58 protein-coding genes and 1 riboswitch (2 of these 59 cut by a window edge) are annotated in these 55723 nt (G+C 63.5%); of the genes, 17 read left to right on the top strand and 41 right to left on the bottom strand.

Annotation, left to right across the window (positions count from 1 at the left end; translation table 11 throughout):
• From hrpB to ACZ5ZH_RS01465, 5 genes are all read left to right on the top strand, one after another.
• Positions 1–414, top strand: the end of a protein-coding gene (gene hrpB, locus ACZ5ZH_RS01485) for an ATP-dependent helicase HrpB (protein WP_464771952.1). The gene continues 2034 nt to the left of window position 1, outside the view; 414 of the gene's 2448 nt are visible here — the last part of the coding sequence; its start codon lies off the left edge, out of view; the stop codon is at positions 412–414.
• A 59-nt stretch (positions 415–473) separates the two neighbouring features.
• Positions 474–752, top strand: coding sequence for an ETC complex I subunit (locus ACZ5ZH_RS01480; RefSeq protein WP_460987583.1), 279 nt, complete (start codon positions 474–476; stop codon positions 750–752).
• A 122-nt stretch (positions 753–874) separates the two neighbouring features.
• The gene (locus tag ACZ5ZH_RS01475; RefSeq protein WP_449471372.1) at positions 875–1117 is read left to right on the top strand and encodes an acyl carrier protein; all 243 of its coding nucleotides are present in this window, start codon (positions 875–877) and stop codon (positions 1115–1117) included.
• A 129-nt stretch (positions 1118–1246) separates the two neighbouring features.
• On the top strand, positions 1247–2509 hold the full coding sequence (gene spt, locus ACZ5ZH_RS01470) for a serine palmitoyltransferase (RefSeq protein ID WP_464771951.1): 1263 nt from the start codon (positions 1247–1249) through the stop codon (positions 2507–2509).
• A gap of 141 nt (positions 2510–2650) precedes the next feature.
• The gene (locus tag ACZ5ZH_RS01465; protein WP_464772570.1) at positions 2651–4624 is read left to right on the top strand and encodes an ATP-binding protein; all 1974 of its coding nucleotides are present in this window, start codon (positions 2651–2653) and stop codon (positions 4622–4624) included.
• On the opposite strand, the gene ACZ5ZH_RS01460 is transcribed toward ACZ5ZH_RS01465, so the two are convergent.
• The 27 genes from ACZ5ZH_RS01460 to ACZ5ZH_RS01330 all read right to left on the bottom strand — a co-directional run bounded on the left by ACZ5ZH_RS01460 (position 4581) and on the right by ACZ5ZH_RS01330 (position 34850).
• Entirely contained in the window at positions 4581–5456 is an 876-nt protein-coding gene (locus ACZ5ZH_RS01460; RefSeq protein WP_464771950.1) for a hypothetical protein, read from the bottom strand. The two genes, ACZ5ZH_RS01465 and ACZ5ZH_RS01460, sit on opposite strands and share 44 nt — an antisense overlap.
• A gap of 57 nt (positions 5457–5513) precedes the next feature.
• On the bottom strand, positions 5514–6161 hold the full coding sequence (locus tag ACZ5ZH_RS01455) for a DUF938 domain-containing protein (protein WP_464771949.1): 648 nt from the start codon (positions 6159–6161) through the stop codon (positions 5514–5516).
• Positions 6158–7729 (bottom strand): aminomethyl-transferring glycine dehydrogenase subunit GcvPB, encoded by a 1572-nt coding sequence (gene gcvPB / locus ACZ5ZH_RS01450; RefSeq protein ID WP_464771948.1) that lies wholly within the window; start codon positions 7727–7729, stop codon positions 6158–6160. The genes ACZ5ZH_RS01455 and gcvPB overlap by 4 nt, the downstream gene beginning before the upstream one ends.
• The gene (gene gcvPA, locus ACZ5ZH_RS01445) at positions 7726–9084 is read right to left on the bottom strand and encodes an aminomethyl-transferring glycine dehydrogenase subunit GcvPA (protein WP_464771947.1); all 1359 of its coding nucleotides are present in this window, start codon (positions 9082–9084) and stop codon (positions 7726–7728) included. Before gcvPA ends, gcvPB begins: the two co-directional genes overlap by 4 nt.
• Positions 9085–9126: 42 nt before the next feature.
• Positions 9127–9498 (bottom strand): glycine cleavage system protein GcvH, encoded by a 372-nt coding sequence (gene gcvH / locus ACZ5ZH_RS01440; RefSeq protein ID WP_449471362.1) that lies wholly within the window; start codon positions 9496–9498, stop codon positions 9127–9129.
• Positions 9499–9557: 59 nt separating this feature from the next.
• Positions 9558–10709: a glycine cleavage system aminomethyltransferase GcvT gene (gene gcvT, locus ACZ5ZH_RS01435; protein ID WP_464771946.1), complete on the bottom strand. Its 1152-nt coding sequence runs from the start codon at positions 10707–10709 to the stop codon at positions 9558–9560.
• Positions 10710–10884: 175 nt separating this feature from the next.
• A riboswitch (glycine riboswitch) is annotated at positions 10885–10984 on the bottom strand.
• 67 nt (positions 10985–11051) lie between these two features.
• Positions 11052–11345, bottom strand: a complete 294-nt coding sequence (locus tag ACZ5ZH_RS01430; RefSeq protein WP_464771945.1) for a hypothetical protein — start codon at positions 11343–11345, stop codon at positions 11052–11054.
• A 46-nt stretch (positions 11346–11391) separates the two neighbouring features.
• Positions 11392–12549, bottom strand: a complete 1158-nt coding sequence (locus ACZ5ZH_RS01425; protein WP_464771944.1) for a deoxyguanosinetriphosphate triphosphohydrolase — start codon at positions 12547–12549, stop codon at positions 11392–11394.
• Between the two features lie 10 nt (positions 12550–12559).
• A complete protein-coding gene (locus tag ACZ5ZH_RS01420; protein ID WP_464771943.1) occupies positions 12560–14203 on the bottom strand; it encodes a tetratricopeptide repeat protein in 1644 nt (547 codons plus the stop codon).
• Between the two features lie 120 nt (positions 14204–14323).
• Positions 14324–15784, bottom strand: a complete 1461-nt coding sequence (ftsZ, locus tag ACZ5ZH_RS01415; RefSeq protein WP_464771942.1) for a cell division protein FtsZ — start codon at positions 15782–15784, stop codon at positions 14324–14326.
• A gap of 110 nt (positions 15785–15894) precedes the next feature.
• Positions 15895–17181, bottom strand: coding sequence for a cell division protein FtsA (gene ftsA, locus ACZ5ZH_RS01410; protein WP_464771941.1), 1287 nt, complete (start codon positions 17179–17181; stop codon positions 15895–15897).
• Positions 17182–17186: 5 nt separating this feature from the next.
• A complete protein-coding gene (locus ACZ5ZH_RS01405; RefSeq protein ID WP_464771940.1) occupies positions 17187–18125 on the bottom strand; it encodes a cell division protein FtsQ/DivIB in 939 nt (312 codons plus the stop codon).
• Positions 18118–19077: a D-alanine--D-alanine ligase gene (locus ACZ5ZH_RS01400; protein ID WP_464771939.1), complete on the bottom strand. Its 960-nt coding sequence runs from the start codon at positions 19075–19077 to the stop codon at positions 18118–18120. Before ACZ5ZH_RS01400 ends, ACZ5ZH_RS01405 begins: the two co-directional genes overlap by 8 nt.
• 100 nt (positions 19078–19177) lie before the next feature.
• Positions 19178–20068, bottom strand: a complete 891-nt coding sequence (murB, locus tag ACZ5ZH_RS01395) for a UDP-N-acetylmuramate dehydrogenase (RefSeq protein WP_464772569.1) — start codon at positions 20066–20068, stop codon at positions 19178–19180.
• A gap of 46 nt (positions 20069–20114) precedes the next feature.
• Positions 20115–21536, bottom strand: coding sequence for a UDP-N-acetylmuramate--L-alanine ligase (gene murC / locus ACZ5ZH_RS01390; protein WP_464771938.1), 1422 nt, complete (start codon positions 21534–21536; stop codon positions 20115–20117).
• A gap of 64 nt (positions 21537–21600) precedes the next feature.
• Positions 21601–22767 carry an undecaprenyldiphospho-muramoylpentapeptide beta-N-acetylglucosaminyltransferase gene (gene murG, locus ACZ5ZH_RS01385; protein ID WP_196225452.1) on the bottom strand — a complete coding sequence of 389 codons (1167 nt, stop codon included), beginning with the start codon at positions 22765–22767 and terminating at the stop codon, positions 21601–21603.
• Positions 22764–23966, bottom strand: a complete 1203-nt coding sequence (ftsW, locus tag ACZ5ZH_RS01380; RefSeq protein ID WP_464771937.1) for a putative lipid II flippase FtsW — start codon at positions 23964–23966, stop codon at positions 22764–22766. Before ftsW ends, murG begins: the two co-directional genes overlap by 4 nt.
• A gap of 33 nt (positions 23967–23999) precedes the next feature.
• Entirely contained in the window at positions 24000–25322 is a 1323-nt protein-coding gene (murD, locus tag ACZ5ZH_RS01375) for a UDP-N-acetylmuramoyl-L-alanine--D-glutamate ligase (RefSeq protein ID WP_464771936.1), read from the bottom strand.
• Positions 25323–25327: 5 nt separating this feature from the next.
• Entirely contained in the window at positions 25328–26401 is a 1074-nt protein-coding gene (mraY, locus tag ACZ5ZH_RS01370; protein ID WP_464771935.1) for a phospho-N-acetylmuramoyl-pentapeptide-transferase, read from the bottom strand.
• On the bottom strand, positions 26401–27780 hold the full coding sequence (locus ACZ5ZH_RS01365) for a UDP-N-acetylmuramoyl-tripeptide--D-alanyl-D-alanine ligase (RefSeq protein WP_464771934.1): 1380 nt from the start codon (positions 27778–27780) through the stop codon (positions 26401–26403). The genes mraY and ACZ5ZH_RS01365 overlap by 1 nt, the downstream gene beginning before the upstream one ends.
• Entirely contained in the window at positions 27777–29219 is a 1443-nt protein-coding gene (locus ACZ5ZH_RS01360; protein ID WP_464771933.1) for a UDP-N-acetylmuramoyl-L-alanyl-D-glutamate--2,6-diaminopimelate ligase, read from the bottom strand. Before ACZ5ZH_RS01360 ends, ACZ5ZH_RS01365 begins: the two co-directional genes overlap by 4 nt.
• Position 29220: 1 nt before the next feature.
• Positions 29221–30933: a peptidoglycan D,D-transpeptidase FtsI family protein gene (locus ACZ5ZH_RS01355; RefSeq protein WP_196225446.1), complete on the bottom strand. Its 1713-nt coding sequence runs from the start codon at positions 30931–30933 to the stop codon at positions 29221–29223.
• A complete protein-coding gene (locus tag ACZ5ZH_RS01350; RefSeq protein WP_449471335.1) occupies positions 30933–31583 on the bottom strand; it encodes a colicin transporter in 651 nt (216 codons plus the stop codon). Before ACZ5ZH_RS01350 ends, ACZ5ZH_RS01355 begins: the two co-directional genes overlap by 1 nt.
• Positions 31580–32545 carry a 16S rRNA (cytosine(1402)-N(4))-methyltransferase RsmH gene (gene rsmH, locus ACZ5ZH_RS01345; protein ID WP_464771932.1) on the bottom strand — a complete coding sequence of 322 codons (966 nt, stop codon included), beginning with the start codon at positions 32543–32545 and terminating at the stop codon, positions 31580–31582. The genes ACZ5ZH_RS01350 and rsmH overlap by 4 nt, the downstream gene beginning before the upstream one ends.
• Entirely contained in the window at positions 32542–33039 is a 498-nt protein-coding gene (locus tag ACZ5ZH_RS01340) for a division/cell wall cluster transcriptional repressor MraZ (RefSeq protein WP_464771931.1), read from the bottom strand. Before ACZ5ZH_RS01340 ends, rsmH begins: the two co-directional genes overlap by 4 nt.
• Before the next feature lie 469 nt (positions 33040–33508).
• Positions 33509–33814, bottom strand: coding sequence for a hypothetical protein (locus ACZ5ZH_RS01335; RefSeq protein ID WP_449471330.1), 306 nt, complete (start codon positions 33812–33814; stop codon positions 33509–33511).
• A gap of 40 nt (positions 33815–33854) precedes the next feature.
• Positions 33855–34850: a cysteine synthase A gene (locus tag ACZ5ZH_RS01330; protein ID WP_464771930.1), complete on the bottom strand. Its 996-nt coding sequence runs from the start codon at positions 34848–34850 to the stop codon at positions 33855–33857.
• Between the two features lie 155 nt (positions 34851–35005).
• Here ACZ5ZH_RS01330 and ACZ5ZH_RS01325 point away from each other — a divergent pair, with 155 nt between their 5' ends.
• On the top strand, positions 35006–35950 hold the full coding sequence (locus ACZ5ZH_RS01325) for a cell wall hydrolase (protein ID WP_464771929.1): 945 nt from the start codon (positions 35006–35008) through the stop codon (positions 35948–35950).
• A 342-nt stretch (positions 35951–36292) separates the two neighbouring features.
• The gene (locus tag ACZ5ZH_RS01320) at positions 36293–36421 is read left to right on the top strand and encodes an entericidin A/B family lipoprotein (RefSeq protein ID WP_196225439.1); all 129 of its coding nucleotides are present in this window, start codon (positions 36293–36295) and stop codon (positions 36419–36421) included.
• A gap of 54 nt (positions 36422–36475) precedes the next feature.
• Here ACZ5ZH_RS01320 and tatC read toward each other — a convergent pair whose 3' ends face one another.
• From tatC to ACZ5ZH_RS01265, 11 genes are all read right to left on the bottom strand, one after another.
• Positions 36476–37270: a twin-arginine translocase subunit TatC gene (tatC, locus tag ACZ5ZH_RS01315; protein ID WP_449471326.1), complete on the bottom strand. Its 795-nt coding sequence runs from the start codon at positions 37268–37270 to the stop codon at positions 36476–36478.
• Entirely contained in the window at positions 37267–37692 is a 426-nt protein-coding gene (gene tatB / locus ACZ5ZH_RS01310; RefSeq protein WP_464771928.1) for a Sec-independent protein translocase protein TatB, read from the bottom strand. Before tatB ends, tatC begins: the two co-directional genes overlap by 4 nt.
• Before the next feature lie 31 nt (positions 37693–37723).
• On the bottom strand, positions 37724–37966 hold the full coding sequence (locus tag ACZ5ZH_RS01305; RefSeq protein ID WP_196225436.1) for a twin-arginine translocase TatA/TatE family subunit: 243 nt from the start codon (positions 37964–37966) through the stop codon (positions 37724–37726).
• A gap of 29 nt (positions 37967–37995) precedes the next feature.
• Positions 37996–38586 (bottom strand): SMC-Scp complex subunit ScpB, encoded by a 591-nt coding sequence (gene scpB, locus ACZ5ZH_RS01300; RefSeq protein WP_449471322.1) that lies wholly within the window; start codon positions 38584–38586, stop codon positions 37996–37998.
• Entirely contained in the window at positions 38586–39368 is a 783-nt protein-coding gene (locus ACZ5ZH_RS01295; protein WP_464771927.1) for a segregation and condensation protein A, read from the bottom strand. Before ACZ5ZH_RS01295 ends, scpB begins: the two co-directional genes overlap by 1 nt.
• An 86-nt stretch (positions 39369–39454) precedes the next feature.
• Positions 39455–40468 carry a beta-N-acetylhexosaminidase gene (gene nagZ / locus ACZ5ZH_RS01290; RefSeq protein ID WP_464771926.1) on the bottom strand — a complete coding sequence of 338 codons (1014 nt, stop codon included), beginning with the start codon at positions 40466–40468 and terminating at the stop codon, positions 39455–39457.
• A gap of 56 nt (positions 40469–40524) precedes the next feature.
• Positions 40525–40671: a hypothetical protein gene (locus ACZ5ZH_RS01285; RefSeq protein ID WP_464772568.1), complete on the bottom strand. Its 147-nt coding sequence runs from the start codon at positions 40669–40671 to the stop codon at positions 40525–40527.
• A 20-nt stretch (positions 40672–40691) separates the two neighbouring features.
• On the bottom strand, positions 40692–40934 hold the full coding sequence (locus ACZ5ZH_RS01280; RefSeq protein ID WP_464771925.1) for an endonuclease domain-containing protein: 243 nt from the start codon (positions 40932–40934) through the stop codon (positions 40692–40694).
• A gap of 69 nt (positions 40935–41003) precedes the next feature.
• On the bottom strand, positions 41004–41714 hold the full coding sequence (locus tag ACZ5ZH_RS01275; RefSeq protein WP_464771924.1) for an SPOR domain-containing protein: 711 nt from the start codon (positions 41712–41714) through the stop codon (positions 41004–41006).
• 20 nt (positions 41715–41734) lie between these two features.
• A complete protein-coding gene (argS, locus tag ACZ5ZH_RS01270) occupies positions 41735–43462 on the bottom strand; it encodes an arginine--tRNA ligase (RefSeq protein WP_464771923.1) in 1728 nt (575 codons plus the stop codon).
• A 121-nt stretch (positions 43463–43583) separates the two neighbouring features.
• Positions 43584–44192, bottom strand: a complete 609-nt coding sequence (locus ACZ5ZH_RS01265) for a hypothetical protein (protein ID WP_464772567.1) — start codon at positions 44190–44192, stop codon at positions 43584–43586.
• 151 nt (positions 44193–44343) lie between these two features.
• Here ACZ5ZH_RS01265 and ispH point away from each other — a divergent pair, with 151 nt between their 5' ends.
• The 3 genes from ispH to rnhA are packed head-to-tail and all read left to right on the top strand — an operon-like array spanning position 44344 to position 46716.
• The gene (ispH, locus tag ACZ5ZH_RS01260) at positions 44344–45291 is read left to right on the top strand and encodes a 4-hydroxy-3-methylbut-2-enyl diphosphate reductase (RefSeq protein ID WP_464771922.1); all 948 of its coding nucleotides are present in this window, start codon (positions 44344–44346) and stop codon (positions 45289–45291) included.
• 4 nt (positions 45292–45295) lie between these two features.
• On the top strand, positions 45296–46273 hold the full coding sequence (thrB, locus tag ACZ5ZH_RS01255; RefSeq protein WP_464771921.1) for a homoserine kinase: 978 nt from the start codon (positions 45296–45298) through the stop codon (positions 46271–46273).
• Entirely contained in the window at positions 46270–46716 is a 447-nt protein-coding gene (gene rnhA / locus ACZ5ZH_RS01250; protein ID WP_464771920.1) for a ribonuclease HI, read from the top strand. Before thrB ends, rnhA begins: the two co-directional genes overlap by 4 nt.
• Before the next feature lie 34 nt (positions 46717–46750).
• Here rnhA and ACZ5ZH_RS01245 read toward each other — a convergent pair whose 3' ends face one another.
• The 3 genes from ACZ5ZH_RS01245 to ACZ5ZH_RS01235 all read right to left on the bottom strand — a co-directional run bounded on the left by ACZ5ZH_RS01245 (position 46751) and on the right by ACZ5ZH_RS01235 (position 49456).
• A complete protein-coding gene (locus ACZ5ZH_RS01245) occupies positions 46751–47113 on the bottom strand; it encodes a UrcA family protein (protein ID WP_464771919.1) in 363 nt (120 codons plus the stop codon).
• Positions 47114–47390: 277 nt separating this feature from the next.
• Positions 47391–48494, bottom strand: coding sequence for an NAD(P)/FAD-dependent oxidoreductase (locus ACZ5ZH_RS01240; RefSeq protein ID WP_464771918.1), 1104 nt, complete (start codon positions 48492–48494; stop codon positions 47391–47393).
• The gene (locus ACZ5ZH_RS01235) at positions 48491–49456 is read right to left on the bottom strand and encodes an alpha/beta hydrolase (RefSeq protein ID WP_464771917.1); all 966 of its coding nucleotides are present in this window, start codon (positions 49454–49456) and stop codon (positions 48491–48493) included. Before ACZ5ZH_RS01235 ends, ACZ5ZH_RS01240 begins: the two co-directional genes overlap by 4 nt.
• Before the next feature lie 41 nt (positions 49457–49497).
• Here ACZ5ZH_RS01235 and ACZ5ZH_RS01230 point away from each other — a divergent pair, with 41 nt between their 5' ends.
• The 7 genes in view from ACZ5ZH_RS01230 to ACZ5ZH_RS01200 are tightly spaced (at most 58 nt apart) and all read left to right on the top strand, a layout consistent with a single transcriptional unit that may run on beyond the window.
• Positions 49498–49971: an A24 family peptidase gene (locus ACZ5ZH_RS01230; protein ID WP_464771916.1), complete on the top strand. Its 474-nt coding sequence runs from the start codon at positions 49498–49500 to the stop codon at positions 49969–49971.
• 50 nt (positions 49972–50021) lie between these two features.
• Positions 50022–51038, top strand: coding sequence for a Flp pilus assembly protein CpaB (cpaB, locus tag ACZ5ZH_RS01225; protein WP_464771915.1), 1017 nt, complete (start codon positions 50022–50024; stop codon positions 51036–51038).
• A 1-nt stretch (position 51039) separates the two neighbouring features.
• Entirely contained in the window at positions 51040–52560 is a 1521-nt protein-coding gene (locus ACZ5ZH_RS01220) for a type II and III secretion system protein family protein (RefSeq protein WP_464771914.1), read from the top strand.
• Between the two features lie 17 nt (positions 52561–52577).
• A complete protein-coding gene (locus ACZ5ZH_RS01215; RefSeq protein WP_464771913.1) occupies positions 52578–53219 on the top strand; it encodes a CpaD family pilus assembly protein in 642 nt (213 codons plus the stop codon).
• A 2-nt stretch (positions 53220–53221) separates the two neighbouring features.
• The gene (locus tag ACZ5ZH_RS01210; protein WP_464771912.1) at positions 53222–54502 is read left to right on the top strand and encodes an AAA family ATPase; all 1281 of its coding nucleotides are present in this window, start codon (positions 53222–53224) and stop codon (positions 54500–54502) included.
• 58 nt (positions 54503–54560) lie between these two features.
• The gene (locus tag ACZ5ZH_RS01205) at positions 54561–55556 is read left to right on the top strand and encodes a type II secretion system F family protein (RefSeq protein WP_196225419.1); all 996 of its coding nucleotides are present in this window, start codon (positions 54561–54563) and stop codon (positions 55554–55556) included.
• Positions 55557–55572: 16 nt separating this feature from the next.
• A protein-coding gene (locus ACZ5ZH_RS01200; RefSeq protein WP_196225418.1) for a type II secretion system F family protein crosses the window boundary here: on the top strand, positions 55573–55723 show its 5' end (the start). Its footprint extends 839 nt past the window's final position; the window shows 151 of its 990 coding nt (coding positions 1–151); the start codon lies at positions 55573–55575; its stop codon lies beyond the right edge, outside the window.

Genomic DNA, 55723 nt, shown 5'->3' with positions numbered 1-55723 from the left:
ATTGACCGATCGCAATTGTCCGGCGTTCTGGAGGGTATTATCGGCTGGGATGGCAAACAGCAGCTCGACAGGCTGGCTCCTCCGGCATTTCAGTCGCCCGCCGGGAGCAGTCATGAGATCGACTATGCGGCCGAGGGCGGGCCGCGCGTGGAGCTTCGCGTACAAGCGCTGTTTGGGCTTGCCGAGCATCCGGTGGTCGGCAGCGGGCGTATTCCGCTGGTCCTGTCTCTCACCTCTCCCGCCGGGCGGCCGATCCAGACTACGCGGGACTTGCCGGGTTTCTGGTCGGGAAGCTGGAGCGCGGTCGCAAAGGAGATGCGTGGCCGCTATCCCCGGCATCCCTGGCCCGACGACCCGGCTGGCGCCGCCGCGACGCTGCGCACGAAACGCGCCGATGCCCGTGGCAAGCCTTGACTTCCGCCCGTCCGCTGGTGCAACGGACGCATCGCCCTTCCCAGGAGTTTGACGCCACGATGGCTGCGCGCATCTATCAGATTCAGAAGAACGCCCTTCAGTCCGGCAAGGCGCGGACTGACAAATGGGTTCTGGAATTTGCGCCGAGCGAGGCGAAGAAGCCGGACCCGCTGACCGGCTGGGCCGGATCGGGTGATACGCAGAGCCAGGTCAAGCTGACCTTCCCCTCGCTGGACGCGGCGCGCGCCTATGCCGACAAGTATGAGATCGGCTACGCTTTCATCCCGACGCCGCCCAAGACGCTGAAGATCCAGGCCTACGCCGACAATTTCCGCTAAAGGCGAGCACGGGGCGGCTCATAATCGGGCGCGATGCTGCCCGATTGCCGCCTTATTCCCTTGCCAAAAGGCGGGACTTGGGGGCAAAAGTCGCCCTTTCATGGGAAAGCTTTGAACAGATAATGACGGATCGCCAGCAGATTTTCGACAGCATCGCCGCGCAGATCGCTCCTTTCAACAAGAAGGGCGTCGAACTGAGCGAGGCAACCAGCTTTGCGGGCGACCTGGAGTGGGACAGCCTGACCGTCATGGACTTCGTCGCGGCGATCGAGGATGAGTTCGATATCATCATCACGATGAACATGCAGGCTGAGATCGAGAATATCGGCCAGCTTGTGGACGCCGTAGCAAAGTTGAAGGGCTAATCTAGCCTTCCCCGTTCGCATCGAGCCGGTCCGCCTTTGCCGAGGACCGATGGTCGAGATGACGGGAAAAGTTCTCGCCTGACGCATCTCGACATGCTCGATGCTGCTCGAACCGAACGGATATATGCGATGACCGACGCTGCTGAAACCGCCACCGACGCCCACACGCCCGCCGAAGTGGCTGACGCGCGCGACCTCTTTTCCAAATTCGATCCGCTGATCGCCGAGCGCGAGGCGCTGCTGGCGACCGGTGTGCGTGATCCCTTCGCGATCGTCATGGACGAGGTGAAGTCCCCCACCCAGGCGGTGATCAAGGGCAAGGACACCATCCTGCTCGGCACCTATAACTATATGGGCATGACTTTCGACCCGGACGTCGTCGCGGCGGGCAAGAAGGCGTTGGACGAGTTCGGAGCAGGCACAACCGGCAGCCGCGTGCTCAACGGCACCTATCAGGGCCATAAGGAAGTCGAAGACGCGCTGATGGAGTTCTATGGCACGTCGGGTGCCATGGTGTTTTCGACGGGCTATCAGGCTAACCTCGGCATGATTTCCACATTGGCGGGCCGGGGCGACTATGTCGTGCTGGATGCCGACAGCCATGCGTCCATCTATGACGGCTGTTTTCTGGGTGACGCCGAAATCGTCCGCTTCCGCCACAACAGCGTCGAGGATCTGGACAAGCGCCTTGGCCGCCTGCCCGCCGACGCACAGAAGCTGGTGGTGCTGGAAGGCGTCTACTCCATGTTGGGCGACGTCGCCCCCCTGCCCGAGATGGTGGCGGCGGTGCGTAAGCATCCCAATTGCATGATCCTGGTCGATGAAGCCCACGGCATGGGCTTTTTCGGCGCCAATGGCCGCGGCGTCTATGAGGAGCAAGGCGTCGAGAAGGATGTGGACTTCGTCGTCGGCACCTTCTCCAAGTCAGTCGGCACGGTTGGCGGCTTCTGCGTATCGAACCACCCCAAGTTCGAGGTGCTGCGCCTCGTCTGCCGTCCCTATGTCTTCACCGCTTCGCTGCCGCCGAGCGTCGTCGCGACAGCCGCAACGTCCATCCGCAAGCTGATGCACGCGGGCGAAAAGCGCGCGCATCTGTGGAAGAACAGCCAGCGGCTGCACAAGGGCCTCACCGATCTTGGCTTCAAGCTGGGGACGGAAACGCCACAATCGGCGATCATTGCCGTGATCCTGACGGATCAGGCGCAGGCGGTCGCAATGTGGCAAGCGCTGCTGGAGCTGGGGCTCTATGTGAATATGGCGCGCCCGCCCGCCACACCGGCGGGGACCTTCCTCCTGCGTTGCTCGCTTTGCGCCGAGCATAGCGACGAACAGGTTGGCCAGATTATCGGTATGTTCGAGGCGGCGGGGAAGGCAACCGGCGCAATCGGTTGATCGCGCGGATAACCATCGCCGCGATGCAAGGAGATAGGGGGCAGATGAAGCGTGACTGCTCTTTGGAACCTTTTATTCCTTGATATTTCGCCTGTAATGCTGTTCGACTAAGATCTGGGGTTGATGGCAGACAGCTATTACATGGACGACCAGGATTCTGGCTGGCGGGCTGCGGTACGACGCTTTCTTCCGCTGGTCCTCGTGATACTGCTGGTGGGGGCGCTGGGCACCCTGCTTTACAGCGCCAGCAACGCATCCCGCGACCATGAACGGGCGTTGCAGGAACAACGCCGCAGCTTCGAAATCATCGCCCTTGCAAGAGCTTTCGAAGCCAAGACGGCGCGCGCGGAAGTTACGCTGGCGCGATATGTGATCAGCCTAGACCCCGATGTCGGTCGCCTTTTCCAGGATCAGTGGCGCACCGCGTCCAGCCAGCTCAAGCTGCTGAATTACGCCACCCGCCGATCAGGATGGCAGCGCGCCAATGTCCGGGAGTTGCAGCAGGCATTCATCCAGCGCGGCAAGACGCTGAATGAAATAGGGCTGCGCACGACCTATGACCAGAAGATGGCAGCGCTCGCCCAATTCCACAAGGCGGGGCGGTCGGAAGACCTGAAACACATCACCACGTTGCTCGACCGCGTCATCCAGGCGGAAAATGCCCGCCTGCGCGAGCGTAGCCTTGCAGTGAGTCTGGCAGGCAACCGCACGCAATTTGTGGACCGCACATCGAGGCTGTTCGGGTTGGTGCTGTTCGTATGCGTCCTGTTTGCCCTGTGGGTCGCCAATGCCGCCTATACCGAGCGGCGAAACGCGCGGCGCATGGCCGAGATGGAGGCTGAACGCGCCGATCGGCTGGAGGAAGCGGTAACGGCGCGCACGGCCGAACTGTCCGATGCCTATGAACAGCTGAAGAAGGAAACGTCCGAGCGCGCGGCAGCCGAAGAAACGCTGCGCCAGATGCAGAAGATGGATGCTGTCGGCCAGCTGACCGGCGGCATTGCCCATGACTTCAATAACATGCTGGCGGTGGTCGTCGGCGGGCTGGAACTGGCTAAGCGCAGACTGCGGCTGAAGCCGCAGGAGGCCGCGCGGCACCTGGACAATGCGATGGAAGGCGCCAATCGGGCCGCCGCCCTGACCCGCCGTCTGCTCGCTTTTGCACGGTCCGAACCGCTGCTGCCCAGCGCCGTGGACCCCGACGCTCTGGTCAGCGGCATGGTGGAGTTGATCGACCGGTCGATCGGCGATCAGATTACCGTCGCGATCGAGAACCAGGCGAAGGGCTGGCGCATCTTCGTCGATCAGCATCAAATGGAAAATGCCATTCTGAACCTGTGCGTCAATGCGCGGGACGCAATGGATGGACGCGGGCGGCTGGTGATCGGCACGGGCCAGGTGCATCTGGCGGATCACGAAATCGGCGAATGTGCCGAGGGAGACTATGTCACGCTGAGCGTCAGGGACGATGGCTGTGGCATGACGCCCGATGTGCTGGCCCGCGTGTTCGAGCCTTTCTTCACCACCAAGCCGGTCGGCAAGGGAACAGGCCTGGGGCTCAGCCAGATTTTCGGCTTCGTCCGACAGAGCCAGGGTGAAATCCGTATCGAATCCCAGGTCGGTGAAGGCACCTGCGTTTCCATATATCTGCCGCGCAAGGCAGTGGCGGACAGCGCGCTACAAACGGATCCGTCGCTGCCCGAACGCGAGCCGGTACTGCATCCGCCGACACGCATTCTGGTGGTGGAGGATGATCCCCGCGTGCTGAACCAGACGATGGCGGCGCTCGCGGAACTGGGCCATTTGCCCGTCGCCTGCGATCATCCGTCGAAAGCGGCGAAGCTGCTGACCAGTCATCGCGACATCGGCCTGATCATAAGCGACGTGCTGATGCCGGAAATGACAGGCCCGGAAATGGTCCGCACCCTACCCGCCGCCTATGCCAGCCTGCCGGTGTTGTTCGTGACCGGTTATGCGGGGGACATTGCGGAGGGCGCTGACTTTGGCGGACATGAGGTGTTGCGCAAGCCTTACACACTGAAGGGCCTGTCACACGCGCTGTCCAACGCGCTTAGCGGATCGCACCACCCCGGAACAGCCGCGGCAGCAGAGTAAGCGCGCCGATCAGGGGCCAACGACGCTGCCAGGGCTTTATCTGGATCGCGGTTCCGGCATGGCGGTTTATCTTCCACGCCAGATAATCGATGCCGCCCGCATAGGTGAAGCTGGCCTTGGCAAGGCGGATGACGGACAGATATTTGCCGCGTCGTTGCAGCGCGCGCCAATGCTTGGCGGGTTCCGGCGGCGATGGCGGCAAGCCCTGTGCCAAGGCGGCTTCTCCGAAGCGGCGATAGCGATCGGGGTCGGCATCGACGATCGAAACCGAACGCCCCTTCTTCTCCGCCCGCAATTCGGCATTATAGGTAAGTGTGAAACCAGCCTTCCAGAGCGATAGCGGGTCCTGCGCGTCCGTCATGGGACGAGCGAGCGACAACAAGGTGGGTGCGGCGCCCGCCACTGCGCTGATCGCTCGCTGACGGGCGAGGTCGTCCGCTGCCCACAGCAGCCGGGAAGGTTGGGCAAAGCGCGCCCACACAGAGACATTGTCAGCGGCTGGGCTGTTGAGGCGCGCGAAGTCCGCTTCCGACAGCACGGCATATTTCGCCATCAGGCCATTATGTTCGAACGGAAAGACGTTGGGCGGGATCAGGCGGTTGGCCGTGGCGAGCCAGCGCTTTCCATAGGCCGTGCGATAATCCGACACGATGAGGTAAAAATCGAGCATCAACCCATCGAGATTCTGCTCCCGCAGACAGGAGCCGTAAAAGAGCACAGCGCGGGCGGCATGCGGATATTGCGCCGCCAACGCACCGCCCATCGCCGCCGCGCGCGGATCGGCGGGCGCGGTGAGTTCGGCGGTCACAAGGGGCAGGAGTTGATTGGGCATTGCGCTTCCCATACCCATTCACCCTGAACTTGTCGAAGGGTCAGCGCGGGTCGGCTTTCAGGAAGAAGCCCTTCGGAACAGTAGCGACAGATTGTTGGCAGGCATCTCTATAAGCCGGTCCAACGCCAGCCCGCTCGCCGCTGCGGTGGCGACAACATCCTCGACGCGGCGCAATCCCCATTGCGGATCGCGCGCCTTTAGCGAAGCGTCGAAGGCAAGGTTGCTGGGCGCGGTTTCGACATCATCGCGGATGAATGGTCCATAGAGGTAGAGCAATCCACCCGGCGGCAGCGCCCTCCCCGCCCCCGCCATCAGGCCAAGGGTCGCCGCCCATGGGCTGATATGGGTCATGTTGATGCAAAGGATCGCGTCAGCTTTTGTGACCGGCCATGCGGCGGCGGCATCAAGTCTAATGGGCGCGCGAAGATTTGGAAGCCGCGCCTCAGCGCGCCATGCCTCGATCGATGCCAGCGCAACGGGATCGGGGTCGCTCGGCTGCCATTCGAGGGTGGACAGCGCCGCCGCGAAATAGCGAGCATGTTCGCCGCTGCCGCTCGCCACCTCCAGAACCAGGCCGACAGGTGGAAGCGCCTCACGCAATATCGCCAGGATGGCGTCGCGGTTACGCTGCGTCGCGGGCGCATGGCGCTTGCCCGACGCCACGGGACCAGAGCCGGGTTCCCACGGCTCCGGTCTGTCCGTCACTCGGCTGCTTCCACGAGAGCTGGATCGCTCCAGCTAAGGACAGGCTTGCGCGCGGCGAGCGTTTCGTCGAGGCGGCGGCGGGGCGCGAAATAGGGCGCGCCCTTCAGCGCTCCGTCACCCGCCTTCGCGCGTTCGGCGAGGCTGCGCAGCGCTAGGATGAACTGGTCGAGCGCAGCCTTGCTTTCGGTCTCCGTCGGTTCAACCAGCATCGCGCCGTGGACTACCAACGGGAAATACATGGTCATCGGGTGGAAGCCTTCGTCGATCAGGCCCTTGGCGATGTCGAGCGTGGTGAAGCCTTCTGCCAGGCCCTTGTCGCTGAACAGCGCCTCATGCATGCAGGGCCCACTCTGCCCGAAGGGTGCGTCCAGCACATCGTCCAGGCTGCGCAGGATGTAGTTGGCGTTCAGCACCGCATCGCTCGCGACCTGACGCAGGCCGTCCGCGCCGTGGCTGAGGATATAGGTCAGCGCGCGGGTGAACATGCCCATCTGGCCATGGAAGGCGACCATGCGGCCGAAGCTGCTGGCGTGATGTTCGTCCGCCGTCTCTTCCTCGATCAGTATGAACTTGTCGCCCTGCTTTTCGACGAAGGGCAGCGGCGCGAAGGGGGTGAGCGCCTGGCTGAGCACCACCGGGCCGGAGCCGGGACCGCCGCCACCATGGGGGGTGGAGAAAGTCTTGTGCAGGTTGATGTGCATCGCATCGACGCCCAGGTCGCCGGGGCGGACACGGCCGACAATGGCGTTGAAGTTCGCGCCATCGCAATAGACGAAGGCCCCGGCGGCGTGAACCGCGTCAGAGATGGTTTTCATCTCGCGCTCGAACAGGCCGCAGGTGTTGGGGTTGGTAATCATCACGGCCGCGACGTCCGGGCCGAGGCGCGCTTTGAGAGCCGCCAGATCGACGCGGCCATCGGGGGTCGCGGGAATATCCTCGACCTTGTAACCGCAGAAGGCTGCGGTCGCCGGGTTGGTGCCGTGGGCGCTTTCGGGGACGAGGATGACACTGCGCGCGTCGCCACGGGCTTCGAGCGCGGCGCGGATTGCCAGCAGGCCGCACAGTTCGCCATGCGCGCCCGCCTTGGGGCTCATCGCTACCGAGTGCATGCCGGTCAGCTTGATCAACCATTCGGCAAGTTCATGGATCACCGCCAGCGCGCCCTGAACCGTCGATTGGGGGCTAAGCGGGTGGAGGTCCGCGAAACCCGGCATCCGCGCGACTTTCTCGTTGAGACGCGGGTTGTGCTTCATCGTGCAGCTGCCGAGCGGGAACAGGCCAAGGTCGATGGCGTAATTCTGGCGGCTGAGGCGGGTATAGTGGCGCACCGTCTCCTGCTCGGACAGGCCGGGCAGACCGATGCTTTCGGTGCGAGCGAGATTCCCGAGGCGGCTGGCGACCTTGGGCGCCTCGGCGAAGTCAACGCCGGTGGTTTGGGTCGAGCCGATCTCGAAGATCAGCGCTTCTTCCAGCATCAGCGCGCGGTTGCCCGTCGCGGTGACCGGGGCGCTGTCGGCCCCGGTGATGGCTTGCGGCGCGGTGGGGCGGCCTTCCTTGAGCATGGTCATGCCAGTTCCTCCTCAAGCGCCTTGGCAAAGGCTTCGATATCCTCCGAGGTCACGGTCTCTGTGACGGCGACAACCAGGCCGTTGCCGATCTCCGCCGCATCCGGGAACAGGCGGCCAAGCGACACGCCGCCAAGAACGCCCTTGTCGGCGAGGTTGCGGACGACATCACGGGCATCCTTCGACAGGACCAGCGTGAACTCATTGAAGAAGCTGTCGTTGAGCAGCTTGACGCCCGGCACCTGGGCCAGACGCTCGGCTGCCTTAACGGCGAGACCATGGTTCAGCGTCGCGAGGTCCCGCAGGCCCTTTTCGCCCAGCAACGTCATGTGGATGCTGAACGCCAGCGCGCAGAGGCCCGAATTGGTGCAGATGTTCGATGTCGCCTTCTCACGGCGGATATGCTGCTCGCGGGTGGAGAGGGTAAGCACGAAGCCACGCTTGCCCGCCGCGTCCACCGTCTCGCCACAAAGGCGACCGGGCATCTGGCGGACATATTTCTGCTTGCACGCGAAGAGGCCGAGATAAGGACCGCCGAACTGAAGGCCGACGCCGATCGACTGGCCTTCGCCCACGACGATGTCCGCGCCCATATGACCCGGAGCCTTGATCGCGCCCAGAGCCACAGGCTCGGTCACGACCGCGACCAACAGCGCGCCTGCTTCATGAGCGGCATCGGCGAGCGGGGTCAGGTCAGTGATGCGGCCGAGAATGTCAGGATACTGGACGACGACGCAGCTCGTATCCTTGTCGATCCCGGCGATCAGCACATCGACATCAGTCGCGGCGTCTAGGGTCGGCGCGTTATGCACCAGCGCATCGCCGGTGAACTTCGCCATGGTGTTGGCGACCGAGACATAATGCGGGTGCAGGCCAGAGGACAGGATCGCCTTGCCGCGCTTGGTGATGCGGCGGGCCATGCCGATCGCTTCCCAGCAGGCGGTCGAGCCGTCATACATGGACGCGTTGGCGACGTCGCAACCCAGCAGACGCGCGACCTGCGTCTGGAATTCGAACAGCACCTGCAATGTGCCCTGCGCGATTTCGGGCTGGTATGGCGTGTAGGCGGTCAGGAACTCACCGCGCTGGATCAGATGATCGACGCTGGCAGGCACATGGTGGCGGTAAGCGCCCGCGCCGAGGAAGAAAGGCGCCTCCCCTGCCGACAGATTCTTCCGCGCGAGGGCCGCCATGTGGCGCTCAACCGCCAGTTCGCTGGCATGATCGGGCAATCCCGCGATCTTGCCGGAAAGGCGGGCCTCTGCGGGCACATCGACGAACAGGTCATCGACCGACGACGCGCCGATGACGGACAGCATGTCCTGCCTGTCTGTGTCGGTAAGGGGTAGGTAGCGCATTTCACTTATCTCCCCCCTCCCTTGAAAGGGAGGGGCTTAATTTTAGAGCGAGGCCACGAACTTCTTGTAGGCGGCTTCGTTCATCAGGCCTTCCAGCTCGCTCGCGTCGGCGATGCGGAGCTTGAAGAACCAGCCATCCTCTTCGGCATCGCTGTTCACAAGGGCGGGCTCTTCCTCCAGCGCACCGTTTGCTTCTACGACCTCGCCGGAAATCGGCGCATAGACGTCCGAAGCCGCCTTGACGGATTCCACGACGGCGGCATCGTCGCCCTTTTCGAAGCTAACGCCCTCCGCAGGCAGTTCGACGAACACGATGTCGCCCAACTGCTCCTGCGCATAATCGGTGATGCCGACGGTGGCGATCTCGCCCTCTACGTCGATCCATTCATGTTCGTCGGTGAAATAACGGCTCATTTTACTGCTCCCCTCGGAGTGATTACTTGAAAATCACGACCAACAAAAAACCAGGAAATTCAGGCCTTGCGGCGGTAACGGTGCGGCACGAACGGCATGGGCGCGACGGTGGCGGCGATTCGCTTGCCGCGCACTTCGATTTCCAGCGCAGTATCGATGGCGCTGTGCGGCGAGCTGACCCAGCCCATGGCGATGGGAGCGCCCACGGTTGGCGCAAAGCCGCCCGATGTCACCTCTCCCACCTTGACACCATCGGCGAAGATGGGTGCGCCTTCGCGGGCGGGCAGGCGACCTTCGATCTTCAGGCCCACGCGCCTGGCCCCCGGCCCGTCGGCCAGTTCTTTCATCACGCGCGCATGACCGATGAAGCCGCCTTCTTCCCGACGGCGCTTCTGGATGGCAAAGCCAAGATCAGCGCCGATGGTGCTGACAGCGGACGTCAGGTCGTGGCCGTAAAGAGGAAGCCCCGCTTCAAGCCGAAGCGAATCGCGCGCACCCAGCCCGATCGGCTTTACCTGGGGCAAGGCGCATAGCGCATCGGCCAGCAGCGCGACGTCGGCGGCGGATATGCTGATTTCGAACCCGTCTTCGCCGGTATAACCGGAACGGCTAACCCACAGCGGAACGCCGCGCCAGGTGAAAAGGCCGGACTGCATGAAAAGGAGGTCGGCGGTGTCAGGGATCAGGCTGGCCAGCGCCTCGCCCGCTTCAGGGCCTTGCAGGGCGAGCAGCGCCTGCTCGTCCATATGGTTCATGACGACCTCATCAGGCAGATGTTCGATCATCCAGCCGATATCGTCATATTTGGTCGCGCCATTGACGACCATATAGATGTCCGCGCCGTCAAACGCCCCCGCGCCCAGGCGCGAGACCATGAGGTCGTCGAGTATGCCGCCCTCTTGATCAAGCAGCATCGAGTAACGCTGGCGAAAGGGCTTCAGACCCTTGATGTCGCTCGGCAGCAAATGCTCCAGCGCCTCGTCAACGCCTTCACCGGAAAAGGTGAGCTGACCCATATGGCTGACGTCGAACAGCCCGGCGTGCTCGCGGGTCCAGGCATGTTCGGCCATGATGCCTTCATATTGGATAGGCATATGATAGCCCGCAAAGCCGACCATGCGCGCGCCCTTGGCACGATGCCAGGCATCGAGCGGCAAGTCCTGCAGCGGCAGTTCTTCTTCGATATGGGCGATGTCGTCATTGCCGGACATGAGAGCGGCCTTTCGTGGCAGGGTTCATGGCGACAGACTAATGATCCGGAGTCGGAATCCCGGCGTCTGCCACCCCCTCTGTCACGGAACCTGAGAGCTTTGACCACCGGCCCAGCGACCGGATGGCTTACCCCTTCGGTGGGACGGAATGACCCGTCCGCTTTCCAGAGTGCCTGCCCATGATGCGGTCCTTTAGCCTGAGAGATTCCGGGGCGGTTGCTCCTTCGGCGACGGGGTGGCCTGAAAGGCTTCCCATGCTCTCCCGCATCATGTCCGGTGCCGAATCTATCGAGCGCCGGGGACCCTCTCGCATTGCGGGAAATGGGAGGCGGCGTCAATTGCTCAATCGGCTGCCCGTTCTTCCCTCGCCAACCGATCGGCAAGGTTGCGCGTCATCTTGCGCAGTTCGTCCAGCCGGGCATCGGCCGCAGGATCCCCCAGAATGAGCTGGCCAAGACTGTCCTCGCCCTCGAACAGGCGCAGGAAATGCTCGACCCCGGTGAAGTTGGAATCAGCCACGAGATGGGCGCACAACTCCACCCGGCCCGACCATTTGCGATCACCCCGGCCGCGCAGGAATCCGGCGAGGTCTTCCAACCCGGCTGCGAGCGCGGCGATTTGTGGGTGAAGGGCCATGCCAGACGAAGGCTAGGGCGCGTTCAGGGCGAGCGCAACCGTCGCTTCAGGCGAGAGCCATCTCTCCGAAGATTTCCGCATGGCGCTTTTCCGCATAGCGATCGGTCATGCCCGCGATGAAGTCGCCGATATGCCTGCTACGGCCCGGCTCATTCAGCAGGCGATCGTCCTGCCATTCAGACGGCATGAGTTCAGGCTGCTGCTGATAGGCCCGGAACAGGTCGCGCACGATGATCCGCGCACGGTTCGCGGCGGCGAGTTGCGATGGATGGTGATAGAGCGACGCATACATGAAGCGCTTCAGGTCGCGTTCCTGCGCCGCGAGTTCTGGCGAGAAGCAGACCAGAGGGCGCCCGGCGGATCGCACATCCTCGACCGTTTCTACGCGGGCCTCGGCAATGTTCCGACGGGTGGAAGCGATGAGGTCGTTCGCCATGAGGCCAATCTGTTCCCGCACCAGTTCGCGAAGCAGGCGATCCTGCGGGATGTCCGGATAGCGAGCGCGCACCCGGTCCCAGCAATGTTTGACGACGGGCACGGCAAGCAGCTGATCCAGTGTCAGCAACCCAGCGCGCAGGCCATCGTCAATGTCGTGATTGTCATAGGCGATATCGTCGGCGATCGCCGCCAGTTGCGCCTCCAGCGAGGCATGAGAGGATAGCTCCAGCGGAAAGAGCGCGTCGACTTCCCGCATCGCCCAGCCGGGATGATCGACGGGACCATTATGCTTGGCGAGGCCCTCCAGCATCTCCCAGCTGAGATTAAGCCCCTGGAAACACGGATAAGGCGATTCAAGCAGCATGAGCGTGCGCAGCGTGTGCGCGTTGTGATCGAATCCGCCATGATCATCCAGCGCTGCTTCCAGCGCGTCTTCGCCCGCATGACCGAAGGGTGGATGGCCGATGTCGTGAGCGAGACAGAGTGCCTCGGTCAGATCTTCATTGAGGCCCAGGGTGCGCGCTGTAGTCCGGCCGATCTGCGCCACCTCCAGACTGTGGGTCAGGCGAACGCGGAAATGATCGCCATCGGGGGACACAAATACCTGGGTCTTGTGCCGCAACCTGCGGAAGGCGATGGAATGGATGATGCGATCTCGGTCGCGCTGGAAAATGTCACGGGGACCACGCGTCTCGCCTCCCGCTTCGGGATGCAGGCGGCCACGGCTTCGGGCGGGGTGCGAGGCGTAGGGGGCGAGCGTCGTCATCCGAACGCTCTTACTTGCCTCCGAGCTGTTCGACCACCTCGCCCGCGTCGCTTTGCCAGGCGAAGGCATCGGCACCGGCCGACTTCAGCTTCGCTTCCACCGTCTTGGCGCGCGTGAAGCTGGCGAAGGGACCGATCAGCAGGCGGTTGGTACGGCCCCAGCTGGCGACCCAGCCGTCCTGCGGCGCAACAGCGTCATATTTCCGGCGAAGAGCCTTGAGCGTGAAGCCCAGTGCATTGCGGTTAGCACCTGTGCCGATTTGCACCCAATTGCGCGAGGGATTGGCGGCGAGCCGCGCCTTTTCCTCGGCGGCTTTCTTCGCCTTGGCGTCAGCTTCGGCTTTCGCTTTGGCCTTGGCTGCTGCGTCGGCCTTTTCCTTGGCCGTCGTGGCTGCCTTCTTCGCCTTGTCGGCGGCTACCTGCCGTTCGGCGCGGCGGGCGGCCTGAAGCGCTTCGATCTCGGACAGGTCGACAGCGGCTACGCTCGCCTGGCGTTCGGAGTCCGGGACGTCGATAGCGTGTATGATGTCGGCCAATGTCCGGGTCGCTTGCGGATCGGGCTGCTGCGACGCTGGAACAGCTGCTGGTGCTGGGGCGCTGGGCTGGCCGTGAGACGCGGGTAGCGGAGCGGCCGGGCGCGGGGCGGGATCCTGAATTGAAGCGGGCGGCCCCTGTACCTGTGCAGGGCGCGTTTCAGTCGACGTCTGCGCGAGCGTAGAGGGCGCGGGGCTGGCCAGAACTGGACGAGCGGGCGGCGCTGGCGTGGGCGCTGGCGAAGGTCGGCTTGGCTGTGGCAGTTGCGCGCGCGCCGCCGGAATGGCGGGCTGCGCGGGGGCCGGAGATGCCGCCTGAACTGGAGCCGAGGCCACCGTCGGCGCGGAAGGCCGGGGCGTCGCAGCCGCCAGTGACGTCCCCACATTGGTCGGGAAGTGACCGAAATGCACCGCCGCCGCCTTCTGCGCCGGGGTGAGATAGGGCATTTTCTCCATATAGGGCGCCAAGGCTGCGGCAAGTTGCGCGGGCAAGGTTTGGCTGGCGATCTTTCGCGCCTCGGCCTGCTTGTTGTTCATCGCCAGAATGAACGCGCGGTATCGCCAAGCGGCGCGATCACTCTTGTACAGGAGGGGCTGGAGCGCCTTTTCGGCCGCATCGACCTGACCCGAAATCCCCAGCGACGCGGCATAGCGATAGGTTAGTTCGGCATCATCCGGCGCGCGCTTGAGGGCCGCTTGATAATCCCGCTGAGCCCCCGCCTGATCTCCGGTCATGTCCCGCGCAAGGCCACGGTCCGCCAACAGCGTTGCCTCGCCGTAGCCGAGACGGGTAGCCTGATCGAACAAGCGCAAGGCCTCGGCAGGATTTTGCGCCTTGAGCGCGACCCGGCCAAGCCCGGCCTTCACTCGCCCATTGTTGGGCTGGATCGCATCGGCACGCGAGAAGAAGCCAGCCGCCGCCCGCATGTCATCCATCTCGATCGCAGCATCACCCGCTCCGACCAGCGCATCGACGTCGCGCGGATTGGACGCGAGGCGAGACAGGTTCCGGCTGAGATTTTCAGCGCCTGACGGCCTGATCGACTGGATCTGAGCGGGCTGTGCCTGGGCGGTTCCCGTAAGGAGCAGGCCGCCAAGGATCCATAAAGCTGAGCGTTTCACACTAGCCCTTTACCGGATCGATGCGTGAATGGGAAATTTACCGAAAGATAAAGCGCGCCCGACCGCCCGATGCAGCCGATGGCGCGCTTCAAACCATAAGACAGCCTGTGGACCCCCGTCTTACTGATTGCTTTGACGGTTGAGGAACCGCGGAATGTCGGGCGTCGATCCGGCATCGTCGCTCAGTCCGGCATTCTTGTCGGAACCTCGCGTGAGACCGGCCATACGTTCGAACAGGGTTCCGCCAGAAGCGGCACGCGGCGCAGCCTGAGGCGCGGGAGCCGGAGCCGGTGCAGGCTGTGCTTCGACTTCCTCTGCCCCGAGCAACAGTTCATCTTGCGACGGGTCCTCATCCGAAAACACGGCAGCAGGACGCGCGGAGGCAGCCGCCGGGGCAGGCCGAGGCGCTGCGGCGGCCCGTTCCTCGACCGGGGCCGCAATCGGCGCGGGCTCGGGGGCGGCAGGCACATCGAGTTCGAGCGTTTCGGGCTCGGATTCGGGGGCTGAAGCCGGAGCAGGCTGCGGGGCCGGACGCGATGCTGCGGCGGGAACCGCAACGGCGGGGCGGCTGGCAAAGCTGAACGGCTGGGTCAGCGGCGCCGCGCCACCAGTAGCCTCGCTATCGATGCCGGTGGCGACGACCGACACGCGGATTTTGCCGTTGAGCCCGTCATTGAAGGCCGAACCCCAGATGATATTCGCATCCGGATCAACCAGTTCGCGAATGTGGTTCGCGGCTTCGTCGACTTCCATCAGACGCATGTCGTCGCCACCCACGATGGAAACGATGACACCCTTCGCGCCGCGCATCGACACGCCGTCGAGCAGCGGGTTGGCGATCGCCTTTTCCGCCGCCTGAAGCGCACGGCCGTCGCCTTCCGCTTCGCCGGTGCCCATCATCGCCTTGCCCATCTCGCCCATCACGGAACGGACGTCAGCGAAGTCGAGGTTGATGAGGCCCGGCATGACCATGAGGTCGGTGATGCCGCGAACGCCCTGCTGCAACACCTCGTCAGCCATCTGGAAGGCTTCCTTGAAGGTGGTGTTCGGGTTCGCGATCAGGAACAGGTTCTGGTTCGGGATGACGATGAGGGTATCGACATGCTTTTGCAGTTCCTCGATGCCGCTCTCGGCCGACTTCATCCGGCGATTGCCCTCGAAGGTGAAGGGCTTGGTCACCACGCCGACGGTCAGGATGCCCTTGTCACGCGCCGCCTTGGCGATGACGGGCGCAGCGCCGGTCCCGGTGCCACCGCCCATGCCAGCGGCGATAAAGCACATATGCGCACCGTTCAGCGCCTCTTCGACCGAGACGATGGTTTCCTCAGCCGCCGCTTTGCCGATTTCCGGACGCGAACCTGCGCCCAGACCTTCGGTGATCTGCGGGCCAAGCTGAATGCGGCGCTCGGCGGGCGAGGCGTTCAGCGCCTGCGCGTCGGTGTTGGCGACGATGAAATCCACGCCCTCAACCGACGCGGCGATCATGTTCGCGATGGCATTACCGCCCGCGCCGCCTACGCCGATCACCGCGATGCGAGGCTTCAACTCGTCCACATGCGGTGGGCTGATCTCAATGCTCATAAATTCTAGCTCCCTCCAGCTTCGGCGACATGAGCGAAACTGTCATCGAAAGTTAATGCAACAGAAAATAGCGTATTTCACTAGCAAAGTTCGTCTGGCTTTAGATTTATTCAATAGTTTGTCTTCATCGCCCGCACCATCCGCTGCCACCATTGCGGCGCATTGATACGATGAACGGTCTGGGGCGCAGGCGCTATCGTTCTAAGATCAACCGGGTTTGATGCGCCGTAAAGCGCCAGACCGGCGAGCGTTGCGAAGGCAGGGCCGCTATGCGCCTCCGGCAACGCAGCCAATCCACGAGGCCTGCCGATCCGGACGGCCCGGCCCAGCGCACCCTGCGCATAGTCGGCGATGCCCTTCATTTCCGCGCCGCCGCCGGTCAGCACGACCTGACGCCCTGTCGGCGTATTGAAGCCCATGCCCGCGAGCGCGGCGTTGACCTCCGTCATCAACTGGTTCAGCCGTTCGCAGATGACGGCGACCAGCGCGGCGCGGGTGATCTTGCCGCCGTCCGCATTGGGACCAGCGCTCTGCCCCGGCACGGCAACGTCTCCATGGGGCGCCGCGATCTCGATCATCTCACGGAAGTCGCGGCGGTTCTGCATTGCCGAACCGTAGAAACATTTGATCCGCTCGGCCTGGCTGCGGCGAATGCCGAAGGCGGAGGCGATATCATCGGTAATGTCCGAGGCGCCGATCGGGATGCTGTGCAGCCCAACCAGCATGCCGCCCGCATAAAGCGAGACATTGGTCACGCCCGCGCCCAGTTCCACCAGCGCGACGCCCAAGTCCCTTTCCTCCTCGGAAAGACAGGCAAGGCCGGTCGCGATTGGCGAAGCGACAATCGAATTGACGTTGAGATAGGCCCCACGCACGCACAGGTCGAGATTGGCGAGCGGCGCGCCGTCCGCCAGCACGACATGGATATCAACGCCCAACAGGTCCGCATGCATGCCGAGCGGCTTCTTGACCGGCACCTTGCCATTGATGGTGAAGCAGGTGGGCTGGGCATGAAGCACCACGCGCCCATCGGGATCGATACCCTGCTGGCCCGTCGCGAGCAGATCGTCGATGTCCGGCTGCTCGACGCGATAACCGCCCATGTCGCGCTCGACCGTCACAACGTCGCTAACGAGGCTCCCGCCAGAGAAGCTGACCCACACATCCTCGATGTTGGTGCCAGCGACCCGCTCCGCCTGCTCGACCGTTTCGCGCACTGCCAGTTCGGTGCGCTCCATGTCGGCGATGAAGCCCCGCCGTACACCGCGGCTTTCCCGTTGGCCCGTGCCCAATATCGCGAGTTCACCCGTTTCGGTCCGGCCAGCAATAAGCGCGGAAACCTTCCACGATCCGATGTCGATCGCGGTGACGAGTTTATCGACCTTGGGCTGGGCCATGCGCGTCAGCCTTCCTCGCCCTGAGGCGCGGGCTGAGCTCTCGTCTCAACCTTGTCGCTCACTTGGTTCTGCGGCAGACGCAGGATGAAGCGATCCGGGTCGCGCATGTCGAACTTCACGATGCCTCGACCCAGCAGGCGGTTGACGCCGTCCATGCGCGCGAAATTGACGAGCGCGGTCGCAGAGGCCCTGTCTCCTTCCGGCAACGAAAGCGTTTCGCCGGACTGAAAGCGCAAATCCCAACGGCGGTTCCCGACCCAGGTCGCACCGGCCAGCATGGGCTTGAGCGCGGGCGCATTTTCCATAAGCTTGTTGAGGCCCGCAGTCTGGCGATTGGCATCGGGGCCGACAACCAGCGGCAAATCGGGCATCGCATCCGTAGACACCGATTGAAGCACCACGCCCTGGACGTCGATCAGGTGCAACTGCCCATCATGCTGCCACACAGCGACCGGATCGCGCTCCACGATATCGACCACCAGCGTGTCCGGCAGGCGCCGCGAAATGCGCGCGTCCTTGACCCAGCCGAGCTTCAGCATTTCGTCACGGACCTTGGGCAGGTCGAGCGACAGCATGGAGCGATCCACCTGGCCCAGCGCGATATTATAGACTGGCAGTTCGTCCATGCGCTCGACGCCGCGCACTTCGACCTTCTGAACCTCGAAACCGGCATTGGCTGCAACCTCCGCCGCCTTCTGTCCGGCCATCGCTGGCACGCCCAGCAGCATGGCGATGCCACCGACGGCGGCGACGACGATGCCAACTATGGTCCAGCTCGCCATGCGTTGCAGCGTGTCTTCGCTGACTGGAAGTGCATGAAGCATGCGACCAAACCAGGAACGGCGTTTGCCCGGCTTGCCCCGGCCCGATCCATTACGGCCGCGAGGTCCACCCGCACCCGTCAGACGCGCCGTGCCTCCCCGCCGGATGCGTGCTTCAGCCATGCCCTGCCCCCTTAGCGCCCTGTTTCTGCATCAGCGCATCCTCGACAATACGCTCGACCAGCTCGGCATAGTCAATGCCCAGTTTCGCAGCCTGTTCCGGCACGAGGCTGAGCGGCGTCATGCCGGGCTGGGTATTCACCTCCAGCAGGTAGAGCCCCTCGACCCCTTGCGTGTCGTCCCAGCGGAAATCGGATCGCGAAGCGCCCTTGCAGCCCAGAAGCTGATGCGCGCGCAGGGCGATGGCCTTGCACGCTTCGCCGATGTCATTCGGAATTTCGGCCGGACAGACATGTTCGGTCATGCCGTCGGTATATTTGGCATCGAAATCATAGAAGCCGCTCTTGGGACGCAATTCAGTCACCAGCAGCGCCTCATCGCCCAGCACGGCGGTCGTCAGTTCCCGGCCGCGAATATAGGGCTCCGCAAGCAACTGGTCGAAATGCTGCCACGGGCCTTCCACATCGCGGCCGATGGGCGAACCGTAATTGCCGTCCTGCGTGACGATGGCGACGCCGACGGAGCTGCCTTCGTTGACCGGCTTCACCACATAGGGGCGCGGCAAGGGATCGGCTTCGAACAGGCTGACGCTGTCGACGATGTGGCCGCCGGGCATGGGGATGCCCTGAGGGACCAGCGCCTGCTTGGTCAGTTGCTTGTCGATGGCGATCACAGAGGTGGCGAGGCCCGAATGGGTGTAGGTGAGGCCCATCAGGTCCATCATGCCTTGCACCGTGCCATCCTCGCCCGGCACGCCGTGAAGCGCGTTGAACACGACATCTGCTTTGGCTTCGGCGAGACGGGCGGCGACATTGTGGTCCATGTCGATCCGCGTGACCTTATGCCCGCGCGATTCCAGCGCCTTTGCGACGCCCTCGCCGCTCATCAGCGACACTGGGCGCTCAGCGGACCAGCCTCCCATCAGGATGGCGACATGCCAGGGGCCACGGGTCATTTGTAGAACTCCAGAACAGAAATATTCGTCATCTCAGCGAAAGCTGGGAAGGAGGAAGGAGATCCCAGCTTTCGCTGGGATGACGGGCGGGTGGGGCGGATCACTTCTTCACCCCCACCCGCTGGATTTCCCATTCAAGCTCGACGCCGCTCTTTGCCTTCACCCGGCGGCGCACTTCCTCCCCCAGCGCCTCGATGTCCGCGCTGGTGGCGTCGCCAAGGTTGAGGAGGAAGTTGGTATGCTTATCCGAAACCTGCGCGCCGCCCAGTTGCAGTCCCCGGCAGCCAGCCTCATCGACCAAAGCCCAGGCCTTGTGGCCTTGCGGATTCTTGAAGGTCGATCCGCCGGTTTTACTGCGGAGCGGTTGGCTTTCCTCTCGCGCCGTAGCGATGCGGTCCATTTCAGCCTGAATCGCGGCCGGATCGCCGGGAACACCCCGGAACAGGGCGCTAACCACCACCGCCCCTTCTGGCAGGCTGCTGTGCCGATAGGTATAGCCCAAGGCGTCAAGCGGCAGCGTCACCCGCTCGCCGGAGCGCAGCACTACGTCGCACTCGATCAGAATGTCGCAAGTCTCGCGCCCATAGGCGCCGCCATTCATTCGCACGAAACCGCCCACCGTGCCGGGGATCGAGCGCAGGAACTCAAGCCCTGCAATGCCCGCATCCCGCGCGGTCGAGGATACGAGGATACCGGACGCCCCTCCCCCACAGCGGAGCGAGGTGGCGTCGATCTGCTCAACCTTCGCGAAGGGTTTGCCCAGACGCACGACGACGCCCGGAACGCCTCCGTCACGCACGATCAGGTTGGAGCCAAGGCCAAGCGCCATCACCGGGACGGCTGGATCGAGATGGGCGAGAAAGTCCGCCAAATCCTCAGCATCCTTGGGCTCGAACAGCCACTGCGCGACGCCGCCCGCCTTGAACCAGACGAGCGGAGCCAGCGGGGCGTCAGCCTTCAGCGACCCGCGAACCGGAGGAAGGGGCGCCACTGTCGTGGTCAACCCAATGCCCCCAGAAGGAAGGTTTGAACTCGCATCAGGCAGCTTCTTTCGCCGCGACGGCTGCGGCCAAACCGGCCGCCCATTTGGTGATGTCACCCGCGCCAAGGCAGATGATCATGTCGTCAGCCTGAAGATCGTCAGCGATCACGCGGGCCAGATCGTCCGCTCCCTCGACCGTCGCAGCGTGGCGATGCCCCCGACGCTTCAGACCCGCGACCAACTCAGCGCTATCCACGCCTTCGATCGGCTGCTCCCCCGCCGGATAGACCGGGGCCGCATAGACGATGTCGGCGTCGTTGAAGGCCTGCTGAAATTCATCCATCAGGTCGCGAAGGCGGGTATAGCGGTGCGGCTGTACCACCGCGATAACGCGGCCCTTGGCACCCTCGCGCGCGGCCGCCAGCACGGCCTTTATCTCGACCGGGTGGTGGCCATAATCGTCGATGACGGTCGCGACCCCCTGTCCCGTCGGAATCTCTCCGACTTTAGTGAAACGACGCTTCACCCCGCCAAACTTCGCAAAGCCCGTCTGGATCGTCGCATCATCAATGCCCATTTGCAGCGCCACACCGATCGCCGCCATGGCGTTCAGCACGTTGTGGCGGCCGGGCATCGGCATTTCGATCCCTTCGATCCGGCGGAGCGAACCGTCGCGCTCGCGGATTTGCACATCGAAGCGGTTGCCGCCGGGGATCGGCTGCACATTCTCGCCGCGAATATCGGCCTGCGCCGAGAAACCATAGGTGACGATGCGACGGTCCTGCACGCGCGGCAGGATCGCTTGCACCTCTGGATGATCGAGGCAGAGCATCGCGGCACCATAGAAGGGCACATTTTCGACGAACTCGACGAAGGCGTCCTTCACCTTGTCGAAGCTGCCATAATGGTCGAGATGCTCGGGATCGATGTTGGTGACGACTGCCAGCGTGCCGTCGAGGCGCAGGAAGCTGCCGTCGCTTTCGTCGGCCTCGACAACCATCCAGTCGCTCTTGCCGAGGCGAGCGTTGGAGCCATAGCTGTTGATGATGCCCCCGTTGATGACGGTCGGGTCCACCCCGCCAGCGTCGAGCAGTGCCGCGACCATTGAGGTGGTCGTGGTCTTGCCATGCGTGCCCGCGACCGCGACGGTGGATTTGAGCCGCATCAGCTCCGCCAGCATTTCTGCACGGCGAATGACGGGGACGCGCTTTTCCAGCGCCAGATCAACTTCGGGATTGCCCTTCTTGATCGCGGTCGAAGTCACGACCACGGCGGCATCGCCCAGATTTTCGGCCTTGTGGCCGATCATCACGTCGATGCCCTTCTTGCGCAGCCCTTCAACGACATAGCCTTCCGCCACGTCGGAACCCTGAACCTTATAACCCAGATTGTGCATCACCTCGGCGATACCGGACATGCCGATGCCGCCAATGCCGATGAAATGGATCGTGCCGATGTCGGTGCCGACACCCTTCATGCCTTAATCTCCGGGAAAACTCCGTCATTTCCGCGCGAGCCGGGATGACAAAGGGGGTTCATATTCATGCAGGGACGCCCTGCAAATTCAGGCTGGTCGGGACGGGACCGACCTTCAAAGGATCGTTCATGATCGGCGCGGGGCCGATGCTTTCCAGCAGGTCAGCCATGTCACGCGCCGCATTGGGACGGCCACAGGCTCGGGCGCGCTTGGCAGCGTTTTGAAGGGCGCCGGGCTCCATCGCCATCTTTTGCATCTGCTTGGCGAGCTCCACGGCGGTGAAGCGCGACTGCGGGATAGTCCGCGCACCGCCCGCCTCGGTCATCTCGCGCGCGTTGACCGTCTGATGATCATCCATCGCGCTCGGCAGCGGGACAAGGATCGCCGGGCGCCCCGCGCAGGTAAGTTCCGCCAGCGTCGATGCTCCCGCGCGAGCGATCACCAGATGCGACCAGCTGAGCTTTTCCGGCACATCGTTGAAATAGGTCGCCAGGTCAGCGGGAATTTCCAGGTCGGCGTAGAAGCGGCGGACCCGCTCGATATCCTCGGCCCGGCATTGCTGCGTCACCTGCAATCGGCGGCGCAGGCTGAGCGGCAACATGCCAAGGCCGTCCGGGACGACCGACGAAAGGATGCTGGCGCCCTGACTGCCGCCAATCACGAGCACGCGGAATACGCTCTCGTCCGTCAGCGCCGGAAACTCCTCGTCCCGCAGCGCCTTCACTTCCTCGCGGACCGGATTTCCGACCAAATGGACCTTGCCCGCATATTTGTCGCGCAGGCGCTCGACCTTCGGGTAAGCCGTAGCAATCGCATCGACGCGGCGGGCGAGGAAGCGGTTGACCCGGCCTAGCACGGCATTCTGTTCGTGGATGGCGGTCGGGATGCCATCCGCCAGCGCGCCCAACAGCGCAGGCATGGCGGGATAGCCGCCAAACCCGACGACAGCGGTGGGGCGGAAGGTCTCGTTGAGCCGGCGGGCCATGGCGCGGCCTGCAAGGATGGCCTTAAGCGCGCCCAGCCAGCTTTTCGGGTTCTTGGTCATGCGGCCAGCAGGCAGGACATGGACCTGCGCGCGATCGAAGATGCCCGGGATCTTGGCGCCGCGCTCATCCGTGACCAAAGCGACATGGTGGCCGCGCGCCATCAACTCCTCGGCCACAGCATGCGCCGGAATCATGTGACCGCCTGTCCCACCCGCGGCGAGGACGAAGTGACGGGAAATGCTCATCGACCACTCCATTTGACGACGGTATGCCGCCCCATGAAGGGATTGCGCCGTGTGAACGCAAGCAGCAGGCCGACCCCGATACAAAGGGCCAGCATAGAGGAGCCGCCATAGCTGATAAAGGGCAGCGTCATGCCCTTCGAAGGAAATATCTGGGCATTGACGCCCATGTTGATGATCGCCTGCAACCCGAACTGCGTTGTAAGTCCCGCTGCGGCCAGGATCGTGAAATTATCATCCTCGTCCAGCATGCGCAGCAGCACGCGGACAACGATCGCCAGGTAAACGCAGGCGATGCCGATGCAGGCGAGCAGTCCGAACTCTTCACCGATCACGGAAAAGATATAGTCGGTGTGCGCTTCGGGCAGGCGGAATTTCTCCTGGCCGCCCCCCGGCCCCACCCCTGTAAAACCGCCATGGGTGATCGTGCGAAACGCCAGCTCGGTCTGGTCCGGCCCCGTATCCTGCGCGACGCCGATGCCAAGGAAGTCATTGATGCGCTGACGGCCATTTTCGTAGAACATGTACATGGCGATCAGGCCAGCCAGCGCCACGCCAACCATCATGCCGATGAACCGCATCGACACACCGGACAGCAGCAACAGGCATCCCCAGCAGGCAAGGAAAATGACCGTCTGGCCGAAGTCCGGCTGCTTCATCAGGATCGCCGCGATCAACAGCGTCAACACGCCGGTCAGCGGAATGACCGGCAGCGACATGTCCTTGCCCCGCAGCGAAAGCAGCCAGGCCATGGAGACGACATAGACGGGCTTCAGGAATTCCGAGGGCTGGAAACGGAATCCGGGCAGGTCGATCCAGCGCCGCGCGCCGTTAACGGTCGATCCGAGGACCGGCACGCACAGCAGCATCACGATGAAGAAGGCCGTCATGAACATGGCGAGCCGCCGGGCCTGCTGACGGGGCAACATCGATATGACCAGCATGATCGGCAGGCCGATGAAGACCCACATAAGCTGGCGATAGAAATAGATGAGCGGCGTGACGGATACGCTGCTGGTGGAACGGTCGATCGCCGCCACGGGCGACGCGGCCGCGACGGCAACCAGACCGATCGCCATCAACGCGACGATCAGCGAGAGGAGAACGCGATCGATCTCCCAGAACCAGATGGCCAGGGCCGTACGCTCGCGCGGAACGGTGCGGTTCTTGAACCCCTTCACCAGTTCGCCTGCCCTGAACATTGTAATCGCCCCTTCTGCGCCCCTGCGCCGCCCTTAGCCGTCCAGGCCCCCTTCTTCCAGCGCCGCGACGGCCGCGACGAAGGCATCGCCTCGCGCCTCGAAATCCCGGAATTGGTCGAAACTGGCACAGGCTGGCGAAAGCAGCACAACGTCGCCCGGCTGTGCTACACGCGCCGCGCGGCGAACGGCGGCCGATAGCATCTCGCTATCATCCACCGCCATATGATCTTTGAGCAGATCGGCGAACATATGACCCGCTTCACCGATGGTGTAGGCGGCAGCGACATTGCCGAAATGGGGCGCGCATTCGTCCAGATTATCCGTCTTTGCCAGACCTCCGACAATCCAGTGCAGCCGCGGGCGGCCATCGACGGGCGGATAGGCTGCGAGCGCGGGCGCCGTCGAGGCGGGGTTGGTCGCCTTGCTGTCGTTGACGTAAAGAACGCCGTTCAGTTCCTTCACGCGCTGCATCCGGTGCGGCAGGCTGGCATAGCTTTGCAGCGCGGCCTGGATCGTCGCTTCATCGATGCCCAGCGCGCGCCCGACGGCGAGGGCTATCGCTGCGTTCTGCGCGTTGTGCGGCCCCTGGAGCGACGGCCAGTTCGCCTGCGCGGCGGGATCGATGTCCCCAGCCTTCACCTCTACCCGCCGAGCGCCCGGCTGAGCCGCGATGGATCGGCTCGGTTCATCCTCCGTCGCGATCACCGCGACATGGTCGGGCGACTGCATCGCGAACAATCGCGCCTTGGACGCGACATAGCCTTCAAAGCCATTATAGCGATCGAGATGATCCGGCGTGATATTGAGCAGCACCGCGACATCGCAGTCGAGGCTCTGCGTCAGGTCAATCTGATAGCTCGACAGCTCCAGCACATAGATGCCGCCTTCGGGGAGCGGCTCCTGCCCCAAAATGGGCAGACCGATATTGCCGCCCATCCGGGTCGGAATGCCCGCCGCCTCGATGATATGGTGAACGAGCGCGGTCGTTGTCGACTTGCCGTTGGTGCCGGTGATGCCGACCACCCGATGTGCGGGAAGTGTTGGACGGGCGAGCGCAAACAGCTCGATGTCGCCGATGACGGGGACGCCCGCGAGCTTGGCATGCATGGCAATCGGATGCTTGTTGAGAGGCACGCCGGGGGAAACGACAACGCCGTCAAAACCGCTAAGATCGATCTCCAGCGGGTCCGCCAACTCGGCCTTGTCAGCGACAGCCGCGCGCGCTTCGTCCCGATTGTCCCAGGCGACGACGCGCGCACCGCTGGCCACAAGCGCCTCTACAGTTGCCAGTCCAGACCGGGCTAGGCCAAGAACCGCATAGGTTTTGCCAGCAAAGGCGGAGGAGGTAAGGGTCATCGCGCTCACCGCAGCTTCAGCGTGGCGAGACCGGCAAGGGCCAGCACGAAGGAGATGATCCAGAAGCGGATCACGACCGTCGGTTCGGCCCAGCCCAACTGCTCGAAATGATGGTGGATCGGCGCCATCTTGAACACACGTTTGCCGGTGCGCTTGTAGAAGAAGACCTGGATGATCACGCTCATCGCCTCGACCACAAACAGGCCGCCAATCACGCCCAGCACGATTTCATGATGCGCGGTCACAGCGATGACGCCGATCGTGCCGCCAAGCGCCAGGCTGCCCGTATCACCCATGAATACGGCGGCTGGAGGAGCGTTGAACCAGAGGAAGGCCAGGCCCGCGCCAATGATCGCACCGCACAATATGGTGAGATTGCCCGCGCCCGGCACATGCGGGATGCCAAGATAGGCCGCAAAGTCCGCGCGACCGACAAGATAGACGATCGCCATGAACGCCATGCAAGCGATGATCACCGGCATGGTCGCAAGGCCGTCGAGACCATCGGTCAGGTTCACAGCGTTGCCGAACGCCACGATCACGAAGGCGGCGAAGAGGAAATAGAAGGGGCCAAGCTCGATCGCCGGGCCGTTGTAGAAAGGCAGGTAGAGCGCCGTATTCCCGTGCTGGTTGACGATCAACCAAGCCGCTATGCCAGCGATCAGGAACTCGAAACCCAGGCGCATCTTGCCCGACAAGCCCTTGTGGCTGGCCTTCGTCACCTTGTCATAATCGTCGAGGAAGCCGATCGCGCCGAAACCCAGCGTCACGAACAGGCATGCCCAAACATAGATGGATGACAAATCCATCCAGAGCAGCACCGATGTGATCATGGAGGTGAGGATCATCAGCCCGCCCATGGTCGGCGTGCCGCGCTTTGCCAGATGGGTCTGCGGACCATCATCACGGATCGGCTGCCCCTTGCCCTGCCGCACCCGCAGCCAGCCGATGAAGCGCGGACCCAGCACAAGACCGATGACGAAGGCCGTCGCGATCGTCGCGCCCGCGCGGAAGCTAAGATAGCGGATGAGGTTGAAAACCCCCGCGAAATCCATGGTCTGGGCGAGCCAGTAGAGCATCAGTTCCTATGTTCCCCAAGCGCGGCAACGAGGCGCGACAGGCCGATGCCGTTCGAGCCCTTGACCAATATGGCGTCGCCAGCGCGCATTTCCGTCCGAATTAGATCGGTGGCCGCCGCCGTATCCGGCACATGATCAAAGGCCAACTGCTGACCGTGCAGCGCCTCGGCCAGCGGTTTCATTTCATCGCCCACCAGAATGGCGTAGTCGACCTGACCGACGGCAAGCGGCTCGACAAGTCCGGCATGGAGTTCGTGGCTGCGATCGCCCAATTCCCGCATGCCGCCCAACACGGCGATGCGGCGGCTCGCATTTTCCCTGCCCAACTGCTTGAGCGTAGCGGCCATGCTTAGCGGATTGGCATTGTAGCTTTCATCGATCAGCAGCGCTTCGCCGCCAGCGACCGCGACAGACCGCCGCTCGCCACGGCCCGGCAGGCCCGGCATTTCGGCGAGCGCCAGACCCGCAGCCGCGAGATCGCCGCCCATCGCTTCGACCGCCGCCAGCACGGCCAGCGCGTTGGAAACCCAATGTTCGCCGGGCGCACCGACGGTGAAGCAGAGTTCGGCGCTGGGCAGCGTGGCCGTTACCAATGTCCCGCCATTTGCCGCCGGAACCATGTCACGCGCGCGTATATCGGCCTCTTCGTCAAAACCGAAGGTCAGGATGCGGGAGGCATGCTGCTCTGCCTTCGCGTAGAGCGTTGCGACATGCGGGCTGTCATAGGGGATGACCGCCGTGCCGTCGGGCTCAAGCCCTTCGAATATCTCCGCCTTGGCCTGCGCGATCTTCTCTTCGGTGCCGAAAAATTCGATGTGCGCCGGGGCGATTGCGGTCACGATGGCGACATGCGGCCGCACCTGCCGCGTCAGCTGCGCCAGTTCACCGGCATGGTTCATGCCCATTTCGAACACGCCAAAGGCCGACGCACGGGGCATGCGCGACAGGCTGAGCGGCACGCCGACATGATTATTGTAACTCTTGACCGACCGATGCACCTGACCCGGACAGATGCGGTCCAGCGCCTGGAACAGAGCTTCCTTGGTGCCGGTCTTGCCGACTGATCCCGTGACCCCGACCACCTTGCCCTGCATGCGCGCACGCGAAGCGCGGCCCAGCGCTTCGAGGGCAGCTGCGCTGTCGGCGACCAGTATATGAGGTTGAGAAACAGGCTCGCTGACGATCGCGCCAGCGGCGCCCTGACCGAAAGCCTTGTCGATGAAATGATGGCCGTCCGTCGTCTCGCCCTTCATCGCGACGAACAAGTCACCATTCGTCACTTCACGGCTATCGAAGGCGACGCCCGAAACGGCGAAGGGTGCCGAAGCGGCACCCCCTGTAGCCTGCGCTAGTTCCTCGGAAGTCCAAAGCTCGCTCACCCAGCGCACTCCCGGGCAACAGTGACATCGTCGAACGGCAACACCCGATCGCCGATGATCTGCCCCTGTTCATGCCCCTTGCCCGCGAGCAGCACGATATCATCCCCACCAGCCCGCGCAATGGCGGCGGCGATGGCGGCGCGGCGGCCACCGATTTCCTCCGCGCCCGACGCCCCCGCCATGACGGCGGCGCGAATGGCGGACGGGTCCTCTGAACGAGGATTATCATCGGTAACGATGACATGATCAGCCAACTCTGCGGCAACTTTGCCCATCTGCGGGCGCTTGCCAGCATCGCGATCGCCGCCAGCGCCGAACAGCGCGATCAGCTTGCCGCGCGTATGGGGCCGCAGCGCTTCGATCGCAGCGCGCAGTCCATCGGGCGTATGCGCATAATCGACATAGACGGGGGCGCCCGCCTTGGTGATCACCGCCCGCTCCAGGCGACCGCGCACCGGCTGAACCCGGCTCAACAGTTCCAGAACCTTCGCCACATCCTCGCCGCCTGCGATGACGAGCCCAGCGGCAGTCAAGGCGTTCGCGGCCTGATAGGCGCCGATCAGCGGCAGATTGATCTTGTAGAACTTGCCCCCAGCCTCGACCTCCAGCGTCTGGCCCAACTGGGTCGGGGTGCGGTTGGCAAGGCGCAAAGCCTGCCCCTGCACCCCGACGCTCAGCACACGAAGCCCCCGCTTCGTAGCTCGCTGGATAACCTTGTCGGACCATGCGTCATCGGCCCAGACGACGGCCGCGCCGTCGGGCGCGACCACCTCATCGAACAGCCGCATCTTGGCGTCGAAATAGCTGTCCATGTCGCCATGATAATCGAGATGATCTCGCGACAGGTTGGTGAAGGCGGCCGCCGACACCGGCAGTCCTTCCGTCCGATATTGCGCAAGGCCATGGCTCGACGCTTCGAACGCTGCGTGGGTAATGCCCTCGCGCTTCAGGCCCGACATGTTGGAGAGGAAAGTGACGATGTCCGGCGTCGTCAGGCCCGTCGATACCTGATCGACTGATGTGGTGACGCCGAGCGTCCCGATCGAAGCGGAATGATGGCCGAGCATCCGCCATAGCTGGCGGGCCAGTTCCACGGTCGACGTCTTGCCGTTGGTGCCGGTGACGGCAACGGTCACTTCCGGGAATGGCGCGAAATAGCGAGCGGCAAGCAAGGCGAAAAAGCGGCGGGGGTTGTCTTGGGCGATATGGACCGCCCCCTCCACCTTCGCCTCCGGCCGCGCGACGACCGCAACAGCACCCGCGCGCACGGCGTCGGCAATAAAATCCTCGCCATTCACCCGCAGTCCCTGGAAGGCGCCAAAGACCGTGCCCGGCGCAACCTTCCGGTTATCGATCGCGAAGCCCGACACCGAAGCGTCCAGCGGCGCCCCGGTGTCGAGCTTCACATCCAGCCCCTCGATAAGCGACCCGAGGCGCATCTCAATCCTTGTCCTTGTCTTGCCCGAGCAGGGGCATGAGGTCGGAAATATCGACGTCCCGCCGTTCGTCGGGCAGCACACCCAGCATCGGGGCGGTGCGTTCGATCACGCGCTTGACCACCGGCGCGGCCGTCCAGGCAGCCGTGCGCAGGCCGAAAGTCTGCGCGTTGCCCTTGGGCTCGTCCATCATCGTCAGCACGACGTAGCGGGGATTATCCATCGGAAATGCGGACGCGAAAGTCGTCACCAGTGAACTCTTGTTGTACCGGCCTTCTTCAGGCTTCTCGGCGGAACCCGTCTTGCCGCCCACCCGGAATCCCTTGGCGTCGGCGCTGCGACCTGTACCTGCGGCGACGATCATCCGCAACAGCTGCCGCATCCGCGCACTGGTGGCGGCGGAAAAGACGCGATGGCCTTCGGGCACTTCATTGGCGTGCAGCTTGCGCAAGGTGGCAGGCCGCCAGATGCCCCCGTTCACCAATGCCGCATAGGCGGCGGCAAGGTGCAGCGGCGTCACCGCGATGCCATGACCATAGGACACAGTCATCGTCGTTATGCGGCCCCAATTATAGGGCCAAATGCTCTTGGCGCGTTCTTTCAACTCAATCGGCGCCCGCTGGTCGAATTGCAGGTTGCGGAACAGCTGCTGCATCGGCGCGGCGCCCATTTCATCGGCGATCCGTGCCGTTCCGATGTTGGAACTGTGCACCAGTATTTCCGGCACATTGATCCAGCGGCCGAGCGCGTGGTCGTCCTTGATCTTGAACCCGGCCACAGCAAGCGGGGCGGTCGCGTCGTAGCGCTTCGCCATCGAAGTGACGACACCGCGATCCATCGCCTCGCCGATCGACAATGGCTTGAACGTCGAACCGAGTTCGTAGCGCGCCTGAACCATATGGTTGCAGAGTGGCGATTCGCTGCATTTCTTGCCCGCATAATTCTGAAGCTTGTTGGGGTCGAACACGGGGATCGACGCCATCGCAATCACTTCCCCGGTGTTCGCATCCATGATGATGCCGCCTGCGCCCTTGGCATTTTGCGCTACCATCTGGGCGTAAAGCTCGCTCTCCAGCGCGCCCTGCACCCGGCTGTCGATCGAAATGGCAAAAGGCTGACCACGCAGCGCCGGATCGGTCAGCCGGTCATTGAACGCCGCCTCGACCCCCATGCCACCCTGCCCGTCGGCATTGGGCGCAAAGCCGAGGACATGCGCCGCCAGGCTGCGCTGGGGATACAGGCGTTCCTTCTCACGGGGAAATTCGATGCCGATCTCGCCCAGCGCATTCACCGCCGCAACTTCTTCCGGCAGCGCGCGGCGGCGCAGATAGGCCCAGCCCTTGCCGGTCAGCTTCTTGTAGAAAGCCGCTTCGGGTTCATCGGGGAAAATTTCGTGCAGCTTGCGCGCAAGCTCGGCAGGCTCACCAATCAGCTTCGACGGGCGCACGGCAATCGAATAGGCATCCATCGTCCGGGCAAGGGGCACGCCATTGCGATCGACAATGTCAGCGCGGGCGGGAAGCAGGCCCGAAACGGCGCCATCGCCGCTTGCGCCATGCGCGAAGATGCCCACCCAGGTGAGCCGTAAAATCACCACCGCCGTGATCGCCATGAACAGGATCAGCAGCAACATCAGCCGGTTGTGCGCAACCGCGGTCAGATCAACCCGCTGCTTGCCTGCCCTGGCGCCGCCCGGCTGAACGATGATCGTCGCCATCAGCGCGCGCCTTTCTTGCGTTCGCGCGCTGCCTTGGCGCTGATGTCGCCGATGGTGCTGTCGTCAAGCAGCTTGGCATCCAGCATCGCCATCCGTTCCGCATGGCGGGCCACCGGATTGGGTTTCGACACGTCCGCATCGTCCTTCGCCTTTTCCGCAGGAGTCTTGGCGGCGGGCTTAGCAATCTTTTCGACATTGTCGGCCGCATGCGCTTCACGGATCACCGCGATATCGCTGCGGATTTGGGTGGCTGCCGGACTGGCCGGAGCGGCCTGCGGCGCAGATGGCAGGTCGGCAGGGCTTTCGACCATCGCCACCATCACAGGCGGCGCGACATAGTCGGGGCCGTTGGGCTGGATGCCATCCAGGTTCGCCAGCGCCCGCTCACCGCCCAGATATTGCTGCGCGGTCGGCGTCGCGTACATGAAATCATCCTGATTCCAGCGCTCCAGCTGCCGCATGCTCGCTCGCGCGCTGAATTCCGTTTCCAGATAACGGATGTCCGCCCGTGCCCGCGCGATCTGCGTCTGCACCTTCATCAGTTCGTTGCGCTCGGTCGCGACTTTCAGCGATACCAGATAAGCACCAAGCGCACCCAGCGCGACGAGCAGGATCCAGATCAGGCTCTGCAACCTCTTCACCGCGATCATGGGCGGACGCTCCTGGAAGAACTTGGCTGAGAAATGGACGCTGATGTACGAACGGCGCTGCGCAGGGTCGCGGAGCGCGCGCGCGGGTTGCGGGCCTGCTCTGCCTCGCCGGGGCGGATCGCTTTGGCCGGTTTGTGAAAGGTGGGCGCAGCGGCGGCCTTGCGTTCCGGCAGGTGGCGCGATCCCGCGCCTTCCCCACCGCTGCGCTGGCGCAAGAACTGTTTGACGATGCGGTCTTCCAGGCTGTGGAAAGTCACCACGGCCAATCGACCACCCTCTTCCAGCATCGCTTCCGCCGCTTCCAGCCCACGCTCCAATTCTTCCAGCTCGCGATTCACATGGATGCGGATCGCCTGGAAGGTGCGGGTTGCCGGGTCCTTCTTGTCGTGTGGCTTGTGGCCCAGCGCCCGGCGAACGACGCTTGCGAGTTGACCGGTGCGCTCCAACGGGCGTGCTTCCACGATCGCACGAGCCACCCGGCGTGAGCGCGGCTCCTCGCCATAGCGATAGAGGACGTCGGCAATCTCCTGCTCAGGGGCGTTGTTCAGGAAATCGGCGGCGCTCATCCCATTCTGGCTCATCGTCATGGTGAGAGGGCCGTCCGCCTGAAAGGAAAAGCCGCGCTCCGGGCGGTCGAGCTGCATCGAAGACACGCCGATGTCGAGCGTCACGCCCGATACCGAAGTAATGCCACGATCGCCCAACAACTGCTCCATGCGGGAAAATTCCCCGGCGATCAGGGTGATGCCTTTCTCCTTCGCCAGCGCCTCGCCTTCCCGGATGGCATCGGGATCGCGGTCGAAGGCAAAAACCTTCGCGCCCCGTGCCGCCATCGCACTGGAATATCCGCCCGCGCCGAACGTGCCATCAACATGAATCTCGCCGGGGTTGATGGCGAGGGCATGCAGCACTTCATTAAGCAGAACCGGGATGTGACGATCCAGATCGGCAGGAGCGGTCACTTGCCGTCCCCCGCCATCCGCTGGTCCAGCCAGCGGCGCACCTTATTGCGGATCAATTCCGGACGATCCTTGCTGTCGACCAGCGTTTCCGGCTTCCAGATCTGGATGTAGCGGCCAACACCATAGAAGAAGACAGCGTCGGTGATGCCATATTCATCCTTGATGTCCGGATGCATGGCGAAACGGCCGCCGTCGTCGAAATTCACCTCCTCGATCGTACCGAGTCGGCGTTCCAGCTCCAGGTCGGCATTATAGTCGCGGCCATGCGCCCGTGCTTCGCGAGCCAGTTCCTCGACTTCGGTGAACAGGAAACGGCGATGCGATTCTCCAAAGCCCGTGGCGCAGGGGTTGTCGCCATGGACGGAGAGATAAAGCCGCGTTTCGCCAGCGCTGGACAGCTTGACCTGCCGACGCATCTCCAGAGGCAGCACGAAACGGCCCTTGCCGTCCGCTACGCTGAACGCGTTGCCTGTAAAGAGAATGATTTCCGGCACGTGCGGACTGCTGCCCCTCTGTTCGCAAGGGCGCAGGCAGCCGCTCACCAACCCGCGTCATTGCGGCCCGGTGCGCAGGACTAGCAAAGCCTGACAAACCCCTATGCGAATTAGATACCAAGGGCCGGGGCACAAGAAAAGGGAAAAGTCGGGAGATTTTGGGAAATCCCGTTTTGTTCTGGTTCTATATCAATTTTCGCGCTCCTCGAGGCGAGTTTTGCAAGGCAACACCTCCCAACGCCAAGAGCCAAACCGCGCCAAATTCGATGATCCCAACATTGCCCAGAAAATCCCGCCGATCGGTGCCCCCTGCCCATACCGCGCGAAGCCACCCGGCCTCCAGCCCAGCATGACAGCGATTGGAACCGGGATCAGCGCAGGCCACTGAGCAGGACCAGCGCCGATCCCAGCCAAAGCATCAGGAATGTGCGTAGCGCCCTTCAGGCAATGCACGGCTCGGTTCGGACGTTCAGCGGCCGGATGGCTGTGGGTCGCGATCCATCGGCTTGCTCAGATTAGGGTCCGGCTGAAGATCCGGGACGATCGGCTGCTGTTCCGGCGCGGGCTGCACGCCCAGCTCCGCCAAAGGTTCCTTGGGCGCGACTGCATTGACGTCCAGGGTGGGCACGGTCGGCGGCGGCACCGCCGGATCATCGATCCGCGCCTTGTCGATCACGATATTCGCCAGACCCACGAGGAGCACCACGCCCGCCAGCCCCGTCAGGCCGATCTGGACACGCTGCAACCCTTCCTGTCGGCGGGGATGTTCAGCCATTAAGCGCTCTTTATCTTGTCGCCGCGACCCTTGTCGGCGATCAGCGATTGTGCGCGAGCCAAGGGAAGACCGTCAAGCCCTTCGCTTCCAGCCACTCACGATTGTAGAGGGTCGATAGATAGCGGAAGCCCGTGTCGCACAGGATGGTAACGATCCGCTTGCCCGGCCCTAGCTCACGTGCCAGCGCCACCGCGCCTGCGACGTTGATCCCTGAGGACAGGCCAAGACAAAGCCCTTCCTCCGCCAACAATCGCTCGACCCAGTGCAGCCCTTCCTCATCGGAAATGCGGAACTGCGTGTCGATCGGCGCGCCTTCCAGATTGGCGGTAATACGGCCCTGCCCGATGCCCTCGGCCACCGACGACCCTTCCGCCTTCAACTCGCCATGGGCATAATAATTATAGAGCGCCGCGCCATAGGGATCGGTCAGCGCGATGGTGATATTCTCGTCATGCGCCTTGAGGCCGAGCCCGACACCAGCGATCGTGCCACCAGTGCCCGCTGCACAAGTGAAGCCGTCGATCTGCCCCTCCAGCTGTTGCCAGATTTCCTCGGCCGTACCGACGATATGCGCCTTGCGATTCGCGATATTGTCGAACTGATTGGCCCAGACTGCATTCTCCGTCTCTTCGGCGATCCGGCGCGACGTGTGGACGAAATGGCCGGGGTTGGAATAGGCCGCCGCAGGCACGGTCACCAGTTCCGCGCCCAGTGCGCGCAGCGTGTCCATCTTCTCCCGGCTCTGGGTCTCAGGCATGACGATGATCGTCTTATAGCCCTTCGCATTGGCTACCAGCGCAAGCCCGATGCCGGTATTGCCCGCTGTCCCTTCGACAATGGTGCCGCCCGGCTGCAACAGCCCCTTTTCCTCCGCATCATTGACGATGAAGAGCGCTGCGCGGTCCTTTACCGACGCGCCGGGGTTGGCGAATTCGCACTTGGCGAAGATGTCGCAGCCCGTCTCTTCCGATGGACCGGTAAGGCGTACCAGCGGCGTGTTGCCAATCAGGGCGAGGCTATCATTCTGAACCAGCATGTTCCCCGCATAGCGGAGCGGATGCACGCTTGCCAAGCAAGGGAATGCTCATCCACCCAAAGCGCCGTTTTCATTGCCGCGCAAAGATCGCATCGGGCGGGAAGAAAGTGGCAAGGCTTTTGCGCTAAGGACGGGTCGTGCGGCACACCGCCGCGATGAATTTGGGAAAGCAGACGGCTTCAGACATGGCGCGCGCGCGATTATGGCATGTGGCATTGGCCGCGCTGGCGCTGATCGCGCTTGCCTTGCCGCGCCTGATCACGGCCGCTCCGCTAGATATGCTGGCTGACGCAGCGTCACGCGATGCTGTCGCGGAAAAGCCGGGCGAAAATTTCCCCGGCTCCGCCTACTTCTTCGTTGACGGCGTCTTTCAGGATCTGCCCGCCTCTCCTGGCAACAGCCAGCATGTCCTGAAGCTCGACACGGTCGATGCCGCTCCGGCCGCCGCCTTTCGCGGGCAAACACCACTGGACAGCTACCGGGCGATCAACTGCCTGACCTCCGCCATCTATTATGAGGCTGGCAACGAACCCGAAGAAGGCCAGCGCGCCGTCGCTCAGGTTGTTCTCAACCGCGTTCGCAATCCGCTCTGGCCACATAGCGTCTGCGGCGTCGTCTATCAGGGGTCGGAGCGCACCGATTCCCTGTGCCAATTCACCTTCAGCTGCGACGGATCCATGGGCCGGGCCAACCATGTGCAAAGCTGGGCGCGCGCGCGTCGCATAGCGGAACAGGCACTCGCGGGTCGTGTCTATGCTCCGGTTGGGCTCGCGACCTTCTACCACACGCTGGCAGTCCACCCAGGATGGGCGGCTTCGAAGCGCGCCGTCGCCGTAATCGGCGCGCACATCTTCTATCAGATGCCTGGGTTTCACGGTACGGAGGTGGCGTTTCGCACCCCCTATCCCGGCCGGGAATGGCAGTCCGGCCCTTCTGTTCGCGCTTGGCCGACGAGTCCACGCATCGCTGAGCGTTACGCCGAGCCCGTCGGTGCCGATGTGACAGCACCTATTATCGTTCCGCCCCCAGCGCCTCAGGACACACTTCCGCCGTCCACCATCCGGCCCGAATATAGAAACAGCGGACGGCCGCTCATCTGAAGGAGGCAGCGTGAGATATTTTCCCATGCAGTCTCCAAATAGCTGATTTTGCTAGAAAATAAAAAATAGAGCTGAATTAAAAAACAGCGGAACCAAATGTCGCGATGGAGGGTTCTGCATACCGGATAGCAAATCTTTTGCCCCCCGCTCTTGCTATCCAAAAAACATGAGCCCGGAACGCATCTCCCCCCCCCGACGCGTTCCGGGCTCTGATTTTTTTGGGCCTTTTCCGTTCAAAACCAGATATTTCCGGATGCGGAACGTATTTCGCGGCCGTGGGTTCTCCTCCTCAGCCGCTGGATGGCGAGACTGTCCGGCTCGAGTTTTTCCTAGGAGACGACCATGACCAAGAAGATCCTTGCCGCTCTGCTGCTTACCGGTTCGCTGATGGTGGCTGCATGCAACACCGTCGAAGGCGCTGGCAAAGACGTGCAGAGCGCTGGCGCGGCCGTGGAAGACGCGGCGAAGTAAGCAGCGTAAACAGGCTCCCACCCTTGCGGCCCGCCCTAATGGCGGGCCTTTTTTTTAGCTGGTGGAAGCGTCGGCTCCGTCCGCGGCTGCGACGGCAGCTTCCCGGGCCTGCTTGCGATCGGTGAACCAGATCGCGACGATCGTGATTTCGTAAAGCAGCAATAGGGGAATGGCGAGCATCAGCTGCGACACGACGTCGGGCGGCGTCAGTACGGCGGCGAGAATGAAGGCGCCGACGATCATGTAGCGGCGCAGGCCAATCAACTGGGCGCGGGTGACGAAACCGGCGCGATTGAGCAGCATCAGCAGGACGGGCATCAGGAAGCTAATTCCGAATGCAAGGATGAACTGCATAACTAACGTAAGGTAGGCATCGGCGCTGGGGAGCGCCTCTACCTGGAGACCGCTGCTTTTTCCTTGGAATCCAAGGAAAAAATGGAACGCGGTCGGCATCACGATATAATAAGCGAGGCTGGCGCCCATCAGGAACAGGACCGGGGTCATCACCAGGAATGGCAGTAAAGCCTTCTTTTCCTTGGCATAAAGGCCCGGAGCAATGAAGGCCCAGAGCTGGTTCGCTATGATCGGGAAGGAAATGCAGAAAGCCCCGAAGATCGCCACCTTCACCTGCACGAAAAAGGCCTCGTACAGCTTGGTGTAGACCAGCCGCCCGCCCGCGTCGCCAAAGGCTTCCTTCAAAGGATGCACCAGAAAGGCGAAGAGCTTGTCGGAAAAATAGAAGCAGACCGCGCCGGTGATGAACAACGCCCATACGCATTTCAGAAGGCGCCCGCGTAGTTCGATCAGATGGTCGAGCAGCGGCGCCTTGGAATCGTCGATATCCTTCATGCCTGCGCGTCGCCCTTACCGGCCGGAGCGGACTGCGCCGCGATATAGGGTGGACCGTCGGCGGCAGGGGCCGGAGCGACAGGTGCCGATTGCGCCACGAAGGGCGGCGGAGGCGTCGTCGCGGCAGGCGCGGGATCGTTCGAAGAGGCCGGCAATGGCTCCATCACGGGAGTGGCGGACGCGTCGGCAGGATGTTCCTGCATGATGCGCCGGTTCTGATCGGCCCACTTCTTTTCCAGTTCTTCCACCTCGACTTCCCGCACCATGGCATCGATGCCGGTACGGAAATGGCGCGCCATTCCGCGCGCCTTGCCGACGATCTGCCCCACCTTGTACAAGGCGCGCGGCAAATCCTTTGGACCGATCACGACCACCGCGACGATCACGATCAGCAGAAGTTCGGTCGAACCGATATCGAACATGCGCGCCTACCGCTTGGGCGTGAAATGAAAATCAGGCCTTGGTCTTTTCTTCGGACGTGGCGGTCGGTGCGTCCTGTTCAGGAACACGATGTCCTTCGATCCGCGTAGCGGGCTTGGCGGGCGCGATGTCGTCGTCATCGTCGGCCATACCCTTCTTGAAGCTCTTGATGCCCTTGGCAACGTCGCCCATCAGCCCAGAAATACGGCCGCCGCCAAACAACAGCATGACCACCAGGAGAACGATGACCCAGTGCATCAACGAAAAGGAACCCATTTTAACTTTCTCCTGACAGTAAGCCCTTTCTAGGCTTCTTCCTCATCATTTTCCAGAACGGATTGAGCCCCCAGGCCCTCCAGCGCGAGATCGACGGGATCGAGCAATCCGGCAGCGCGCAGATCATCCATGCCCGGCAGATCCCGGCGGCTGCTAAGCCCGAAATGTGACAGAAATTCGTGCGTGGTGGCGTAAATCAGTGGACGGCCCGGCACTTCCCGCCTGCCCGCTGGCCGGACCCAGCCTGCTTCCATCAGCACGTCCAACGTTCCCTTCGCCACCTGCACGCCCCGAATGGCCTCGACCTCCGCGCGGCTGACAGGTTCATGATAGGCGATGATGGCCAGCGTCTCCATCGCGGCGCGGGACAGTTTGCGAGTCTCATCCTTTTCCCGCCGCAGGATATGGGCAAGGTCCGCCGCCGTTTGAAAATGCCAGCGCCCGCCGCGTTCGACCAGATTGATGCCGCGCCCGGCATAATGATCCGACAGCGCGGCAAGCACGGCGGCGATGTCCCCGGCATCCCCCACATGTTGCCGCAATTCGACGGTGGTCAACGGATGTTCAGCAACGAACAGGGCGGCCTCCACCGCGCGCATGAAATCGTCCGGTTCCTGCATTACAACAAACGTCCCCCACTTTGTTCCGGTAGCGCGGCGCGCAGGTAAATGGGCTCGAAAATACCGTCCTGCTGGATTTCCAGCCGCCCCTGCCGCGCCAGTTCCAGCGCCGCGACAAAGCTGCTGGCGAGCGCCGAACGCGCCATTGGCCCGTCCTGACCATCGGGCAGGAAGGATTCCAGCACGGTCCAGTCGATCGCCGACCCGACCAGCGCGCCGACACGCTGGATGGCTTCGTCGAGTGTCATTACCGGCCGGGCGACGACCATGTGAACGACGGGCTGCGTCCGCGCGCGCACTTGCCCATAGCATTGCAGAAGATCGTAGAGGCTGGCGGCCCATTTCGCCTTGCGCACCAGGCGTAGTCCCTCCGGACGGGGGCGAACGAAAACGTCCCGGCCAACGCGGTCGCGCGCCATCAGGCGGGCACCGGCTTCCCGCATGGCCTGCAACCGCTGGAGCCGCAATTGCAGGCGCAGCGCCAGTTCGTCGGGGTTGGGATCAGGCTGGGCTTGCTTGGGCAACAGAAGCGAGGATTTGAGGTAGGCGAGCCACGCCGCCATCACCAGATAATCGGCCGCCAGCTCCAGCTTCAGCTTCCGCGCGCCCTCAATATGGGCCAGATATTGTTCGACAAGCGCGAGGATGGAGATTTCCCGCAGGTCGACCTTCTGAGACCGAGCCAGCGCGAGGAGAAGATCGAGCGGTCCTTCCCAGCTTTCGAAGCTGACGTTCAGCATGTCTTCGCGGGGCTGCGGCGGAGGGATGAAGAGGTCTTCCATGGTTCAGGCGGCTCTCTGGCGCGTGGGCTGCGCGAAGAGTGATTTTTCACGCCGAGGCGCGGAAAGATGGCGGATGGCGCTCGCCCTCATGCAGCCACTACGGAGAGCAGGCTGTCGCGGGTGGCAAGCAGCTGTTCGAGGGGCGGGCTGTCCTGATCGAGTTGCGCCGACGTCATGGCGCGGTCCAGCCGAGCCTTCGACTGCGTGCTGATATCGGGAAGACTATTGGCGATGCCGATCATGTCTTCCATCCGCGCCCAGCAGTTGAGCGCGAGGTCACAGCCGGCCGCGACGACGCCCGCCGCCAATTCGGGAATGCTGCCGTTCAGCGCCTTCATGTCGAGGTCGTCCGACATGAGAAGGCCGTTAAAGCCGATCCGCTGACGGATGATCGTTTCGATCACCGAGGCGGAGAGGCTGGCGGGCAGGTCCGGGTCCCAACTGGTATAGATGACATGGGCGGTCATGCCGATCGGTGCGGCCTTCAATGTCTGGAAGGGCGCGAGGTCGATGGCGAGTTCTTCCTCGCTCGCGGTCACGATCGGCAATTCATGATGGCTGTCCACCATCGCGCGGCCATGGCCCGGCATATGTTTGATGATGCCGACGACCCCGCCCCTCGCCAATCCTTCGAGAGTGGCGCGGCCAAGCGCGGCGACCCGCATCGGCTCGGCGCCCAAGGTGCGGTCGCCCATGATGTCGCTGGCCCCGTCCTGCCGCACATCGAGCAGGGGGAGCGCATCGATATTTATGCCCACTTCGGCCAGTGTCACCGCAATGGCATGGGCATTGGCGCGGGCGGCGGCGATCGCGCTGGACGGGGCGATGTCATAGAGGCGATCGAATACGGCGCCGGGCGGGAAGCTCGGCCAGACGGGCGCCTGCATGCGGGCGACGCGGCCGCCTTCCTGATCGATCATGATTAGCAGATCGTCGCGGCCGTGGAGGGCGCGCAGGTCGTCCGTCAGCGCGCGTAATTGGGCGCGGTCGGCGATATTGCGGCGGAAGAGGATATAGCCCGCAGGCTGGGCGTCGGCGAAGAAGGCGCGTTCGTCAGGGGTGAGCGTCTCGCCGGAGAGGCCGTAGATTACCGGTTTCATGAGGGCGGATGGTAGCGGCGAAGGAGCGTCGTGTCGAAGGGGTTGTTGGGGCGGGGTTAAGGAGCGACATGTTCCCTCTCCCCTTCAGGGGTCGATGAGAGGCACGTGACTCTCATCGAGGTTAGGGAGAGGGGAAGGCGCTGCGCTATCATGGACAGGACGGCCTCGATGTTCTGCATAACGTCTGTGTTGGTGAAGCGGATGACATTCCAGCCTTGCTCGCTTAGATAGGCAGTGCGATCTGCGTGTACTCAGTAGTTGAACCGTGCGTATCGCCGTCAATCTCGATGATCAGCATCGCCACCCGACAGGTGAAATCGGCGATGAACGGGCCGATCACACTTTGGCGGCGGAACTTGACACCAGCGAAGCGCTTCGCGCGCAGGTGATACCAGAGGCGCGCTTCTGCGGGCGTTAAGCTGGATCGCAGTTGCTTTGCAAAACCTAGCGATTTTCGATCGCGCACCGGCGTTCCCCTCTCCCGCCTTCGCTACGCTCGGCACCCTCTCCCCTGAAGGGGAGAGGGAAGTTCGCGTCAGTTCACAACTATGCAACTCTCACCAGCGACCTTGAGCTTGCCGCAGAGCGTATTCGCCTGAGCGCCCGCCGTCGCGCGCAGGCGGTAGAGGGTGCTGCCGCCGACTTCCGTAGGCTCGACCGACATGGTGAGCGGGGCGAGATAGGCGAAGCGTTTGGAGAGGCGGGTCCAGGCATCGCGCGCACCCGACTGGCTGCCATAGGCGCCAAGCTGGATCACCGCCCCCCCCTTATGCACGGGCTGGGCAGCGGCGGGGCGGACGTTAGTTTCGTCGGCGACGCGCGCGGTCACGCTCTGCGACGGTTTGCCGGGCACGGCCTGACGCGTCTTTGCGGGAGCCGTGGCGGTAACCGGCGCTTCGGGCACACGGCTGGGATCGATGCGGCCGTCGCGCACGACGCCTTCGCTGGCGGCGAAGCTGGCATCGCCCTCGCCCTCGAACTTCTTGGCATCGGCCTCGCGGGCGGGGACTTTATAGTCGCCAGCGGGCGCGGCGATCAGCTTGCCTTCGCCGCCGCCGGTCGAGCGGTTCTTCAGCAGCCAGACGCCAGCGACCACACCGCCGAGCAGGACGAGCGCAACCAGGATGAAGCCGAGCAGGCGGACGGGGGACAGGCCCTCATCCTCCTCATCCTCGATACCAGGCTCCAGCCAGGGCAGACGCTCGTCGTCGTCCAGATCGAGCCGCCCCCTCGCAAAGTCGCCCATTTATCCGTGCCTCCGCCTGGCTATTGCATTTCCGTCAACGCAGCCACGCCCATCAGGGCAAGGCCATTACGGATGATTTGCCCGATTCCACGGCTTAAGAAAAGGCGCGCAGAAGTTACGTCCGGATCGTCCATCAGGATGACGCGGGCGCGCGGATTATCGTTCCCCAAATTCCACCAGCTGTGGAATTCAGAAGCCAAGTCGTTGAGATAAAAAGCGATTCTATGCGGTTCGCGAGCCGATGCAGCCCCTTCGACCACCCGTGGGAACTGCGCCGCTAACTTAACAAGGTTAAGTTCTTCAGTCCCAAGGCGGGACAGGTCGGGCGCGGGAAGTGCGATTTGTGCCTCTTCGGCGCGGCGACCGAGCGAGGAAATGCGGGCGTGGGCATATTGGACGTAGAAGACAGGATTGTCCTTCGACGCCTCCACCACCTTGGCGAAGTCGAAGTCCATCTGGGCATCGGCCTTGCGCGTCAGCATGGTGAAGCGGACGACGTCCTTGCCCACTTCGCGCACGACATCGGCCAGCGTCACGAAATTGCCCGCGCGCTTGGACATTTTCACCGGCTCGCCTTCGCGCAGCAGGCGGACCATCTGGATGAGCTTGACGTCGAAGCGCGCCTTGCCCTCGGTCAGCGCGGCGACGGCGGCCTGGATGCGCTTCACCGTGCCCGCATGGTCGGCGCCCCAAATGTCGATCAGCTGGTCGGCGGTCTGCGCCTTCTGGAAATGGTACGCCATGTCGGCACCGAAATAGGTCCAGGCGCCGTTCGACTTCTTGATCGGGCGGTCCTGATCGTCGCCGAATTTGGTGGAGCGGAACAGCGGGAGCTCGACCGGCTCCCAATCCTCAGGCGTCTCGCCCTTGGGCGCTTCGAGGACGCCGTCATAGACGAGGTCATGATCGCGCAGCCATTTCTCGGCGGCTTCGGGCTTTCCGGCGGCCTGCAGTTCGGCTTCGGACGCGAAGATGTCGTGGTGGATGCCGAGCAGGGCGAGGTCGCTGCGGATCATCTCCATCATCGCGGCGACGGCCTTGGTGCGGAAGGCGACGAGCCATTCGCTCTCGGGTGTGCTTACAAATTTGTCGCCATATTCGGCGGCGAGCGCCTGGCCGACCGGGACGAGATAATCGCCGGGATAGAGGCCTTCCGGGATCGCGCCCACATCTTCGCCCAGCGCTTCGCGATAGCGGACATGGGCCGAGCGGGCGAGCACATCGACCTGGCCGCCTGCGTCGTTGATATAATATTCGCGGATGACCTTGTGCCCGGCATATTCGAGCAAGGTCGCGAGCGCATCGCCGACGACCGCGCCCCGGCAATGGCCCATATGCATGGGGCCGGTGGGGTTGGCGGAAACATATTCGACGTTGACGGTGACGCCCTTGCCCGTGTCGGATCGGCCGTATTCCGCAGCCTCGGCATGAATCGCCGTCAGTTCGGCGCGCCAGGTGGCGTCGGTCAGCGTCAGGTTGATGAAGCCGGGGCCAGCGATGGTGGCGCTTTCCACCTCGTCCAGCTTTTCAAGGCCAGCGACGATCTTTTCCGCCAGTGCGCGCGGGTTGGTGCCTGCGGGCTTGGCGAGGACCATGGCCGCGTTGGTGGCGAGGTCCCCATGGCTGGGATCGCGGGGCGGCTCGACCGTGACCGGCTTGCGATTGAGGCCAGCGGGCAAGGTGCCATCCGCCTCCAGCGCGTCCAGCACGGCATTCAGATGGGCAGTGAAACGAATGTAGAGAGACAAGGGTGTTTCCTCGAAAAGCACAAGACCCGTCCGGGCTGGGCTAAAATCGAAGCCTCATCCTTCCCTGCAAGAAGTAGAGCCCTTCGACAAGCTCAGGGCGAACGGAAGATTGGGTTCGCTCTTAACGTGTCGCGTTATATCGAAGCTGGTCCTGGGTCAGGTTGAAACCCACGAGCAGCTCGAAACTGGTTCGTTGCAGCGCCGCCTTGACGTCGGGCTGGGCGAAGGGATCGATGGCCGCGTCGGCATCGCCCGCCTTGCGCTTCTGCGTGATCTTCGCCTGAATGTCGGCGGGCAGCGTCGCTGCGGCCTTATCGACATAGGAGCCTGCCTTCGCGGTCGCGGTGGCGCGATACTGACCAGCGGGGAAGTCCAGCACGACCTGACCGACGCGCTTGGCGACGACGGCGTTGCCGCCACGCACCACGGCGGAGAAGAAGGGCAGCGTCACCTGCCGCGCGGCGGTGGCGTCGGAACGGCGGGCGTTCACGGTGAAGCTCGCCTCGCTGTAGAATTGCGCGCCTTCCGAGCAGGTGGCGCGCAGGTCGGTGATGTTCGCCACCACGTCGATCGCGCGGGCGTCGGTGCTGCCAGCAGGATTGAACAGCGTCACGTCACCCGTATAGGCGGGGATCGCGGCGGTCGGGCAGGCCGATCGGACGGCGACGACGCCACCCGTGGCATCGATTTCTCCCCGGCGCGAGCAGCCCGCAAGGGCAAGGGCGAGCATTCCGGTCAGCGCAAGTCGAGAAAAGGTCACGAGGCAATCCCTTGGGAACAGGCTGGGGCTTCTTATCCGCACCCCGCCGCTCACGCAACCGAAAGGAACGCGCCTCCCCTCACCCCTTCCTTCCGGCGCGACATTGGCCTAAGCGGCAGCCATGACCGCCCGTCTTCCCTTAAAGCTATTGATCGCCGCCCCTCGCGGCTTTTGCGCTGGCGTGGACCGCGCCATCATCATCGTCGAAAAGGCGATCGAGAAATATGGCGCGCCCGTCTATGTCCGGCATGAGATCGTCCATAATAAATATGTCGTGGACAATCTGCGGGCACAGGGCGCGATTTTCGTCGAGGAACTGGATCAAGTGCCCGACGGCGTACCCGTGGTTTTTTCCGCCCACGGCGTGCCCAAGGCGGTGCCTGCAAAGGCGGAAGAACGCGGCCTTGACTATCTGGACGCCACCTGCCCATTGGTCAGCAAGGTGCACCGGCAGGCAGAGCGGCAGGTCGAGGCAGGGCGCCATATCCTGTTCATTGGTCACAAGGGACATCCCGAGGTCGTCGGCACCTTCGGGCAGGTCGATGCAGGCAACATGACATTGATCGAAACGGTCGAGGATGCGGAGAGTTTCATCCCCGAAAATCCCGACAATCTTGCTTTCCTGACCCAGACCACCCTGTCGGTGGACGACACGGCCGCGATTGTCGAAGCGCTTCAGCGCCGATTCCCGTCGATCCACGCGCCCAAGGGCGAGGACATCTGCTACGCGACGTCGAACCGACAGGCGGCGGTGAAGGCGATCGCCGCCGCCTGCGACGCGGTCTATGTGATCGGCGCGCCCAACAGCTCCAACTCGCTGCGTCTGGTCGAGGTCGCCGAACGCGAGGGCACGCCAGCCCGGCTGATCCAGCGCGCGGACGACATCGATTTTGCGTGGCTGGAGAATGTAGCGACCCTCGGCCTGACCGCAGGCGCCTCAGCCCCCGAGATACTGGTACGCGAAGTCGTGGACCGGCTCGCCGCCCGATTCGACGTGACGGAGGAGCAGGTGGAGACGGCGCGCGAAACCATCTCGTTCAAGCTTCCCCGCGAATTGGGAGCGGCGTAAGGCTATGGCGGTCTACACCCATGTCCCGGCCGAGGAAATCGACGCCTTCCTGACCCGCTATGACGCGGGGCGGCTGGTCTCCGCCAAGGGGATCGCCGAGGGGGTGGAAAACAGCAACTATCTGCTGGAGACTACCGGCGCTGATGGCAATGGCCACCGCTATATCCTGACCCTGTATGAGAAGCGGGTGGATGAATCGGATCTGCCCTTCTTCATGGACCTGCTAGATCATCTGGGCGCGCGCGGCTGTCTGGTGCCGCGCTTCATCGCTGACCGGGAGGGCAAGCGCCTGCAACAACTGGGCGGAAGGCCCGCCTGCCTGATCGAGTTCCTGACCGGCATATCCGTCACCGAGCCTACCGCCGGACAGGCGAAAGCCGCAGGCGCGGCGCTGGGCCAGTTGCATCGCGCGGCGGAAGGCTTTGCGGGCGAACGCCGCAACGCGCTCGACATCGCTGGCTGGCACGATCTAGCGGCAAAGTGCGGCGATCATTTCGATGATATCGCGCCCGGCCTTGGCCAGCGGGTTGCGGATGAGCTTGCTTATCTCGACGTGCACTGGCCCGCCGAGCTGCCACGCGCCGTCATTCATGCGGACCTTTTCCCCGACAATGTGCTGATGCTGGGGGATGAGGTGACGGGCCTGATCGACTTTTATTTCAGCTGCACCGATATTCGCGCCTATGATCTGGCCGTCACGCACAGCGCATGGGTGTTCAGCAATGATGGCGCGCACTTCTTTGCCGATCGGTCGGCCGCAATGCTGGCTGGCTATCAGGCGGCGCATGGGCTTTCGGATGCCGAGCAGGCCGCCTTCCCGATCCTGTGCCGGGGTGCGGCGCTCCGCTTCCTGCTTACGAGAGCCTATGACTGGATCAACACGCCCGCCGACGCGCTGGTGACGCGCAAGGACCCGCTGGCCTATCTGCGGCGGCTGGATTTCTATGCGCAGACCGCCCCGGCCGAGTTGCTGCGAGCGTGAGCGCACTGTCGCAGGTCGAAATCTTCACCGACGGCGCGTGCAAGGGCAATCCCGGCCCTGGCGGCTGGGGCGCGGTGATGCGCTCTGGGACCACGGAAAAGGAAATCTCCGGCGGAGAGGCACAGACCACCAATAACCGCATGGAAATGACGGCCGCCATCGAAGCGCTGAATGCGCTCAAGCGGCCCTGCCAAGTGACGCTCTACACCGACAGCAAATATGTGATGGACGGCATCACCAAATGGGTGTTCGGCTGGCAGAAGAACGGTTGGAAGACCGCCGATCGCAAGCCGGTCAAGAATGCCGAGCTATGGCAGGCGCTGCTGGCAGCAGCCGCGCCGCACAAGGTCAGTTGGCAGTGGGTGAAGGGCCATGCCGGTCACCCTGAAAATGAGCGCGCCGATCAACTCGCCTGCGCCGCCGCCGAACTCTTCCGCATCTGAACGGGGGAGCGAAACGCCGCTCCCCTGACAGGGCTCAGGGATATTTTGCTGTCCAGTCCGCAGGGTAAGGCGGTTGCCAGCGCGTACCGGCGACCCATGTCGTCCCACGCGGCGCAAAGCCCTCTTCGACCGTGCCGACCCGTCCCATCGCGTCCTTCACCGCGGCATCCCGACAACTGGGCACGACGGCTGACGAGGAACCCGATTCGCCCAGCTTGTCGCACAGATAGCGGGCGGTCAGCGCGACACGGTGGCGCAGTTCGTCCTTCCCGGCCTTTGTGCTGAGGTCGAGATCGGCATAACTGACATTCTGTGAAAGGGATTGGGCGTCGCTATAGCGACCCGTCACGATAATTTCCTCTATTGGCTGAGCAAAGCTGGTGCTGCTACTTGCCATAAACAGTCCTGACAGGATCAGGACCGACCCTGATAATATCGACTTTCTCATCACGGCATTCTCCTACTCCTAGAGCATGAGCCGATCAGAATGAATTGGATCATGCTCTAATTGTCTTTTGTTTTCCGCATTTTCTTACCCAGCAGATGATACCATCCGCTTCGAAAATGCTTTAGGATCGGCCGCATCTTTATTGTATCCCATCTATATGGGCGCGGCCATTGACCCAACGTGATGGCCGCCTCTTCGTTCCGAATAGCCGTACCCCGGCCTTAGTTTACTTGAAACGGGCGGGAGAATAAGCGGCGGGATCGATCCCGCTCACCGCTTCGGACATCGATCCGCCGGTCACCAGCGCCGATCCCAGCAACGCTGCTGCGGGTGCGGTCTGGATGCCGAAACCGCCCTGCCCCGCGAACCAGAAGAAACCCGCTGCGTCGGCGTCAAAGCCATAGACGGGCGCGCGATCCGGCGCGAAGCTGCGCAGCCCTGCCCATTTGCGTTCGACCGCCTCGACCGGCCAGTCCACGACATCTTCGAAACGGGCGATCGCCTGCGCCACCGCGAGTTCTTCGGGCGCGGCGTCACAGGGCGGCGAAGGTTCTTCATCATGCGGGGTCAGCCAGATGCGCCCCTCCCCCTCCGGCTTGAAATAGAAGCTGGAGCCAAGGTCCATGACCAGTGGCAGGTCGGGTGACGGCATCGCGGGCACGCGCAGTTGCACGACGGTGCGGCGAAGCGGGGCTATGCCGATGGGCGCGACGCCGCTGCGCCGTGCGACATCATCGGCCCATGCGCCAGCGGCGTTCACGATGATGCCGCAATCGATGACGCCGCCGTTCGTCTGAATGCGCCAGCCGCCCGGCGTTGGGGTCGCCTGATCGAAAGCAGTGCCCAGCCGCAATTTGCCGCCCTTCGCGTGAAAGCGCCGTAGATACGCCTGGTGCAGCGCGGCGACGTCGATGTCGCACACGCCCGGTTCCAGCAGGCCGATCGTCCAATGGGGTCGTAGCCCCGTTACCAGCGCGGCGGGATCAACAGGGCGCAGGTCGACGCAGCCCGAAAATTCCCGCATCAACTGGTCGCGCTCTGCCCTATCGGACTCCCGCCCGACGAACAGCGTCTGCCGGGGCGTTAGGAAGGATCGGCTTGCGAAGGCCGGATCGGGCGAGTGCAACAGCGGCCCGGAAGCCGTGGTGAGCGGCTGCACCTGCCGCCCGCCATAGGTTTCCTCCCAGAAAGCGACGGAGCGGCCGGTGGCGTGATAACCGGCGCTTTCCTCCTGTTCCAGGATCAGCACGGATGCCTGACCCGCCAGTTCCGCGCCCAGGCTGGCGCCTGCTATGCCGCCGCCGACGATCACGATGTCGAAACGGTTCATGTTGGCGCGTTCTCATCCAGAAAGGCATCGATCCGCCGCAGGGCATCCAGCCGTACCGGGTCGATTTCGCGCAAGATCTCATGCGCAGCCTCTGGCCCATAGATATGCAGGCGCGCGCCCGGAATGCGCGCGGCGATGCGGCGGATGGCGGGCGTGGACACCAGCCGGTCGGCACTGGTGGCAAGGATCAGCAACGGCACGGCGATGCGCTCCAGCTTCCCGCCCTTCTCCAGCGCGAAGGTCGATTGCAGCGCCTCCACCACCCAGCGCCAACTGGGCGCGCCAAGCGCCACGTCCCGGCTATGATCGCGCCACCAGAGTTCATCGGCATAGCGTTCGGGATCATGCGTCAGCCGCTTCTGCCGCATTGCCCGCTGCCGCTGCGAATCTTCCTTCTGGGTCCAGGCCTGCCGGTGGGACAAGCCGAGCGCGCACATGGTCCGGGCGATCAGCACCGCCAGCCAGCGTGGCAGCGGGGCGGTATGGACGCCCATCATTGGCGCGACGGCGACCGCAGCGTCGGGCGGGGCCATGCCCTCGGCCAGCGCGCGCAGCAGCAGATGCCCGCCCATGCTGTGCGCTACGATCACGCATGGCCCTGTCCCCTGCGCCCGCCAATCGGCGACGAAAGCCTCCAGGTCCGCAACCCATAGCGCGAAATCGTCGATATGGCCGCAGAGCGGGTCGCTGCTCAGCCTGCCCGAGCCGCCCTGCCCGCGCCAGTCGAAGGCGGTGACCGCCCAGCCCCGGTCCGCCCAGTGGTGGATGACTTCGAGATATTTCTCGATCATGTCGCCGCGCCCGCCGAGCATCAGCAATCGACCGCGCTGTCCCTCGCCCAGCCGATAGCGGCGCAACGGCCAGCCATCGGGCGCGGTCCAGTAATCGAGCCGCCCATCCATCGGCCATGCGCGACGGTCAAAGGCCGGGGGAACAGACACGGGCGAATCCATGGGGCGCATGGTTACGGTTTGGTAAGCCATTCGGTCTAGGGTTTAGATTCATGACGGGGGAATATTTCACGACGGCGCTGCTGTGCGCCCTTGGCGTGCTGCTGGTCATCGCATCGGTGACGGATTTGCGGTCCCGGATCATATCCAACCGGCTGAACCTGGTCATCGCTGGACTGGCCCCACTGTGGTGGATCGCCAATGGCATGCCGGTCTGGCCGGGCATGCTTTTGCAGGTCGCACTGGCACTGACCGTGTTCGCGCTGTTCGCCGCGCTCTTCGCCATGGGATGCATGGGCGGCGGAGACGTCAAGCTGCTGGGCGCGCTGGCGCTGTGGTTCCCGTGGGAAGCCGTGCTGTCGATGTTGATGGTCATGGCCATGGTCGGGGGCGTGGTGACGATCGTCACCGTGGTCCACCACCGGACGACCCGACGGCTGGGCCAGCCCCAGATTCCTTACGGTATCGCAATATCGGTCGCCGCCCTTTGGTTGATTGGCGAACGATATCTTAACCATTTTGCGTAAAATTCGGGGCTCGGGCGACACTTGCCTGACTGAGGGAGGCGAATTTCATCATGGACGGCAAGAAAATCGTGCTGCTGGCGGGGGCGCTTATCATAGCGGTCACAACAGCTCTTCTCGCGCGCAACATGCTGAGTTCGTCTAGCGCGCCCCAGGCTAGTGCTTCATCCATGCCGGTGGAAGCGGATCAGCCTCATGTGCTGGTCGCGACCAAGGCGCTCCCAGTGGGCACCATCCTCGACGCGGAAAGCTTCCGCTTCCAGCCATGGCCGAAAGATCTGGTCGAGCAGGCCTATTACATTCAGGGCCAGACCGATCCCGCCAAGCTGGCGGGCAGCGTCGTGCGCACCGCCATCTCGGCCGGTCAGCCGATGACCGTGGGTTCGGTGATCAAGCCGGGTGAGCGCGGTTTCCTTGCCGCAGCGCTCGGGCCGGGCATGCGTGCTGTCACCGTGCCGGTGTCGGCGCAGAATTCGGTCGCGGGCTTCGTCTTTCCGGGCGACCGCGTCGACCTGATGCTGACGCAGAGCGTGGCGGGCGGCGGCGACGGTGACCCGCTGAAGGTTTCCGAGACCATCTTGCGTAACCTCCGCGTGCTCGCCACCGATCAGCGCATGGACGCGCTGGGCGCGGACGGCAAGCCGGTCGTGCAGACCTATTCCAACGTCACCATCGAAGTGACGCCCAAGATCGCGGAAAAGATCGCGGTGGCGCAAACCATCGGTTCGCTGTCGCTGACACTCCGTTCGATCGCCGACAATGCATCGGACCTCGACGCCGCCATCGCTGGCGCCGACGTCGACCTGCCCGATAGCGCCAATCCGGACGCGGAAAAGAAGATCATCGCAAAGCTCGCCGCTCGCCCGGTCGACAAGGGCGGCACCTATTCCACCGGCGCCGACGTGTCTCGCTACCAGCGCAGCTCCGTCCCCGCCAAGCCAGTGCAGACCGCAGGCGTCGAAGTGCCCGCAGGGGGCGGCGCACCGGCCAGCGCGGGCGGCATCAGCGGACCTGTGATCCGCATCGCTCGCGGCACCAATGTGACCGTCGTTCCGGTCGGGGGGAAATAAGATGAAGCGTATCAACATTGATGCGGGCAAAAAGGCGGTCAAACCGCTCATCGGCCCCGCCATCGCTCTCGGCCTCGCCGCCGCCATGGCCGCCACGCCAACCACCGCACTCAACGCCGCACCTTCATCGATGCAGGACAATGCGATCCTGATGTCGGTCGGCGGCAGCAAAGTCATCAACCTCGGCGCGAAGATGTCGGACGTGGTGATCGGCGACCCCAATGTGGTCGACGTCCATGTCCGTGCCCAGAACCAGCTTTACCTGATCGCGAAGGCAGCCGGTGAAACCACCGTCTTCGCCACCGCGACCAACGGCAAGGTGCTGTTTTCCGGCACCGTCCGGGTCGGCAACAACCTGTCGAACATCGACGACATGCTGAAGCTCGCGATGCCCGAGGCCGCCATCGCCGTCAACAAGATGAACGGCATGGTCCTGCTGACCGGCACCGTCGCCGCGCCAGAAGATGCAGCGGAGGCCGAACGGCTGACGCAGGCCTTTGTGGGCAAGGAAGTGACCGTGGTCAGCCGCCTGCGCACCGCGACGCCGCTTCAGGTCAATCTTCAGGTCAAGATCGCGGAAGTCAGCCGCGACATAGGGCATCAGATCGGCGTGAATCTGAGGGGTCTTGGGACGGGATCAGGCAACTTCAGCGGCTACATGAACCGGTCCGATCGTGGCTTCGCGACTTCAGGCAGTTTCGTGCCGGGCCTTCCCAATGGCGATATCACTCGTCAATGGACGTTCAACAGCCCAATCGATGGCACCACGTCGCTCGGCTTCGTCGCCAAATTGCTCGGCATGGATGTCGCGGGCGCGCTGGACCTTGCCGAATCGAGCGGCCTTGCCACCGCGCTGGCCCAGCCGAACCTGACCGCGCTGTCGGGTGAAACGGCGAGCTTCCTGGCGGGCGGCGAATATCCCTACACGGTCAGCAACGGCACGCAGGGCAATAGCATCGAGTTCAAACAATATGGCGTGCAGCTTGCCTTCACGCCGACCGTGCTGGCCGATGGCCGCATCTCGCTGCGCGTCCGCCCCACCGTGTCGAGCCTCGACTTCTCGGTGAACACCACCGTCCCGGCGCTCAAGAGCCGCACGGCTGAAACTACCGTCGAACTGGGTTCGGGCCAGGCCTTCATGATCGCTGGCCTGCTTAACAACGACACCGCCAACTCGATCAGCAAGACGCCGGGCTTCGGCGAAATCCCGATCCTTGGCAGCCTGTTCAAGTCACGCCGGTTCCAGCGTCATGAGACCGAACTGGTCATCGTCGTCACCCCTTATCTGGTGAAGCCGATGAACGCGTCGGACGTGCACTTGCCGACCGATGGCTTCCGCAATGCCAATATCGCCCAGGGCCTTCTGCTCCAGCAGGGGAATGATGGGGTGAGCGGCGCGCGCGCGCCCTTGCCACGCCGCGAACCCGGCCCGGCGCCGACGTCCGACCCGCGGGCGGCAGCTCCCCGCGACTCAGGCAAGCGTTCGGCGAAAGCCGCCGCCGCGCCTGGCTTCAGCTTCTGATCGGAAGGACGACAGTCATGACTTCCCTGTCCGCCAAAAATATCCTCCGCTTCGGCACGCTCGCCCTGTTGGCGCTGCCGCTTGCCGCCTGCAATTCCAGCGTCAATCGCGGGGTCGAATCGGTGCATCAGCCGGTCGTCAGCCACGACGCCTACACTTTCGACGTGCAGGCTGGCCCTGACGGCGCCCTCGCCGCTTCGGAAGCGCGCCGCCTGGACGACTGGTTCGCCTCCATCGGCCTTGGCTATGGCGATCAGGTCGCGATCGTTACCGACGCCTATTACAGCCCGGAACTGCGCGAAAGCATCGCCGATGTCGTCGCCCGCCACGGCATGCTGGTGGGCGAGGACAGCTCCGCCGCGGCAGGCTCCGCGCCTGCTGGCAGCGTCCGGCTGGTGGTGCGCCGTGCAACGGCACGCGTGCCCGGCTGCCCCGACTGGTCGAGCAAGAAAGAGACCGAATCCCAGCTCGGCGCCACCTCCAACTACGGTTGCGCCGTGAACAGCAATCTTGCCGCGATGGTCGCCAATCCTGAAGATCTGGTGCGCGGCCAGAGCAGCGAAAGCGACCTGCGCACAGCGACATCCAACCGGGCCATTTCGACCTACCGTGAAAAGACGCCGACCGGTTCGGGCGATCTCAAGAACTTAGGACGCTGATCATGAACGCACCTTGGAAACCTGCCATGTCTGGACAGCGCGATCCCTTCCACGCCTTCGTTTGCGACGATCATAGCCACGATCTGCTGGCGATGGTCGCGGCCGAGATGGGCTGGGCACCGGAAAAGGTGAACAAGGGCGGCATGCGCAATGCCGTGCAGAGCCTGTCGGTCAGCGCCAGCCCGCAAATCCTGTTCGTCGATATGTCCGAAAGCGGCGACCCGCTGAACGACATCAACAGCCTTGCCGAAGTGTGCGAACCCGGCACGGTCGTGATCGCCGCCGGTCAGGTCAATGACGTCCGGCTCTACCGTGACCTCGTCGCCAGCGGCATTCAGGATTATCTGCTGAAGCCCTTTGGCGCGGACCAGCTTCGCGACGCACTGGCTCAGGCGCAGGCGGTGTTCTTCGCCCCGCGCGACGCGGCGCCTGAACGACCGCACCTCACCACAGCCGTCATCGGCACGCGTGGTGGCGTGGGCGCTTCCAGCATCGCGACTTCGCTCGCCTGGTTGCTGAGTGACAAGCAGAAGCGGCCGACCGCGCTGCTCGACCTCGACGTCCACTTCGGCACCAACGCGCTGGCGATGGACCTGGAGCCGGGCCGTGGCCTGACCGACGCGATCGATAACCCCAGCCGCATCGATGGTCTTTTCATCGAACGCGCGATGGTGCGCGCCAGCGACACGCTGGCGATCCTGTCGGCCGAAGCACCGATCAGCCAGCCGATGCTGACCGATGGTGGCGCCTTCTACCAGCTGCTGGAGGAGTTCCGCGCCGCTTTCGAATGCAGCGTCGTAGATCTGCCGCGCCATATGCTGATCCAGCATCCGCACCTGATGAGCGACGTCAATGTCGCCGTAGTGGTCACGGAACTGACGCTGGCGGCGGCGCGCGATTCGATCCGAATCCTGTCCTGGCTGAAGAGCAACGCGCCCCAAACGCGCGTGATCGTCGTCGCCAACCGCGTTCACGCGGGCACCCAGGAAATCAGCCGCAAGGATTTCGAGACGTCGATCGAGCGCAAGGTCGACATTCTGATCCCCTTCGACCTGCGGGTCGCGGCGCAGGCCGCCAAGCTGGGCAAGACATTGGCCGAAGCCGCCAAGGGCAGCAAGGTCGGCGCCGCGTGCGTCAGCCTGCTCGACGCCACCATGGGGGCCGCCGAGGATAGCGAAGCCGTCGATGGCAAGCCCGCAAAGAAAAAGGGCGACTCCCTGCTCGGCAAGATCGGCGACCTCCGGGGGCTGATTCCGGCGCGCAAGGACAAGGCCAAGGCCTAGATTTGGTTCTGGCATGCCGTCATCTGGCGGCATACCTTTTAACGGAACGGGCGATACCATGAGCAATTCGATATTGCTGATCATGCTGCTGACGGCCTTCCTGGGTCTGGTAGCGATGGCCTTTGCTGGCCCCTCGGCTGAAAAGGCCAGCAAGCGCCGTGTCGCCCTGATCCGCGAACGTCACAGCGGATCGACCGACGCGCTGATGGAAGCGCGCATGCGCAAGGCCATTTCCAATCGGCAGCCCGGCAACGAGATGAAGATGCTCGTTTCGCTGGTTCCCAATCCGGAAAATCTGGCCAAACGTATCCGCATGACCGGCAAGAAATGGACGGTCAGCCAATATATGACCTCCTGCGCCTTCATTGCTCTGGGCATCTGCGCCTTTCTGTTCGTGCGCGGCTTCGCACCGCTGCTCGCCATCATGGTCAGCCTGGCCGCAGGGCTCGCCCTGCCCCACATGTGGGTCGGCCGCCTGATCAAGAAGCGGGTGATGCAGTTCACGATGAAATTCCCCGACGCGCTCGAACTGCTGACACGCGGTCTGCGATCGGGCCTGCCCATCACCGAAACGCTAGGTGTCGTGGCAAACGAAGTGCCTGGGCCAGTGGGTGAGGAATTCAAGCTGATCACCGAACGCATCAAGATCGGCAAGACGATGGATCAGGCGTTGCAGGAAACGGCCGATCGCCTCGGCACGCCGGAATTCCAGTTCTTCGTCATCAGCCTCGCGATCCAGCGGGAAACGGGCGGCAACCTTGCCGAAACCCTGTCCAACCTCGCGACCGTGCTACGTCAGCGTGCGCAGATGAAGCTGAAAATCCGGGCCATGTCGTCAGAATCCAAGGCGTCGGCCTACATCATCGGCGCCTTGCCGTTCCTGGTGTTCGGCATGATCTGCTACATCAACTTCAGCTACATGCACCCCTTCTTCACGCCCGATCCGGCAGGCCTGTTCGGGATGTCGACGATGCAGGTCATCGGTCTGGGCGGCATGTGCTGGATGAGCATAGGCGTCTTCATCATGGCGCAGATGATCAACTTCGAAATCTGACGGGGGATAGAAAGACATGGAAACCGCTTCCCCCGCCGGCACTCTTTTCGGCATGAACGCCACGGATTTCGGCACCTTGCTGGCCGCCATGGCGACGCTGGCCATGCTGTTCGTGCTCTATACGGTGATGACCGTGCGCGACCCGATGGCAAAGCGGGTCAAGGCGC

This window comes from Sphingobium sp. TomMM7A (assembly GCF_055397305.1).
Note: the sequence above shows the minus strand (reverse complement) of the source record. Positions and strands in the feature narration are given on the sequence as shown.

What these genes read in the sequence shown, in the direction of transcription:
- ACZ5ZH_RS01430 (WP_464771945.1), bottom strand. Translation starts at nt 11,345, where the DNA reads ATGGCCCTTCACCCACAAATCGCCGCGCTCGCAGCCGGGTTGGAAGAC.
- ftsZ (WP_464771942.1), bottom strand. Translation starts at nt 15,784, where the DNA reads ATGAGCATTGAGATCAGCCCACCGCATGTGGACGAGTTGAAGCCTCGC.
- mraY (WP_464771935.1), bottom strand. Translation starts at nt 26,401, where the DNA reads ATGCTCTACTGGCTCGCCCAGACCATGGATTTCGCGGGGGTTTTCAAC.
- tatB (WP_464771928.1), bottom strand. Translation starts at nt 37,692, where the DNA reads ATGTTCGATATCGGTTCGACCGAACTTCTGCTGATCGTGATCGTCGCG.
- ACZ5ZH_RS01305 (WP_196225436.1), bottom strand. Translation starts at nt 37,966, where the DNA reads ATGGGTTCCTTTTCGTTGATGCACTGGGTCATCGTTCTCCTGGTGGTC.
- ACZ5ZH_RS01295 (WP_464771927.1), bottom strand. Translation starts at nt 39,368, where the DNA reads ATGGAAGACCTCTTCATCCCTCCGCCGCAGCCCCGCGAAGACATGCTG.
- ACZ5ZH_RS01480 (WP_460987583.1), top strand. Translation starts at nt 474, where the DNA reads ATGGCTGCGCGCATCTATCAGATTCAGAAGAACGCCCTTCAGTCCGGC.
- ACZ5ZH_RS01330 (WP_464771930.1), bottom strand. Translation starts at nt 34,850, where the DNA reads ATGCTGGTTCAGAATGATAGCCTCGCCCTGATTGGCAACACGCCGCTG.
- ACZ5ZH_RS01235 (WP_464771917.1), bottom strand. Translation starts at nt 49,456, where the DNA reads ATGCGCCCCATGGATTCGCCCGTGTCTGTTCCCCCGGCCTTTGACCGT.
- ACZ5ZH_RS01230 (WP_464771916.1), top strand. Translation starts at nt 49,498, where the DNA reads ATGACGGGGGAATATTTCACGACGGCGCTGCTGTGCGCCCTTGGCGTG.
- ACZ5ZH_RS01425 (WP_464771944.1), bottom strand. Translation starts at nt 12,549, where the DNA reads ATGACGACGCTCGCCCCCTACGCCTCGCACCCCGCCCGAAGCCGTGGC.
- murC (WP_464771938.1), bottom strand. Translation starts at nt 21,536, where the DNA reads ATGAAGGGTGTCGGCACCGACATCGGCACGATCCATTTCATCGGCATT.
- ACZ5ZH_RS01460 (WP_464771950.1), bottom strand. Translation starts at nt 5,456, where the DNA reads ATGCCCAATCAACTCCTGCCCCTTGTGACCGCCGAACTCACCGCGCCC.
- spt (WP_464771951.1), top strand. Translation starts at nt 1,247, where the DNA reads ATGACCGACGCTGCTGAAACCGCCACCGACGCCCACACGCCCGCCGAA.
- ACZ5ZH_RS01360 (WP_464771933.1), bottom strand. Translation starts at nt 29,219, where the DNA reads ATGCGCCTCGGGTCGCTTATCGAGGGGCTGGATGTGAAGCTCGACACC.
- murG (WP_196225452.1), bottom strand. Translation starts at nt 22,767, where the DNA reads ATGAGCATTTCCCGTCACTTCGTCCTCGCCGCGGGTGGGACAGGCGGT.
- ACZ5ZH_RS01275 (WP_464771924.1), bottom strand. Translation starts at nt 41,714, where the DNA reads ATGGGCGACTTTGCGAGGGGGCGGCTCGATCTGGACGACGACGAGCGT.
- gcvPA (WP_464771947.1), bottom strand. Translation starts at nt 9,084, where the DNA reads ATGCGCTACCTACCCCTTACCGACACAGACAGGCAGGACATGCTGTCC.
- ACZ5ZH_RS01265 (WP_464772567.1), bottom strand. Translation starts at nt 44,192, where the DNA reads ATGCTCGCCCTTGCCCTTGCGGGCTGCTCGCGCCGGGGAGAAATCGAT.
- gcvPB (WP_464771948.1), bottom strand. Translation starts at nt 7,729, where the DNA reads ATGACCATGCTCAAGGAAGGCCGCCCCACCGCGCCGCAAGCCATCACC.
- ACZ5ZH_RS01355 (WP_196225446.1), bottom strand. Translation starts at nt 30,933, where the DNA reads ATGGCGACGATCATCGTTCAGCCGGGCGGCGCCAGGGCAGGCAAGCAG.
- ACZ5ZH_RS01350 (WP_449471335.1), bottom strand. Translation starts at nt 31,583, where the DNA reads ATGATCGCGGTGAAGAGGTTGCAGAGCCTGATCTGGATCCTGCTCGTC.
- nagZ (WP_464771926.1), bottom strand. Translation starts at nt 40,468, where the DNA reads ATGAAACCGGTAATCTACGGCCTCTCCGGCGAGACGCTCACCCCTGAC.
- ACZ5ZH_RS01220 (WP_464771914.1), top strand. Translation starts at nt 51,040, where the DNA reads ATGAAGCGTATCAACATTGATGCGGGCAAAAAGGCGGTCAAACCGCTC.
- ftsA (WP_464771941.1), bottom strand. Translation starts at nt 17,181, where the DNA reads ATGGCCCAGCCCAAGGTCGATAAACTCGTCACCGCGATCGACATCGGA.
- ispH (WP_464771922.1), top strand. Translation starts at nt 44,344, where the DNA reads ATGACCGCCCGTCTTCCCTTAAAGCTATTGATCGCCGCCCCTCGCGGC.
- gcvT (WP_464771946.1), bottom strand. Translation starts at nt 10,709, where the DNA reads ATGTCCGGCAATGACGACATCGCCCATATCGAAGAAGAACTGCCGCTG.
- ACZ5ZH_RS01335 (WP_449471330.1), bottom strand. Translation starts at nt 33,814, where the DNA reads ATGGCTGAACATCCCCGCCGACAGGAAGGGTTGCAGCGTGTCCAGATC.
- ACZ5ZH_RS01215 (WP_464771913.1), top strand. Translation starts at nt 52,578, where the DNA reads ATGACTTCCCTGTCCGCCAAAAATATCCTCCGCTTCGGCACGCTCGCC.
- ACZ5ZH_RS01245 (WP_464771919.1), bottom strand. Translation starts at nt 47,113, where the DNA reads ATGGCAAGTAGCAGCACCAGCTTTGCTCAGCCAATAGAGGAAATTATC.
- ACZ5ZH_RS01240 (WP_464771918.1), bottom strand. Translation starts at nt 48,494, where the DNA reads ATGAACCGTTTCGACATCGTGATCGTCGGCGGCGGCATAGCAGGCGCC.
- gcvH (WP_449471362.1), bottom strand. Translation starts at nt 9,498, where the DNA reads ATGAGCCGTTATTTCACCGACGAACATGAATGGATCGACGTAGAGGGC.
- ACZ5ZH_RS01465 (WP_464772570.1), top strand. Translation starts at nt 2,651, where the DNA reads ATGGACGACCAGGATTCTGGCTGGCGGGCTGCGGTACGACGCTTTCTT.
- ACZ5ZH_RS01325 (WP_464771929.1), top strand. Translation starts at nt 35,006, where the DNA reads ATGAATTTGGGAAAGCAGACGGCTTCAGACATGGCGCGCGCGCGATTA.
- ACZ5ZH_RS01205 (WP_196225419.1), top strand. Translation starts at nt 54,561, where the DNA reads ATGAGCAATTCGATATTGCTGATCATGCTGCTGACGGCCTTCCTGGGT.
- tatC (WP_449471326.1), bottom strand. Translation starts at nt 37,270, where the DNA reads ATGAAGGATATCGACGATTCCAAGGCGCCGCTGCTCGACCATCTGATC.
- ACZ5ZH_RS01405 (WP_464771940.1), bottom strand. Translation starts at nt 18,125, where the DNA reads ATGGCTGAAGCACGCATCCGGCGGGGAGGCACGGCGCGTCTGACGGGT.
- murD (WP_464771936.1), bottom strand. Translation starts at nt 25,322, where the DNA reads ATGACCCTTACCTCCTCCGCCTTTGCTGGCAAAACCTATGCGGTTCTT.
- cpaB (WP_464771915.1), top strand. Translation starts at nt 50,022, where the DNA reads ATGGACGGCAAGAAAATCGTGCTGCTGGCGGGGGCGCTTATCATAGCG.
- ACZ5ZH_RS01320 (WP_196225439.1), top strand. Translation starts at nt 36,293, where the DNA reads ATGACCAAGAAGATCCTTGCCGCTCTGCTGCTTACCGGTTCGCTGATG.
- scpB (WP_449471322.1), bottom strand. Translation starts at nt 38,586, where the DNA reads ATGCAGGAACCGGACGATTTCATGCGCGCGGTGGAGGCCGCCCTGTTC.
- ftsW (WP_464771937.1), bottom strand. Translation starts at nt 23,966, where the DNA reads ATGTTCAGGGCAGGCGAACTGGTGAAGGGGTTCAAGAACCGCACCGTT.
- ACZ5ZH_RS01210 (WP_464771912.1), top strand. Translation starts at nt 53,222, where the DNA reads ATGAACGCACCTTGGAAACCTGCCATGTCTGGACAGCGCGATCCCTTC.
- thrB (WP_464771921.1), top strand. Translation starts at nt 45,296, where the DNA reads ATGGCGGTCTACACCCATGTCCCGGCCGAGGAAATCGACGCCTTCCTG.
- ACZ5ZH_RS01400 (WP_464771939.1), bottom strand. Translation starts at nt 19,077, where the DNA reads ATGACCCGTGGCCCCTGGCATGTCGCCATCCTGATGGGAGGCTGGTCC.
- ACZ5ZH_RS01475 (WP_449471372.1), top strand. Translation starts at nt 875, where the DNA reads ATGACGGATCGCCAGCAGATTTTCGACAGCATCGCCGCGCAGATCGCT.